The 57,671-nt window shown below is 72.6% G+C and carries 49 protein-coding genes and 1 pseudogene (2 of these 50 only partly in view); 24 read left to right on the forward strand and 26 right to left on the reverse strand.

What is annotated here, in order from left to right; genetic code table 11:
• The 3 genes in view from ACQUFX_RS22600 to ACQUFX_RS22610 are tightly spaced (at most 53 nt apart) and all read left to right on the forward strand, a layout consistent with a single transcriptional unit that may run on beyond the window.
• Positions 1-1,746: the 3' portion of a glycoside hydrolase family 43 protein gene (locus tag ACQUFX_RS22600; protein ID WP_428962316.1), read on the forward strand. 684 nt of this gene lie to the left of the window's left edge; the window shows 1,746 of its 2,430 coding nt (coding positions 685-2,430); the start codon falls outside the window, past its left edge; the stop codon is at positions 1,744-1,746.
• A 53-nt stretch (positions 1,747-1,799) separates the two neighbouring features.
• Positions 1,800-4,214: a family 43 glycosylhydrolase gene (locus ACQUFX_RS22605; RefSeq protein ID WP_428962317.1), complete on the forward strand. Its 2,415-nt coding sequence runs from the start codon at positions 1,800-1,802 to the stop codon at positions 4,212-4,214.
• A gap of 43 nt (positions 4,215-4,257) precedes the next feature.
• Positions 4,258-4,887 (forward strand): hypothetical protein, encoded by a 630-nt coding sequence (locus tag ACQUFX_RS22610; RefSeq protein WP_428962318.1) that lies wholly within the window; start codon positions 4,258-4,260, stop codon positions 4,885-4,887.
• 63 nt (positions 4,888-4,950) lie between these two features.
• Here the strand turns inward: ACQUFX_RS22610 and ACQUFX_RS22615 are convergent, their stop codons facing one another.
• Positions 4,951-5,775, reverse strand: a complete 825-nt coding sequence (locus ACQUFX_RS22615; protein ID WP_428962319.1) for a helix-turn-helix domain-containing protein — start codon at positions 5,773-5,775, stop codon at positions 4,951-4,953.
• A gap of 103 nt (positions 5,776-5,878) precedes the next feature.
• Here ACQUFX_RS22615 and ACQUFX_RS22620 point away from each other — a divergent pair, with 103 nt between their 5' ends.
• From ACQUFX_RS22620 to ACQUFX_RS22630, 3 genes are all read left to right on the forward strand, one after another.
• On the forward strand, positions 5,879-6,793 hold the full coding sequence (locus tag ACQUFX_RS22620; RefSeq protein WP_428962320.1) for an oxidoreductase: 915 nt from the start codon (positions 5,879-5,881) through the stop codon (positions 6,791-6,793).
• 76 nt (positions 6,794-6,869) lie between these two features.
• Positions 6,870-7,310, forward strand: a complete 441-nt coding sequence (locus tag ACQUFX_RS22625; protein WP_428962321.1) for a VOC family protein — start codon at positions 6,870-6,872, stop codon at positions 7,308-7,310.
• A gap of 258 nt (positions 7,311-7,568) precedes the next feature.
• Entirely contained in the window at positions 7,569-7,937 is a 369-nt protein-coding gene (locus ACQUFX_RS22630; RefSeq protein WP_428962322.1) for a histone-like nucleoid-structuring protein Lsr2, read from the forward strand.
• 189 nt (positions 7,938-8,126) lie between these two features.
• Here ACQUFX_RS22630 and ACQUFX_RS22635 read toward each other — a convergent pair whose 3' ends face one another.
• Positions 8,127-9,116: an AraC-like ligand-binding domain-containing protein gene (locus ACQUFX_RS22635; protein ID WP_428962323.1), complete on the reverse strand. Its 990-nt coding sequence runs from the start codon at positions 9,114-9,116 to the stop codon at positions 8,127-8,129.
• Between the two features lie 337 nt (positions 9,117-9,453).
• Here ACQUFX_RS22635 and ACQUFX_RS22640 point away from each other — a divergent pair, with 337 nt between their 5' ends.
• From ACQUFX_RS22640 to ACQUFX_RS22650, 3 genes are all read left to right on the forward strand, one after another.
• Positions 9,454-10,326, forward strand: a complete 873-nt coding sequence (locus ACQUFX_RS22640) for a hypothetical protein (protein WP_428962324.1) — start codon at positions 9,454-9,456, stop codon at positions 10,324-10,326.
• A gap of 362 nt (positions 10,327-10,688) precedes the next feature.
• Positions 10,689-14,315 (forward strand): methionine synthase, encoded by a 3,627-nt coding sequence (gene metH, locus ACQUFX_RS22645; RefSeq protein WP_428962325.1) that lies wholly within the window; start codon positions 10,689-10,691, stop codon positions 14,313-14,315.
• 234 nt (positions 14,316-14,549) lie between these two features.
• Entirely contained in the window at positions 14,550-14,813 is a 264-nt protein-coding gene (locus ACQUFX_RS22650; RefSeq protein ID WP_428962326.1) for a hypothetical protein, read from the forward strand.
• A gap of 25 nt (positions 14,814-14,838) precedes the next feature.
• Here ACQUFX_RS22650 and ACQUFX_RS22655 read toward each other — a convergent pair whose 3' ends face one another.
• Both ACQUFX_RS22655 and ACQUFX_RS22660 read right to left on the reverse strand, forming a co-directional pair.
• Positions 14,839-16,434, reverse strand: a complete 1,596-nt coding sequence (locus ACQUFX_RS22655; protein ID WP_428962327.1) for an MFS transporter — start codon at positions 16,432-16,434, stop codon at positions 14,839-14,841.
• Positions 16,431-17,144 carry a siderophore-interacting protein gene (locus ACQUFX_RS22660; RefSeq protein ID WP_428962328.1) on the reverse strand — a complete coding sequence of 238 codons (714 nt, stop codon included), beginning with the start codon at positions 17,142-17,144 and terminating at the stop codon, positions 16,431-16,433. Before ACQUFX_RS22660 ends, ACQUFX_RS22655 begins: the two co-directional genes overlap by 4 nt.
• A gap of 94 nt (positions 17,145-17,238) precedes the next feature.
• On the opposite strand from ACQUFX_RS22660, the gene ACQUFX_RS22665 reads away from it, so the two are divergent.
• On the forward strand, positions 17,239-17,805 hold the full coding sequence (locus tag ACQUFX_RS22665) for a GNAT family N-acetyltransferase (protein ID WP_428962329.1): 567 nt from the start codon (positions 17,239-17,241) through the stop codon (positions 17,803-17,805).
• Positions 17,806-17,983: 178 nt separating this feature from the next.
• Positions 17,984-18,325 (forward strand): membrane protein insertion efficiency factor YidD, encoded by a 342-nt coding sequence (gene yidD / locus ACQUFX_RS22670; RefSeq protein ID WP_428962330.1) that lies wholly within the window; start codon positions 17,984-17,986, stop codon positions 18,323-18,325.
• A 68-nt stretch (positions 18,326-18,393) separates the two neighbouring features.
• Here the strand turns inward: yidD and ACQUFX_RS22675 are convergent, their stop codons facing one another.
• Positions 18,394-18,744, reverse strand: coding sequence for a PIN domain-containing protein (locus tag ACQUFX_RS22675; RefSeq protein ID WP_428962331.1), 351 nt, complete (start codon positions 18,742-18,744; stop codon positions 18,394-18,396).
• A 291-nt stretch (positions 18,745-19,035) separates the two neighbouring features.
• On the opposite strand from ACQUFX_RS22675, the gene ACQUFX_RS22680 reads away from it, so the two are divergent.
• Positions 19,036-20,424, forward strand: coding sequence for an IS1380 family transposase (locus ACQUFX_RS22680; protein ID WP_428962273.1), 1,389 nt, complete (start codon positions 19,036-19,038; stop codon positions 20,422-20,424).
• A 141-nt stretch (positions 20,425-20,565) separates the two neighbouring features.
• Here ACQUFX_RS22680 and ACQUFX_RS22685 read toward each other — a convergent pair whose 3' ends face one another.
• Genes ACQUFX_RS22685 through ACQUFX_RS22695 form a run of 3 tightly spaced genes read right to left on the reverse strand, consistent with a single transcriptional unit; the run spans position 20,566 to position 21,914 of the window.
• A complete protein-coding gene (locus ACQUFX_RS22685) occupies positions 20,566-20,703 on the reverse strand; it encodes a hypothetical protein (RefSeq protein WP_428962332.1) in 138 nt (45 codons plus the stop codon).
• On the reverse strand, positions 20,700-21,560 hold the full coding sequence (locus ACQUFX_RS22690) for an ImmA/IrrE family metallo-endopeptidase (RefSeq protein WP_428962333.1): 861 nt from the start codon (positions 21,558-21,560) through the stop codon (positions 20,700-20,702). Before ACQUFX_RS22690 ends, ACQUFX_RS22685 begins: the two co-directional genes overlap by 4 nt.
• A 15-nt stretch (positions 21,561-21,575) precedes the next feature.
• On the reverse strand, positions 21,576-21,914 hold the full coding sequence (locus tag ACQUFX_RS22695; RefSeq protein WP_428962334.1) for a helix-turn-helix domain-containing protein: 339 nt from the start codon (positions 21,912-21,914) through the stop codon (positions 21,576-21,578).
• Positions 21,915-22,261: 347 nt separating this feature from the next.
• On the opposite strand from ACQUFX_RS22695, the gene recD2 reads away from it, so the two are divergent.
• The 3 genes from recD2 to ACQUFX_RS22710 are packed head-to-tail and all read left to right on the forward strand — an operon-like array spanning position 22,262 to position 28,607.
• Positions 22,262-24,502, forward strand: coding sequence for an SF1B family DNA helicase RecD2 (gene recD2, locus ACQUFX_RS22700; RefSeq protein ID WP_428962335.1), 2,241 nt, complete (start codon positions 22,262-22,264; stop codon positions 24,500-24,502).
• Between the two features lie 44 nt (positions 24,503-24,546).
• A complete protein-coding gene (locus ACQUFX_RS22705; protein WP_428962336.1) occupies positions 24,547-25,929 on the forward strand; it encodes an SWIM zinc finger family protein in 1,383 nt (460 codons plus the stop codon).
• A complete protein-coding gene (locus tag ACQUFX_RS22710; RefSeq protein WP_428962337.1) occupies positions 25,926-28,607 on the forward strand; it encodes a DUF6493 family protein in 2,682 nt (893 codons plus the stop codon). The genes ACQUFX_RS22705 and ACQUFX_RS22710 overlap by 4 nt, the downstream gene beginning before the upstream one ends.
• 276 nt (positions 28,608-28,883) lie before the next feature.
• On the opposite strand, the gene ACQUFX_RS22715 is transcribed toward ACQUFX_RS22710, so the two are convergent.
• Positions 28,884-29,198, reverse strand: coding sequence for a hypothetical protein (locus ACQUFX_RS22715; protein WP_428962338.1), 315 nt, complete (start codon positions 29,196-29,198; stop codon positions 28,884-28,886).
• A gap of 374 nt (positions 29,199-29,572) precedes the next feature.
• On the opposite strand from ACQUFX_RS22715, the gene ACQUFX_RS22720 reads away from it, so the two are divergent.
• A complete protein-coding gene (locus ACQUFX_RS22720; protein ID WP_428962339.1) occupies positions 29,573-30,451 on the forward strand; it encodes a helix-turn-helix domain-containing protein in 879 nt (292 codons plus the stop codon).
• Entirely contained in the window at positions 30,444-30,638 is a 195-nt protein-coding gene (locus ACQUFX_RS22725) for a DUF397 domain-containing protein (RefSeq protein ID WP_428962340.1), read from the forward strand. The genes ACQUFX_RS22720 and ACQUFX_RS22725 overlap by 8 nt, the downstream gene beginning before the upstream one ends.
• Before the next feature lie 454 nt (positions 30,639-31,092).
• On the opposite strand, the gene ACQUFX_RS22730 is transcribed toward ACQUFX_RS22725, so the two are convergent.
• The 8 genes from ACQUFX_RS22730 to ACQUFX_RS22765 all read right to left on the reverse strand — a co-directional run bounded on the left by ACQUFX_RS22730 (position 31,093) and on the right by ACQUFX_RS22765 (position 43,611).
• Positions 31,093-33,240, reverse strand: a complete 2,148-nt coding sequence (locus ACQUFX_RS22730; RefSeq protein WP_428962341.1) for an alpha-glucuronidase — start codon at positions 33,238-33,240, stop codon at positions 31,093-31,095.
• Positions 33,237-35,270, reverse strand: coding sequence for a beta-galactosidase (locus tag ACQUFX_RS22735; protein WP_428962342.1), 2,034 nt, complete (start codon positions 35,268-35,270; stop codon positions 33,237-33,239). Before ACQUFX_RS22735 ends, ACQUFX_RS22730 begins: the two co-directional genes overlap by 4 nt.
• Positions 35,267-35,950 (reverse strand): hypothetical protein, encoded by a 684-nt coding sequence (locus tag ACQUFX_RS22740; RefSeq protein WP_428962343.1) that lies wholly within the window; start codon positions 35,948-35,950, stop codon positions 35,267-35,269. Before ACQUFX_RS22740 ends, ACQUFX_RS22735 begins: the two co-directional genes overlap by 4 nt.
• Complete coding sequence (locus tag ACQUFX_RS22745; RefSeq protein ID WP_428962344.1) at positions 35,947-37,509, reverse strand: GH39 family glycosyl hydrolase; 1,563 nt, start codon at positions 37,507-37,509, stop codon at positions 35,947-35,949. The genes ACQUFX_RS22740 and ACQUFX_RS22745 overlap by 4 nt, the downstream gene beginning before the upstream one ends.
• Positions 37,510-37,617: 108 nt before the next feature.
• Positions 37,618-39,255 carry an ABC transporter substrate-binding protein gene (locus ACQUFX_RS22750; protein ID WP_428962345.1) on the reverse strand — a complete coding sequence of 546 codons (1,638 nt, stop codon included), beginning with the start codon at positions 39,253-39,255 and terminating at the stop codon, positions 37,618-37,620.
• Positions 39,256-39,314: 59 nt separating this feature from the next.
• Complete coding sequence (locus tag ACQUFX_RS22755) at positions 39,315-40,229, reverse strand: carbohydrate ABC transporter permease (RefSeq protein ID WP_083978371.1); 915 nt, start codon at positions 40,227-40,229, stop codon at positions 39,315-39,317.
• Entirely contained in the window at positions 40,226-41,206 is a 981-nt protein-coding gene (locus tag ACQUFX_RS22760) for an ABC transporter permease (RefSeq protein WP_428962346.1), read from the reverse strand. Before ACQUFX_RS22760 ends, ACQUFX_RS22755 begins: the two co-directional genes overlap by 4 nt.
• A gap of 11 nt (positions 41,207-41,217) precedes the next feature.
• Positions 41,218-43,611, reverse strand: coding sequence for a beta-xylosidase/alpha-l-arabinosidase (locus ACQUFX_RS22765; RefSeq protein WP_428962347.1), 2,394 nt, complete (start codon positions 43,609-43,611; stop codon positions 41,218-41,220).
• A gap of 285 nt (positions 43,612-43,896) precedes the next feature.
• Between ACQUFX_RS22765 and ACQUFX_RS22770 the strand changes: the two genes are divergently transcribed.
• Both ACQUFX_RS22770 and ACQUFX_RS22775 read left to right on the forward strand, forming a co-directional pair.
• On the forward strand, positions 43,897-44,934 hold the full coding sequence (locus tag ACQUFX_RS22770; RefSeq protein WP_428962348.1) for a LacI family DNA-binding transcriptional regulator: 1,038 nt from the start codon (positions 43,897-43,899) through the stop codon (positions 44,932-44,934).
• Positions 44,935-45,005: 71 nt separating this feature from the next.
• Positions 45,006-46,022, forward strand: coding sequence for an acetylxylan esterase (locus tag ACQUFX_RS22775; RefSeq protein WP_428962349.1), 1,017 nt, complete (start codon positions 45,006-45,008; stop codon positions 46,020-46,022).
• A gap of 95 nt (positions 46,023-46,117) precedes the next feature.
• On the opposite strand, the gene ACQUFX_RS22780 is transcribed toward ACQUFX_RS22775, so the two are convergent.
• From ACQUFX_RS22780 to ACQUFX_RS22790, 3 genes are all read right to left on the reverse strand, one after another.
• Entirely contained in the window at positions 46,118-46,384 is a 267-nt protein-coding gene (locus tag ACQUFX_RS22780; RefSeq protein ID WP_428962350.1) for a GlsB/YeaQ/YmgE family stress response membrane protein, read from the reverse strand.
• 233 nt (positions 46,385-46,617) lie between these two features.
• Positions 46,618-46,842 (reverse strand): hypothetical protein, encoded by a 225-nt coding sequence (locus ACQUFX_RS22785; RefSeq protein WP_428962351.1) that lies wholly within the window; start codon positions 46,840-46,842, stop codon positions 46,618-46,620.
• 144 nt (positions 46,843-46,986) lie between these two features.
• Positions 46,987-48,054, reverse strand: a complete 1,068-nt coding sequence (locus ACQUFX_RS22790) for a sporulation protein (protein WP_428962352.1) — start codon at positions 48,052-48,054, stop codon at positions 46,987-46,989.
• 377 nt (positions 48,055-48,431) lie between these two features.
• Between ACQUFX_RS22790 and ACQUFX_RS22795 the strand changes: the two genes are divergently transcribed.
• From ACQUFX_RS22795 to ACQUFX_RS22810, 4 genes are all read left to right on the forward strand, one after another.
• The gene (locus tag ACQUFX_RS22795) at positions 48,432-48,857 is read left to right on the forward strand and encodes a TOBE domain-containing protein (protein ID WP_428962353.1); all 426 of its coding nucleotides are present in this window, start codon (positions 48,432-48,434) and stop codon (positions 48,855-48,857) included.
• Complete coding sequence (gene modA, locus ACQUFX_RS22800) at positions 48,854-49,639, forward strand: molybdate ABC transporter substrate-binding protein (RefSeq protein ID WP_428962354.1); 786 nt, start codon at positions 48,854-48,856, stop codon at positions 49,637-49,639. Before ACQUFX_RS22795 ends, modA begins: the two co-directional genes overlap by 4 nt.
• Before the next feature lie 92 nt (positions 49,640-49,731).
• Positions 49,732-50,502, forward strand: a complete 771-nt coding sequence (locus tag ACQUFX_RS22805; RefSeq protein ID WP_428967038.1) for an ABC transporter permease — start codon at positions 49,732-49,734, stop codon at positions 50,500-50,502.
• A gap of 8 nt (positions 50,503-50,510) precedes the next feature.
• A complete protein-coding gene (locus ACQUFX_RS22810) occupies positions 50,511-51,632 on the forward strand; it encodes an ABC transporter ATP-binding protein (RefSeq protein ID WP_428967039.1) in 1,122 nt (373 codons plus the stop codon).
• A gap of 98 nt (positions 51,633-51,730) precedes the next feature.
• On the opposite strand, the gene ACQUFX_RS22815 is transcribed toward ACQUFX_RS22810, so the two are convergent.
• A complete protein-coding gene (locus ACQUFX_RS22815; protein WP_428962355.1) occupies positions 51,731-52,042 on the reverse strand; it encodes a GNAT family N-acetyltransferase in 312 nt (103 codons plus the stop codon).
• A gap of 118 nt (positions 52,043-52,160) precedes the next feature.
• Positions 52,161-53,633, reverse strand: a complete 1,473-nt coding sequence (locus tag ACQUFX_RS22820) for an MFS transporter (RefSeq protein WP_428962356.1) — start codon at positions 53,631-53,633, stop codon at positions 52,161-52,163.
• Between the two features lie 151 nt (positions 53,634-53,784).
• On the opposite strand from ACQUFX_RS22820, the pseudogene ACQUFX_RS22825 reads away from it, so the two are divergent.
• A pseudogene (locus ACQUFX_RS22825) lies at positions 53,785-54,087 on the forward strand (winged helix-turn-helix transcriptional regulator); the annotation flags it as partial.
• 98 nt (positions 54,088-54,185) lie between these two features.
• Here ACQUFX_RS22825 and ACQUFX_RS22830 read toward each other — a convergent pair.
• The 4 genes from ACQUFX_RS22830 to ACQUFX_RS22845 form a co-directional block, all read right to left on the reverse strand.
• Complete coding sequence (locus tag ACQUFX_RS22830; protein WP_428962357.1) at positions 54,186-55,190, reverse strand: VOC family protein; 1,005 nt, start codon at positions 55,188-55,190, stop codon at positions 54,186-54,188.
• A 270-nt stretch (positions 55,191-55,460) separates the two neighbouring features.
• Positions 55,461-55,784, reverse strand: a complete 324-nt coding sequence (locus tag ACQUFX_RS22835) for a TraR/DksA family transcriptional regulator (RefSeq protein WP_428962358.1) — start codon at positions 55,782-55,784, stop codon at positions 55,461-55,463.
• A gap of 479 nt (positions 55,785-56,263) precedes the next feature.
• Positions 56,264-57,406: a magnesium/cobalt transporter CorA gene (corA, locus tag ACQUFX_RS22840; RefSeq protein WP_428962359.1), complete on the reverse strand. Its 1,143-nt coding sequence runs from the start codon at positions 57,404-57,406 to the stop codon at positions 56,264-56,266.
• 226 nt (positions 57,407-57,632) lie between these two features.
• Positions 57,633-57,671 carry the final stretch of a magnesium and cobalt transport protein CorA gene (locus tag ACQUFX_RS22845; RefSeq protein WP_428962360.1) on the reverse strand. The gene runs 1,065 nt beyond the window's last position, so the window shows 39 of its 1,104 coding nt (coding positions 1,066-1,104); its start codon lies beyond the right edge, outside the window; its stop codon occupies positions 57,633-57,635.

A 57,671-nucleotide genomic window follows, 5' to 3' on the forward strand; every position in this document is an offset into this window, starting at 1 on the left:
CAGTTCTTTCACATCAACGGCCACTACTACGTGGTCGTCATCACCTGGCCCGCCGGCCAGGGCCGCCAGGTGGTCATGCTCCGCTCCCCCGAACTGCTCGGGCGCCACACCTCAGAGGGCGGGGTGAACACCTACGAGGCGCGCGGCGTGCTCAACTCCAACGGCTTCGCGCAGGGCAGCCTCGTGCCGATCGCGCGGGAGGACGGTCGGACCGACTGGCACGGCATGTTCTTCCGGGACACCTTCCCGATCGGGCGCATCCCGGCCCTCATCCCCGCCACCTGGTCCGAGGACGGCTGGCCCACCTTCGGCACCGACGGCGTCGTGCCGGTGGAGGGCGCGTTCGCCAAGCCGATCGCGCTCGACCCCGAGCAGGAGCGGTTCGAACGGCAGAAGTCCATCGTGGTCTCGGACGACTTCGCCAACGACGCGCCGCACAAGGCGTACATGGACGAGGAGTGGACCATCCCGGCGGCACCGGTCGTCGGGCAGCCGCCCACCACCGAGCACCCCACCGAGGACGAGATCCGGCCCAACGGGTCACGGCTGGACATGGCCTGGGAGTGGAACCACGCCCCGGACAACCGGTACTGGTCGCTGACCGACCGGGCGGGCTGGCTGCGGCTGACCACCGGCAAGGTGGTCACCGGCGACTACGTCTACACCAAGCTCTCCAACCGGGCCGAGCTGGCCTGGTTCGAGGAGGCCCGCAACACGCTCTCGCAGCGGACGTTCGGGCCCCGGCAGTCGGCCGAGACCCGGATGGACATCTCCGGGATGAGGGACGGCGACGTCGCGGGCCTGGCCGCCTACAACCGGGGCTTATCGTACGTGGCGGTCAAGCGCGTCGGCGGGGTGAACACCCTCGGCGTGGTCAACCGGGGACAGCCGTTCGCGGTCGACCTCGACCAGGCGACGCTGGAGACCTTCCTGCCGGGCACGACGGTGCCGCTGGGCGACGCGACCGAGGTCCACGTCAAGGCGGACCTCGACTTCGCCGCGCCGACCGGGCAGCTCTGGACGACGTTCCACTACAGCCTCGACGGGTTGACCTGGACGCAGCTCGGCAACCGGGTCGGCCCGCAGACCCTGGACGGCAGCCTCGCCCACTTCATGGGGCACCGGGTCGGGCTGTTCACCTACGCCACGCAGCAGCGGGGCGGGCACGTCGACTTCGACCACTACCTGCTCAGCGACACGCTCACCGCGCAGAACCGGCCGCTGACCACGGCGGCGCTCGACGCCGCCATCGCGTACGCGGCCACCCTCGACGAGTCGGACCACCCCGCCGACGCCTGGGCGGCGATGCGGGCGGCGCTCACCGCGGCGACGACGGCACGGGCCGGCCGGTTCGGCACCCAGAACCAGATCGACGCGCCGGAACGGGCCCTCAGCTACCAGTTGGCCCGGCTCGCCGTGCTCCGGAGCGCCCCGCCCGAGGTACCGGTCACGGTCACCGCGCAGGCCCGGTGCGTCGCCGGCACGGCGTACGTGGCGGTGCAGGCCCGCAACGACCACACCGCGCCGGTCGACGTGGTGCTGGAGACGGCGTACGGCCAGCGGTCGGTGCCGGACGTCGCGCCGGGCGCGAACGCCTACCAGCAGTTCACCACCCGGACCGCGGCAGCCCCGGCCGGTACGGCGACCGTCCGGGTCACCGGGGCGGTCGACGGCAGGGACGTGACGACCGTCCGCGACGTGGCGTATCCCGCCGTCACCTGCGCCGCCCCTCGGCGGACGCCGTGACCGCAGCCGCCGACGACCCCCCTGCCCGTCCCGCAGTTGAAGGAGGACATCTCGTGACACAGCGCCCCCGAGGCACGACCCGACGACGGGTCGCCGCGATCGCGACGGCCGGCATGATGCTGGCCGGGATCGTCGCGGCGGCACCGGTCCAGGCCGCCGACACCGATCTCGTCGTCAACGGCGGGTTCGAGAACGGCCTGGCCAACTGGTTCGTCAACAACGGCAACGCCACCGACGGCGCCACCCTGTCACCCACCACGGACGCCTGGTCCGGATCGGGCGCGGTGCGGGTCACCGACCGGGCGACGACCGGTTCCGGCCCGATGCAGGACCTCTCCGGCAAGATCCAGGCCGGGCAGACCTACCGCCTCACCGCCCGGATCAGGTACGACAACCCGGCCGGGCCCGCCACCAAGCAGTTCTTCGCCACGATGCACTACGGCGGGTCCACGTACACCAACCTGGTCGGAGTGACCGCGACCCGGGGCCAGTGGGCCCAGTTCGACGGGCAGTTCACCGTCCCGGCGAGCCAGAACGTCTCGACGGCGCGGCTGTTCTTCGAGACGCCCTGGACGGACAACCCGTCCGCCGACCCGGACCTGCACCTGATGGACTTCACCCTCGACGACGTGTCGGTGGTCGGCGCCGCGCCGCCCGCAGCGCCGTCGAAGACCATCGAGGTGGTCGGCAAGCTGCCCGGGGAGCACAACCCGGTGATCGGCCACAAGTTCGGCGCCGACGGGTACGGCTTCGTCCACGACGGCCGCGTCTACCTGTACCTGACCAACGACACCCAGGGGTACGCGCCCGACCCGGTCACCGGGATCTCGCCGGGCATCAACTACGGCCACATCAACCAGATCACCGTGCTCTCCACGACCGACATGGTGAACTGGACGGACCACGGCGAGATCCAGGTCGCCGGGCCCAACGGCGTCGCACCGTTCACCACCAACTCGTGGGCGCCCGGCATGGCCAGCAAGGTGGTCGACGGCCAGGAGAAGTTCTTCCTGTACTACGCCAACGGCGGTGGGTCGAGCAACGTGATCACCGGTGCGTCGCCGGTCGGCCCGTGGACCAGCGAGCGGACGAGCACGCTGATCGACGGCCGTACCCCCGGCGCCGAGGCGGTCGCCTGGAAGTTCGACCCGGCCCCGCTGGTGGACGACGACGGCGAGGCGTACCTCTACTTCGGCGGCGGTCCCGCGTCGACCAGCATGCCGGCGGCCGAGCGGTTCAACAACCCGAAGAACCTGCGGGCGATCAAACTCGGCGACGACATGGTGTCGACCGAGGGCACGGCGGCGGTGGTGGACGCCCCGGTGGCCTTCGAGGCGGCCCAGGTGTTCAAGCGCGAGGGGAAGTACTACCTGTCGTACTCGTCGCACTTCGGCGGCAACGACTTCGGCGGCCCGCAGACGCCGCTGCCCGGCTACCCCGGCGGGGGCCAGATCGGCTACATGATCTCCGACGACCCGATGTCGTGGCCGAAGGAGACCTACGCGGGCGTGCTGTTCCCGAACCAGTCGCAGTTCTTCGGCGCGGGCACCGGCGGCAACAACCACCAGTCGGTGTTCGAGTACGAGGGGCGGCACTACTTCACGTACCACGGCCCGACGCTGAACAAGCGCATCAACGGCAACACCACCCAGGGGTACCGCAGCCCGCACATCCAGGAGCTGACCTTCAACGAGGACGGCACCATCCAGCAGGTCGTCGGCACCTACGCCGGGGTCGACCAGGTCCGTGACTTCGACCCGTACCGGGTGTTCGAGGCGGAGACCTTCGGCTGGAGCAAGGGCGTCGCCACCGCGAAGATCGACGGCGGGTCGGCCCAGTTCGGTGCCGAGGCACCCAACCTGGTGGTCCGCGACATCGACAACGGGGACTGGACGGCGCTCTCCTCGGTCGACTTCGGGGCCGGCGCCCGGAGCCTGACGGCGAAGGTCCGCCCGCTGGTGGCCGGCGGGACGATCCAGCTCCGGCTCGGTGACGTCACCGCGCCGGTGGTGGCGACCATCCCGGTCGACGGGCCGCTCGGCGAGTGGACGGAGCTGACCACCGCGCTCGACGGCGTGACCGGTGTGCACGACGTCTACTTCACCTACGCCGGGCCGGCGGGCGGGGACCTGTTCGAGATCGACACCTGGGCCTTCGCGGCCGGCACCGGCGCGGAACCACCCGTCACGGTCACCGCCCAGGCGCGCTGCGTGGGCACCACCGCGTACGTCGCCGTGCAGGCCCGCAACGACCACGACACGGCGGTGGACGTCGTCCTGGAGACGGCGTACGGCCGGCGGTCGGTGGCCGACGTCGCACCGGGCGCCCACGCCTTCCAGCAGTTCAGCGCGCGGAGCACGGTGGTCGCCGCCGGCTCGGCGACCGTCCGGGTCACCGCGACGGTCGACGGTCGGGACGTGACGACGCTCCGCACCGTCCCGTACCCGGCCATCACCTGCGGTGGCTGACCCACCCCACCACCCGACCACCACAGAGCACAGGGAGCAGCGGATGAGGACATGGAGTCACAGACGGTTGGCGGCGGCCGGAACAGCGGGTGCCCTGCTGGTCGGGACGGTGGCGATGCCGTCGCCCGCCCGGGCCGAGCCCGGCGGCGGCGACGTGACGGTGACGGTGGAGATCGACGAGATCACCGAGCCGGGAGTGCTGGCGATGTCGATCGCCGGCGACGCGGTGACGCTGTCCGAGGACGGGTCGACGCTGCTGGTCCGCCAGTTCGTCGGCGGCCTGCCGACGGTCACGGTCACCGACACCCGGCGGCCCGACGAGGTGCCGGAGCAGGCGGCGTGGGCGGTGCTGGGCAGCGCGACCGACTTCGTCGGCCGCGACGGTCAGGCGCCGATCGGCGCCGGGCACCTGGGCTGGAAGCCATGGCTGATCGACGGTGGCGGCACCGGGCTGGTCAGCGAGGGTGAAGAGGTCGTCACCGTGCTCGACGAGCCGACGCAGCCGGGCAACAACTCGGGTCTGGTCGACCAGGAACTGCTCGTCTCCACCTTCGACTCCGGGACCGTCGCCGGTGCCGCGTACTCGGTCGACGCGGACCTGTTCCTGCGGACCCCGGCGGACGTGGCCGCCGGTGAGTACACCTCGACCCTGACGCTGTCCCTGTTCGAGTGAGCCGGCCGGGTGGGGCCGTGGCGGCGGCCCCACCCGTACCGTCCCGAGGGCCGGCCGGCGGCCTCAGGGTGCGTACGCGGCGAGCAGGGACAGCCGCTCGGCGGCGGCGCTGCCGGGCGCGGCGGTGTAGGCGATCAGGATCGGCCCGGTCCGCCCCGGGGGCGTGTAGGCGTCCCAGTCCAGGTGCAGCTCGCCGACCTGCGGATGCCGGAACGTCTTGCTGCCGTTGACCGACTCGCGCACGTCGTGGCGGGCCCAGAGCCTGCGGAACTCCTCGCTGCGGATGGTGAGCGTGCCGACGATCTCCTGGGCCCGGGGGTGCTCCGGGTCGGCGGCGACCGCCGCGCGCAGGAAGCCCAGGTAGTCCAGCACCGTCTCCCGCCAGCCGGTGCACCGGCCGTGCACCTCGGCGTGGGTGAACATGTCGATCAGCGCGTTGCCCGGGCCGATGCCCGGGTGGAGCGCGGCGGCCATCCTGTTCCAGGCGAGCAGGTCCAGGTGACGGCTGACCACCACGGCCGGGGTGTGCAGGCTGTGCAGCAGCCGGCGGGTGCTCTCCGGGACCGTCTCGCGGGTCCGCCGCCGGGGTCTCGGCGGGCGCTGCGCCCGGCGGGCGAGGGCGTGCAGGTGACGGGTCTCCTCCGCGTTCAGGGCGAGGGCACGGGCGATGCCGGTCAGCACGTCGGCGGAGGGGCGCACGTCCCGGCCCTGTTCCAGGCGCTGGTAGTAGTCGGTGCTCACCCCGGCGAGGAGGGCCAACTCCTCCCGGCGCAGACCGGCGACCCGACGGCGGGGGCCGGGCGTCAGACCGATGTCCTCCGGGCGCAGCCGGGACCGGCGGTTCCGCAGGAAGTCAGCCAACTCGCGCGCGTAGGCCGTGGTCGTCACGGCATCCAGTGTGCCGCCGCGGTCCCGTCGCAGGGTAGGTCCCGTGGTCCCAGGTCGGCCAGGTCTCTCCGGCCGTCGGCGCGGGTCCCTACCGTCCCGGGACATGCAGACGTGGACCGAAGACCTGATCCCCGACCAGCACGGCCGACGCGCGGTGGTGACCGGGGCGAACTCCGGCGTGGGGCGGGTCACCGCGATGGAACTGGCCCGGCACGGGGCCGCCGTGGTGCTCGCGGTACGCGACGTGGCGGCGGGCGAGGAGACGGCCGCCACGATCCGGCGGGCCGCACCGGACGCCGAGGTCGAGGTCCGAGCGCTGGACCTGGCCTCGCTCGCCTCGATCCGGGCCTTCGCCGAGGACCTGACCGGCCCCCTCGACCTCCTGGTGAACAACGCCGGGGTGGCGTTGACCGGTGCCCGCCCGCCCCTGACCGTGGACGGGTTCGACCCGCAGATGGGCACCAACGCGCTCGGGCCGTACGCGCTGACCGGGCTCCTGCTCGACAGACTGACCGCCGGGAGGGAACCCCGGGTGGTCACCGTGTCGTCGATCGTGCACCGGTGGCGCGGCCTCGACCTGGACGACCTGATGTCCGAGCGGTCCTACACCGGGCCCCGGGCGTACTCGCTGTCCAAGCTCGTCGCCACCATCCTCGGCCTGGAACTGGACCGCCGGCTGCGCGCCGCCGGATCACCGGTCATCAGCGTGCTCGCCCACCCCGGCATGACCCACACCAACCTCACCCCGCGCGCGTTGGCCAACCGGAACGCGCTGCTGCGCGCCGTGGGCCGGCTCAACCCGCTGCTGGTCAGTCCGGTGCGGGAGGGCGCCCGGCCGCAACTGTGCGCGGCGACCGCTCCCGGGGTACGCGGGGGGCAGTTCTTCGGGCCGCGCGGCTTCCGGGAGATCCGGGGACCGGTCACCGAGGTACGCGCGAGCGCGCCGGCCCGCGACCCGGGGAACGGGCGGCGGATGTGGGCGCGGGCGGCCCGGCTCACCGGCGTCACGTACCTCTGATCCCCGGCCCGACCTGCGCACACCGTCTTCTGCCAGGGGGCCCGGCGGCCCTGCCACGATTTGTATGCTCGGCCCCATGACCGTGGTGCGGATGGACAACGTCGCCGTCGTCGTCGACGACCTGGAGGCCGCCGTCGCCTTCTTCACCGACCTCGGCCTGGAACCCGAAGGCCGGGCGCGGATCGAAGGCCCCTGGGCGGACCGTACCGTCGGGCTCGACGGCCTCCGCAGCGACATCGTGCTGATGCGGACCCCGGACGGCCACAGCAGGCTGGAGCTGACGAAATACCACACCCCCGCCGCGGTCGGCGCCGGGTCACCGCCCCCGCCGCCGAACACGCTGGGCCTGCACCGGGTCATGTTCACCGTCGACGACATCGACGCCACCATCGCCCGCCTGCGCACCCACGGCGCCGAACTCCTCGGCGAGGTGGCGCGGTACGAGAACGCCTATCGGCTCTGTTACCTTCGCGGCCCGGCGGGCATCATCGTCGCGCTGGCCGAACAGATCGGTTGATGTGGCGATTGGTGGCGCGAATGACGTCACAGCTCCCGCGCGGCGGGCTGCGGTAACTGGCCGCGCACCACACCGCACCCACGGTGTTCATACCCGGTGGTGAGCGACGATTTTCGTCGCCGAGTTCGGATCCCGTCGATGTGAAAACGTGGGCGTGAAGTGCTCGCCACGGCACCGTTCTGTGCTTCCTCATTGGTTGTGGGGGTCGCGCCGGTTATTGTGCTGGGCGGACTCATCGAAGTGCGGAAGGAATAGCACGTGGCCAAGCAGATCATCCAGAAACTCATTGACGACCTGGACGGCGGGGACGCCGACGAGACCGTCCGGTTCGCCCTCGACGGAGTCCAGTACGAGATCGACCTGTCGGCGGCCCACGCGCAGCAACTGCGGGACGCCTTCGCCCCGTACACCGCGCACGGCACCAAGGTCGGCCGGGGCGGCATCGTCAGCGGTCGCGCGGCCCGCAGCACGCCCGCCCCGGCCGGCGCCCGGGGGCGCGTCACCTCCGACCGCGAGCAGAACAAGGCGATCCGGGACTGGGCCAAGAAGTCCGGCAGGGACATCTCCGACCGGGGCCGCATCCCGCAGGAGATCGTCGACGAGTACCACTCGAAGGCCGGTCACTAGTGCCGTGACCACGAAGGCTCGCGGTGTGGGGTCGTGCTGCCGGGGTGGCGGTTCCGCCCTGGCGTTGGTGTCGCTCGCCACGAATGCGGATGCGTTCGCGGCCCGGGGCGGTCAGGACGCCAGGGCGGCGGGCATCGGTGGCGGAGGCCGTTCGCGTCGTGGGGTCACCCTCGCCCGCTCTCCGATGCGTCAGTCCGCGCCGGGAAGCCGTTGCCGGGCGAGCTGCTGGTGCCGCCGGTAGGCCACCGGGCTCATGCCGACACTCGCGGTGAAGAGCCGGGTGAAGTGCGCGGTGCTGCGGAATCCCCAGCGGGCGGCGACGGCGCTGACCGGACGGTGGGCCAGCCGGGGGTCGACCAGGTCACGCCGGCACCGTTCGAGCCGGCGCTGCCGGATCCACCCGCTGACGGTACGGCCCTCCTGTGCGAACAGCCGGTGCAGGCTGCGCAGCGACATGTGGTGGGCGGCGGCGATCGCCGGTGGGCCGAGCGCGGGGTCGGCCAGATGCGACTCGATGAACGCCAGCACCTGCCGGTAGGACGCCTGTTGCCGGGTCTCGACCGGTAGCGCGGACATCCGGTCGAGACGGTTCGCGATGACCGCCGACACCAGATCGAGGGTGATGCCCCCGACCCGGACCGCGTCACCGGGCGTGAACCCGTCGACGTGCCGGGCGACGGTGACCAGGTGGTTGGCGAGCAGGGCGGCGATGCCGTCGTCGCCCCCGGCGAGGCACGTCGCGTGCAGGAGCCTCGCCTGGTCGGCCGGGAACGGGAGCATCGAGCCGGGAATCTGGACGGCCAGGGCGGTGCTGCCCCGACCTGCCGCATCCTCGACGTACGTGACCTCGTGCGGACTCGCCGCGTCGAGGAAACTGAGCTGACCGGGGCCCGCCGCGCAGGACTGCCGGTCATACTCGATCACGCCGCTACCGCGCAGGGGCAGGCTGATTTTGTAGATCTCGGGGTCCGACGAGGTGGTCATCCGGGGGCTGCGAATGACCCGGAGCGACGGGAACTGGTAGATGGACAGGGTCACGGCCCCGAGGTCGACCATTCGCGCCGAGGCGTTGAAGGCGGTCGACGTGTCGGTCTGGATATCCACCGGCACCAGGGACTCGGCCATCAGACAGCGCCAGTAGTCGACCCGATCGCCCGGCGGGTGGTCCTGAGTGCTCACCGACAGGTCGTTGCCGTGCACGTCGTTCCCCCTCGGTCGGTTCGCCGCGAACGGTGTGGGCACCAGGCATCGACCATAGCCCTCACCCTGTGCGACGGACAGCACACCGGTCGCATCGACCGACCCGGCTGCGCTGACGGCGGGTGGACCTGCCGCGCCGCCCGCCGGACGGGACCGACGACGGGTCGACTGTGGACGGTGTCTCGTACCGTCGACGTGCCGGACGTGCACCGCCGGCCAGCTCCCCCGAATCACATCCAGCTCAGTCCCGTCGTCGACCCGGCGGCCGGCCCGACCTGCCCGCCGACCGAGCCGGCCATCCTCAGGAGGTCGTCCGATGCACGTCCGATCCCGCAGTGCCCGCGCCCGGCGCTCCGCCCTGGCGCTGACCCTCACCGCCGCCCTGGTGCTGGCGACCCAGGCGACGCTGGCCGCGCCGGCCGCCGCCGCCCTGCCGGGCCTGACCCGGGTCACCAGCACCGGCCCGAGCAACAGCGACTGGAAGACCTGGCAGGCGTCCTGCCCCGCCGACACGTTCCTGGTGGCCGGCGGCGGCCGGATCGACCGGGGCGCCGGCCAGGTGGTGATGGACACGATGGTGCCGGTCTTCGGGGCGACCGACGTCTACTCGGTGACCGGCCGGGAGGACGACAACGGCTTCGCCGGCACCTGGTCGATCACCGCCACCGCGCTCTGCGCGCAGCCGCCGGTCGGGTGGGAGCACGCCGAGGGCGCCACGATCTGGGACTCGGTCAGCAGCAAGACGCTGACCGTGAGCTGCCCGCCCGGCAAGCAGGTGCTGGGCCTCGGGGTGGAGGTCAACGGCGGTCTCGGCCAGGTGGTGGTGGACGACCTGCGGCCGAGCGCCGACCTCGCCTCCGTCAGCGTCACCGGGATCGAGGACGGCAACGGGTACGCCGGCGCGTGGCAGCTCCGGGGCCAGGTGGTCTGCGCGACGCCGCCGGCCGGGCTGGTCCGGGTCGCCGGGTTCGGCCTGCTCGACTCGGTCGGCTCGAAGTCGACGGTGGCGACCTGCCCGCCCGGCACGCTCGTGCACGGGGTCGGCGGGGAGATCGTCAGCGGCGCGGGACAGGTCCGGCTGACCGGCCTCGACCTGCTCTCGGACACCCAGGTCAGGGCCACCGCCGCCGAGGACGAGGACGGGCTCGCCAGCAACTGGGCGGTCCACGCGTACGCGATCTGCGCCTGACGCCGGGGCGGCCAGCCGGCCGCCCGGCTTCCCAACAGTTGAGAGGTCGGCGCATCGAATCACGGCCCCGACGGAGTCGCCGTGCGCGGCCCGGCGGTGGAGGTGGCCGGGCCGGCGGGGCCGCCAGCGGCGGTCGGCGCCCGCCGCGTGACGGGGCCGGCGGGTGGGTCGGGCTGCCTTCACCGGTACCCGAGAGGCGCACGAGGATACAATCCGGGGGTTCGCCAGGAGTCGCGAGGAGGCGACGTCCGACGGCCGGATCCGGTCCCATCCCGCGCGTGCCGTCCGGCCCCACGTGCGCCGTGACGGGCCGGTGGGGCCTGGCCGCGCGGTCTGGCGCCTTCGACTAGCTGAGGTGTTGTATGAGGCAATTGTCGGTCCGGGGAAACACCGCCCAGGCGCTGCGGGAGCTGATGGCGCAGCGCGTCGTGGTGCTGGACGGCGCCTGGGGCACGATGCTGCAGAACGCCGCGCTCACCCCCGCCGACTACCGGGGCGACCTGCTGGTCGACCACCCGAAGGACGTGACGGGCGACCCCGACCTGCTGAACCTGACCCGCCCGGACGTGGTGCTGGACACGCACCGCCGGTACCTGGCGGCCGGAGCGGACATCACCAGCACGAACACCTTCACCGCCACCCGGATCAGCCAGGCCGACTACGGCCTGGAGGAGTACGTCCACCAGATGAACGTGCGGGCCGCGCAGCTCGCCCGGCAGGCGGCCGACGAGGCCGGCGGGCGGTTCGTGGCGGGCTCGGTGGGCCCGCTCAACGTCACGCTGTCGCTGTCGCCCCGGGTGGACGACCCGGCGTACCGGGCGGTCAGCTACGACCAGGTCAAGGAGACGTACGCGGAGCAGATCGCGGCGCTGGCCGAGGGCGGCGTCGACCTGCTGCTGATCGAGACGATCTTCGACACGCTGAACGCGAAGGCAGCCATCGCGGCGGCCCGGGAGGTCGCGCCGGAGCTGCCGCTGTGGGTCTCGGTCACCATCGTGGACCTCAGCGGGCGGACCCTGTCCGGGCAGACGGTGGAGGCGTTCTGGCGCTCCATCGAGCGGGCCGAGCCGCTGGTCGTCGGGGTCAACTGCGCCCTGGGCGCGGCGGAGATGCGCCCGCACGTGGCCGAACTGGCCCGGCTCGCCGACACGTACGTCGCCTGCCACCCCAACGCGGGCCTGCCGAACGCGTTCGGCGGGTACGACCAGACCCCCAGGCAGACCGCCCGGCTGATCGGCGAGTTCGCCGAGGCCGGCCTGGTCAACATCGTCGGCGGGTGCTGCGGCACGTCCCCCGAACACATCGCGGAGATCGCCGCCGCCGTCTCGGGTCTCACTCCCCGGGAGCCGGTGAAGAACGTCACGACGACCCGGTTCAGCGGCCTGGAGCCGTTCTCGATCGGCCCGGACACCGGGTTCGTGATGATCGGCGAGCGGACCAACGTCACCGGCTCGGCCCGGTTCCGCCGGCTGATCGAGGCCGACGACTACCAGGGCGCGGTGGCGGTCGCCCTCGAACAGGTCCGGGGCGGCGCGAACCTGCTCGACGTCAACATGGACGCCGACCTGCTCGACAGCGAGCAGGCGATGACCACCTTCCTGAACCTGATCGCCACCGAGCCCGAGGTGGCCCGGATCCCGATCATGATCGACAGCTCCCGCTGGAGCGTGCTGGCCGCCGGGCTCAAGTGCGTGCAGGGCAAGGCCGTGGTCAACTCGATCAGCCTGAAGGAGGGCGAGGAGGCGTTCCTCGCCCAGGCCCGGCACATCCGCGGCCACGGCGCCGGCGTGGTGGTGATGGCCTTCGACGAACAGGGCCAGGCCGACACCACCGAGCGGAAGGTGGAGATCTGCGCGCGGGCGTACGACCTGCTGACGCAGCGGGCCGACTTCGCGCCGGAGGACATCATCTTCGACCCGAACGTGCTGGCGGTCGCCACCGGCATCGCCGAGCACAACGGGTACGCCAAGGCGTTCATCGACGCGCTCCCGCTGATCAAGGAGCGCTGCCCCGGTGCCCGGACCAGCGGCGGCATCTCCAACCTGTCGTTCGCGTTCCGGGGCAACGACGTGGTACGGGAGGCGATGCACTCGGCGTTCCTGCTGCACGCCGTCCGCGCCGGGCTGGACATGGGCATCGTCAACGCCGGCCAGCTCGCCGTCTACCAGGACATCCCGGCCGACCTGCTGACCCTGGTCGAGGACGTGCTCTTCGACCGGCGTCCGGACGCCACCGACCGGCTGGTGTCGTTCGCCGCGACGGTCACCGGCTCCGGCGCGAAGCGCGAGGTGGACCTGTCCTGGCGGGAGTCGCCGGTCGCCGAGCGGCTCAAGCACGCGCTGGTGCACGGCATCGTCGAGTTCGTCGAGGCGGACACGGAGGAGGCCCGCCGGCAGGCGGCCCGGCCGCTGGACGTCATCGAGGGCCCGCTGATGGACGGCATGAGCGTGGTCGGCGACCTGTTCGGCTCGGGGCGGATGTTCCTGCCGCAGGTGGTGAAGAGCGCCCGGGTGATGAAGCGGGCCGTCGCCTACCTCGAACCGTACATGGAGCAGGAGCGGGAGCAGGCCCAGCAGGAGGGGCGGATCATCGTCGGCCGGGGGCGGGGCAAGGTGGTGCTGGCCACGGTCAAGGGCGACGTGCACGACATCGGCAAGAACATCGTCGGTGTGGTGCTCGGCTGCAACAACTACGAGGTGATCGACCTCGGGGTGATGGTGCCGGCGGAGCGGATCCTGGACACCGCCGTCGCCGAGGGCGCCGACGTGGTCGGCCTCTCCGGCCTGATCACCCCGTCGCTGGACGAGATGGTCGCGGTGGCCGGCGAGATGCAGCGGCGGGACATGAAGCTGCCGCTGCTCATCGGCGGGGCCACCACCTCCCGGCAGCACACGGCGGTACGGATCGCCCCGGCGTACGACGCGACGACGGTGCACGTGCTCGACGCGTCCCGGGTCGTCGGGGTGGTCTCCGACCTGCTCGACAGCGACCGGGCCGGCCAGTTGGCCGCCAGCAACCTGGCCGAGCAGGAGCGGCTGCGCGAGCAGCACACCGCCCGCCGGCAGCCGCTGCTGCCGCTGGCCGAGGCGCGTGCGAACCGGGAGCAGGTGGACTTCGCCGACCTGCCGGTGCCGGCCTTCACCGGCATCCGCGTCGTCGAGCCGGATCTCGCCACCCTCCGCGAGATGATCGACTGGCAGTTCCTCTTCCTGGCCTGGGAGCTCAAGGGCAAGTTCCCGGCGATCCTGGACCAGCCGGTGGCCCGCGAGCTGTACGACGACGCCGTGGCCATGCTGGACCAGATCATCGCCGACGGGTCGTTGCAGGCGCGCGGCGTGTACGGCTTCTGGCCCGCGCACACCGAGGGCGACGACATCGTCCTGACCGACCCGGCCCTCCGGTTGCCGATGCTGCGCCAGCAGACCACCAAGCCGGCGGGGCGGGCCAACCGCTGTCTCGCCGACTACGTCGCCCCGGCCGGGGACCACCTGGGCGGTTTCGCGGTGGCGATCCACGGCGCCGAGGAGCTGGCCGCCGGCTACGAGGCGGCCAACGACGACTACCGGGCCATCATGGTCAAGGCGCTCGCCGACCGGCTCGCCGAGGCGTTCGCCGAGTACCTGCACCTCCAGGCCCGCCGCGAGTGGTTCGAGCCGGACGCCGACCCCCGCATCGAGGACCTGCACGCGGAGCGGTTCCGGGGCATCCGGCCCGCGCTCGGCTACCCGGCCAGCCCGGACCACAGCGAGAAGCGCGACCTCTTCGAGCTGCTCGACGCCGGGCGGCTCGGCATCGGCCTGACCGAGTCGTACGCGATGACCCCGGCGGCCAGCGTCAGCGGGCTGATCTTCGCGCACCCGGAGTCGCGCTACTTCACCGTCGGGCGGATCGGCCGGGACCAGGTCGAGGACTACGCGACCCGACGCGGCGTCGCCCGGGACGAGGTCGAGCGGTGGTTGCGCCCCAACCTCGCCTACGACCCGGACTGAGCCAGCCCGTCCCCGCTGCCCCGCCGTCACGGCCGGCGTCGACGTACCCCGTCGACGCCGGCCGTTTCGCGTGGGTACCCGGGAACCGGGCCGTTGTCCTGAGTAGCGGTACCGACCCGGACCGGGTACCACGACGGTTGCGCGCCGGGGCGCCGGCCGGTTGACTGGCCTGCCACCCCGGCGGCCGGTCGCCCGACGTCACCCGCTGCCCGTACCGGTCGTCGGGACGACACGGTGGACGCGGACAGGCAGGAGGAGAAGATGCTGCGCAGGTTCGCCTTGTTCCTCGCCGTCGTCGCCGGTCTCGTGGCGGTCGCCCCGTGCCTGGTGTTCTTCGTCCCGTACGGCTGGCAGATCCTGGTGGGCCTCGTGCTGGCCACGGCCATGGCCGGGTACTGCTGGTTCCTCTGGGCCGAGGACAGCCCGCGCCGGGACCGGGCCGATCCCCATCCACTCCCGGACCGGCACCGGCACCGGCACCCACCCCACCTGCCCTGACGCCCGGCGGACCGCGGAGAACGGCTCAGCAGGCCGACGAGCCCGCCGGCACCGCCACGTCCCGCCCGTCGGACGCCGGCACGTCCCGCCCGCCCGGCGACGGGTCCACGGTCGGGCGCGACGGCCCGGTCCGGTTCGCCGCGCGGTGCAGCAGCAGCGCGGCGAGGCAGCCACCGGCGAGCACGGCGACCGCCCCGACGGTCTGCCCGACCACCACCGCCGCGTTGAACGCCTCGGCGACCTGGTCCCGTTCCGTCCCGGTCCGGGCGGCGGCCAGGGCGGCCGGGAACGATCCGGCGCCGGCCAGCACGGCGGGGAGCGCGGCGGTGAACCGGGCGTTCAGCACCGCGCCGAGGACGGCGACGCCGAGACTGGCGCCCACCTCGGACATGGTGCCGTCGATGCCGGCCCCGGCACCGGCCCGCTCGGGCGGTACCGCGCTGAGCACCGCCTCCACGATCGCGGGGTTGGCGACCGCGCAGCCGGCACCCATCAGCAGCAGACCCAGCAGCAGGCCGCCGTAGCCGTCGGCCGGGGCGTACGCGGCGACCACCAGCCCGAGGGCGAGCGTCGCCATGCCGGCCGCGATGGCCAGCGGGATGCCCAGCCGCCGGATGACCAGGGCGGCGACCCCGGCGAGGTTGAGCAGCACCACGGTCAGCGCGAAGGGCGCCATCCGGACGCCGGCCTCCCAGGCCGGGTAATCCCGGACGAACTGCAACTGCTGCGCCAGCAGGAACAGCGCCCCGGCGCTGCCGAAGGTGATCAGCACGACCCCGCAGACCGCGCCGACGAACCGGCGGTCCCGGAAGAAACCCATGTCGAGCATGGGCGCGGGGACGTGCTGTTCCCAGGCGACGAACGCCGCGAGCAGCAACGCCCCGGCGGTGGCCGCGCCGAGCACGGGCAGCGAACCCCAGCCCTGCTCGGGGCCCTGGATGATGGCGAAGACGACCGCGCCCAGCCCGGCGGTGGAGAGCACCGCCCCGACCAGGTCGAGGCGCCCCTCGCCGTGCCGGGACTCGGGCACCAGCCGGCGCGCGGCGAGCAGGCAGACCAGCACGACCGGCAGGTTGACCAGGAAGATGGCCGGCCACCGGAAGTGCCCCAGCAGCAGGCCGCCGACCGGGGGCCCGGCGGCGAAGCCCAGCGCGCTCACCGCCGCCCAGATGCCGATGGCGCGGGGGCGTTCCCGCGCGTCGAAGACCTGCATCGCGACCGCGAGGGTGGCGGTGGCCAGCAGCGCTCCCCCGACCCCGAGCGCGGCCCGTGCCGCGATCAGGTGGTCGGCGGACCGGGCTGACGCGGCGGCGGCCGAGGCGAGCCCGAACAGCACCAGCCCGACCAGCAGCATCCGGCGGCGGCCGTACCGGTCGACCACGCTGCCGGCGGTGAGCAGCAGGCCGGCCTGCACCAGCGCGTACGCGTTGATCACCCACTGGATGTCGGCGGTGCTGGCGGCGAGGTCGCGGGTGAGGGCCGGCACCGCCACGGTGAGGATGGTGTTGTCCAGCACCACGACGAGTTGGGCGAGGCAGAGGACGGCGAGGACGAGCCAGCGGGTACGCAGCCGTACCGGGGTGGTGGGGGGTGCCGCCGTGCCGCCGGGGGCAGCGGTCACCTGGCGGTCCAGTACCCGAGGGCGGAGACCTGGTGGCGGTTCACCCCGAGTCCCTTGCGCAGGTGCTTCGCCAGCGCCCGGGTGGTGCCGGCCTCGCAGGCCACCCAGTGGTAAGCCCCCTCGGTGGGGCTGGTCAGGGCGGCCCGGACGGTCTCCACCAGGTGCCGCCCCTCGTCGAGGCGGGGTACCCAGATCACCTCCTGGCCGGCGCGGGCCCGGTGCGGGAGCCCCTTCTCGTCGTCGTCGGCGTACTCCAGCCAGATGGTGGCGGGCAGGTCCCCGGCGGCGTCCAGCAGGCTGTTGACGGCGGGCAGGCTGGCCGAGTCCCCGACCAGGTACAGGTGGGTGGGGGTGGGGTCGGGCAGGGTGAAGGCGCTGCCCTGGAGGGTGGCCTCGATGGTGTCCCCGGGCCGGGCGCTGCTCGCCCAGCGGGCCGCGACGCCCTCGTGCAGGGCGAACTCCAGGTGGAACCGGCCGGTGGCCGGGTCCGGGTCGACCAGGGTGTAGGCCCGCTGGTGGGAGCGGCCCTCGTTGTCGAACCAGAGGCGGATCCACATGGTGGGGTGCGCCTCGACGGCGGCGAGCAGGCCACCCCCGTCGACCAGCAGGCGGTGCAGGCTCCCGCTGACCCGCTCGGAGTCGAGCACGGTCAACCGGAATTCCCGGCCCCCCATCGCCTTGAGCACGAGGGCTTCCCAGTTCCGCTTCACGCCTGCCTCCACTGTCCCCGGTAGTTAGGTTAGGTTAACCTAACCGCCCCGTCCTGGGGAGGGGCACCGCACAATCCCGAGAAGAGGTCCGTCAATGCACCTGGAGAAGATCCCCGACGTCGGCACCCTCACGCTGGAGCCGGTCGACCCGGCCGCCCACGCGGAGCTGCTGCACGGCTGGGTCACCCAGCCCCGCAACGTCTACTGGGGGATGGGCGCCTACACCGTCGAGGAGGTCCGGGAGGTGTACGCCTTCCTGGACGGCCTCACCACCCACCATGCCTGGTTGATCCGCCTGGACGACGAGCCCGTCGGCATCTTCCAGAGCTACGAGCCGGCCGCCGACCCGGTCGGGGAGCGGTACGAGGTCCGCCCCGGGGACATCGGCATGCACCTGCTCCTCTCCCCCGGCCCGGGGGTCCCCCGGGGACTCGCCGGAACCGTGGGCCCGGCCCTGGTCCGGTTCCTGCTGCGCGACCCCGCCCTGACCCGGGTGGTGGTGGAGCCCGACGTCCGCAACGGGCTGGCCCTGCGCCGCATGCTGCTCAGCGGCTTCACCTTCGCCGAGGAGATCGACCTGGCGGAGAAGCGGGCCCAGCTCGCCTTCCTCACCCGGGAACGGTTCGAGGCCGACCACGGCCCCGCCCCCGTCCCGGCCTGAGCCGCCCACCCGGCCCGTCCCGGCCTGAGCCCCGCCCGGCCCGGCCGGGGGCGTCCACCCCCGGCCGACGCCACCACCCGTGCGACCGGTGGCGGGCATGGTTGATCATGTGCTCATGTTCCGTGGAATATGGGAGCGGGCCCGGGAGAACCGGCGCGATCAGGATCGGTTCCACCGCATGCGGGGGAAGCGGTCCAGGAACCCCGACGGCTGCTTCGACTCGTGCGCCTGCTGCGACATCTTCGGCCTCTTCTCCGGCCTGCTGCTGCTCGGCTCCGCCGCCGCCACCCGGGCCGGCGCCCCCGCCCTGGACCGGGCCGGGGTGGCCGCCATCCGGGGGTACCGCCGCTGGCTCTCCCCGCGCATGCCCTGCCAGTGCCGGTTCACCCCCACCTGCGGGGCGTACGGGCTGACCGCCGTGGAGCGGTACGGGCTGGCGGTCGGGGGCCGGCTCGCCGCCGACCGGGTCCGCCGCTGCCGCCCCTCGGTGCCCCGGGGCACCCAGGACCCGGTGCGCTGAGCCCACGGGGTCTCCTGCTGGAGGAGCGCTACGAGCTTCTGCCGGTGACCCCGAGCGGGGTTTCCGGGTCATCGCCACTGAGAGGCGGACAAGAGACTCGTCGACTCAATCGGTGGTAGGCCATCGTCGAGGCCACGAAGTCGTAGGTAGACGTCACGCATGGCGGATCGATCCGGGATGTGTTCGGTTCCCGCAGCACGTTCCAGGACTGTCAGAGTGCTCACCAGCTTGATCGATCCCACTGGACGGCCCTGAGTGCGAAGACGTTGCAGTCGATGGATCTCGGCGGTGGCGATCTGCGCTCCCGACCCGTCGTCGATGAGCACGGTCATCGTCGCGCCGGCTTCGGCGGCGACGACGGCGTGCGCCACCACCATGATCTCCCCCAGGTCCTTGGGGTGCCTCAGCCGGTCTCGCATGGGTTGTTGAGTGATCTATGAACGACTGCGGCCAGCTCAGGCGTCTCATCATCGGAGAGTATGTGGATCCAGCGTGGTGTCAGCTTGCGCCAGACCGTCGCCGCGGGGCCGAAACGCGAATCCTCTCGGGACTTACGAAGTACCTCGCCCTGCACTGTCTCGGGGACACTGAGCCTCGATCCACCGATGAAGGCTGGGTTGGCGAGACCCCGTAGACAGAAGGTGCCCCTTGAGCTGGAAGGATAGGAGTTCTCACGCTTCTATCGTTCGGCTCGAAAGGGCACCTCGCAGGTGAGATTACGCCATGACGCGCCGGTGGTGCGCGCGACGTTTGATGATCCGAATCTGGTGTCGTGTGCCGGGCTGGTGCCGGTGATGCGGCTGGCCGAGCGGGCCGGTCTGCATGACGCGGTCACCGACCGGTTGAGCCTGCCGACGGACAAGGGCGCGAACCCGGCCGGGAAGGTCGCCACGATCATCGCGGGGATGCTCGCCGGTGCGGACAGCATCGACGACCTCGACGTGACCCGGCACGGCGGCATGCGGTCGCTGTTCACCAGCGTGTACGCGCCCTCGACACTCGGCTCGTTCCTGCGCACGTTCACCCATGGGCATGTGCGGCAGTTGCAGGCCGCCGCCCGAGACACGTTGATCGGCCTGGCTCGGCGGGCACCACTGCTGGCCGGCGCCGACACGCTGTGTTTTGTGGACATCGATTCGATGCTGCGGCGGGTGTTCGGCAAGCGCAAGCAGGGCATCGGGTTCGGCCACGCCAAGGTCGGCGGCTACAACGTCTGGCTGCGCGGCTACAACCCTGTGGTGGCGACGTTGTCCACGCCGTTGTCGGTGCCGGTGATCGCCGCCACCCGACTGCGCGCCGGTAACGCCGGCTCGGCCCGCGGTGCGGCCAGCATGATCGCCGAGGCGATCACCACGGCCCGCTCGTGCGGCGCAACGGGGGAGATCGTGGTGCGCGCCGACTCGGCGTTCTACGCCAAGACCGTCATCGCCGCCTGCCGCCGCCGCAAGGTGCGGTTCTCACTCACCACCCGGATCGACGCGAAGATCCGCACCGCCTGCGAGAGCATCACGGACGCCCAGTGGATCGACATCAAGTATCCGCAGGCCGTCTGGGACGACGACGCCGGAAGGTGGATCTCCGACGCGCAGATCGCCGAGACCGAGTACACCGCGTTCGCCGGCACCCGCCACCAGATCACCGCCCGGCTGATCGTGCGCCGCGTCCGCCGCGACGACCCCGCCCAGGCCCCGGGCCAGGAAGAACTGCTGCCCACCTACCGGTATCACGCGGTGTTCACCGACAGCCCCTACACGCTCGTGCAGGCCGAAGCCCAGCACCGCCAACACGCGATCATCGAGCAGGTCAACGCCGACCTGATCGCCGGACCCCTCGCGCACCTGCCCTCGGGCCGGTTCAGCGCGAACGACACCTGGCTGACCTGCGCCGGCATCGCCCACAACCTCACCCGCGCCGCCGGACACCTCGCCGCCGGCGCCTGGGCGACCGCCCGCCCGGCCACCATCCGCACCCGGATCATCAACGTCGCCGCCCGCCTCGCCCACCGGGCCCGCACCATCATCGTGCACCTACCCGAGCACTGGCCCTGGCAAGCAGCGCTCGACAACCTCTACACCGCCGTCGGGCCGGCACCCGGCTGACCACGACCCACCAGCCGGAACCAGGCGGCCCGACCACAGGCCACAACCCCCGCTACCCGCCCCGAACCACCCAACCGGAGCAAGCCGATCACGTAATCGGCGGCTCCCACACACCCTGCCGAATCACCAATCACAAAAAGATCAATTGGCCATCAGCGGCAACCGCATCGGTGGATCGAGGCTGAGCGGCCCGAGGACGCCGATCAGAAGCCGCTCCTTGTTAATTGAGAGAAAGTTCAGGCTGGGCCCGGCATCGATGATCGGCCGATCACCTGTCACGGTGCCGTTCCGCCGGTCGGGTCCTCAGATGGATCTGGCGCGCCGAGATCTGCGTCGAGCGCGGCCAGATCTATCGGCACGTCCGGCAGATCGGCGGGGTCGGCCCAAGCGACAGGGCGCTCCGCCGGTGTGACGCCCGCATCCCGCAACTCCGCTTCCACGGCATACAGGCTGGTACCGCGCAGGGACGCGATGGCTTGGGCTGACAGGACTCCCTCCGCGTACCCCTTCGTGGCGCGGGCCAGCAACTTCTGGGGGGCTCTGCGTTTGTTCGAATCGGACTGCATGGCTTGGTATTGGTCAATCCAACCAAATCGAACGGCCAGATGGGGGGTGGACAGGGCCATCCACTCCCCCTTGGTCGCAGCATCGATGCATCCGGCCCCGTGTAGCGCGATGGCTGCCATGGCGGGTGACACGATGAAGCGCTGAACAATTGCGGAAAGCGTTGCTTCGGTCATTTTTGGGCTGCCCGTGAGGAATTCCCGCATTCCGTCCAACGGTAGGAGAAGATTCCTGGCGAAGGCATCGGCGCGAACCTCGGCAGGAGACCGTTCACTCCAGCCACCCGCGTCGGCATTCACCCAATCCCCAAAGTGAATGTGACCGAGTTCGTGGGCAAGAGTACTGCGTTGCCGCATGGGGTGGGGAGTCCGGGCGACACCGACGAATATGGTGTCACGTTCGGGATCTCGCATTGTCAGGCCATGCTCGTCCGGGCCAGCATCGAGTACAGCAACGTCTACTCCCGTGGTCTGCTCGATGATTGCGATGAGGTCACCCAGAGGCTGCACCCCCAGCCGGTGTTGCTCCCGGAATGAGCGGGCGGCAGCACATCCCTCGATTTCAGCGCTCACAGTCCTCTACCTGAATCAGATCGTGGCGGGAATAGCCTGTTCATCGAGGTAATCATCCAGTTCGAGGAAGTGCAGTAGCGCTAGGCGCATCGCATCCATCCCGGAGCCGTTGGTGGCCCGAGCCGCGCACTGCACTCGGTCGGCTACCGTCTGCCCTCCGGTGAGTTGAGCCACGGTGCGTCCGGTCGCCCAAGCGATCGCCACGATTTCTGGCATCTTCGCCACACGGTCACCGGAGATGATCCGCGACAACGTCGGCTGGGAAATGCCGGTTTTGTCCGCCAATGCTCGCTGACTGAGGCCTGCATCCACCCGAGCGCGCTCGATGATTTCTCCCGTACTCCCCTTGATCATGATCTACTCCCCAGCAGTGAATCATGATTGCATCTTATGATTCAGCCTACACGTCGACCGCCCCGCTGGCGAGGTTATCGGGGCTTCGGCGGCCAAAGCAGTCCCGATATCCGCACAACCCGACCCCGCGCCGGTCATAGGTCATACCCGAAGATCGAGTACATGCTCAGCGCTCCAGGCGGGGATCCTCGTGCAGCCAGCCGAACTCCGGCTGATCCCACCCCGGACGATGCAACGTCACCCTGGACCGATGCCGAGTTCACGCCGCACTGGTACCCCAACCGGCACGGAAACGGACTACCAGACCGCCCCCTGGATCAACGGAGGGGGTCCGGGCGTACGGCAGGATGGGGCGGGTGAGCGCGAGCCCCGCCCCGGCCGTCCTGGAGGCCGTGCTGGAACGGCTGACCTACGTCAACGAGGAGACCGGCTACACGGTCGCCCGGGTCGCCACCGAGCGCGGCAGCGACCTGCTGACCGTGGTCGGCGCGCTGCTCGGCGCGCAGCCCGGGGAGAGCCTGCGGCTGCGGGGCCGCTGGTCGTCGCACCCACGCTACGGCCGGCAGTTCGAGGTGGACTCGTACAGCACCGTGCTGCCGGCCACCATCCAGGGCATCCAGCGGTACCTCGGCTCCGGCCTGGTGAAGGGGATCGGGCCGGTCTTCGCCGAGCGGATCGTGGCGCACTTCGGGCTGGACACCCTGCGGATCATCGAGGAGGAACCGGCCCGCCTGGTCGAGGTGCCCGGCCTCGGCCCGAAACGCACCGCGAAGATCACCGCCGCCTGGGCGGAGCAGCAGGCGATCAAGGAGGTGATGCTCTTCCTCCAGGGCGTCGGCGTCTCCACCTCCCTCGCCGTCCGGATCTACAAGCAGTACGGCGACGCCTCGGTCGACGTGGTGACCAAGGAGCCGTACCGGCTGGCCGCCGACGTGTGGGGCATCGGCTTCAAGACCGCCGACACCATCGCCCGCGCCGTCGGCATCCCGCACGACAGCCCGGAACGGGTCAAGGCCGGGCTGGCGTACACGCTCTCCGAGGCAACCGACGACGGCCACTGCTACCTGCCCGTACCGCAGCTCGTCGCGGACGCGGTGAAGATCCTGGACGTACCCGGGGACCTGGTCACCACCTGCCTGGACGCCCTGGCCGCCGAGGAGGGGGTGGTCCGCGAGACGCTGCCCGGCGACGCCGTCGGCGGACGGACCGGGACGGACGGCGGACCGGTCGACGCGGTGTACCTGGTCCCCTTCCACCGCGCCGAACTCTCCCTGTCCGGGTCGCTGCGGCGGCTGCTCGACCACCGTGCCGACCGGCTGCCGCACTTCGCCACCGTCGACTGGGGCCGGGCGCTGGCCTGGCTGCGGGCCCGCACCGGCGCGGACCTCGCCCCCGAGCAGGAGCAGGCGGTCCGCCTGGCGCTCACCTCGAAGGTCGCCGTGCTGACCGGTGGCCCCGGCTGCGGCAAGAGCTTCACCGTCCGCTCCATCGTGGAGCTGGCCGCCGCGAAGCAGGCCAAGGTGACCCTGGCCGCGCCGACCGGCCGGGCCGCGAAACGCCTCGCCGAGCTGACCGGGCACCCGGCCGCCACCGTGCACCGGCTGCTGCAACTGCGTCCCGGCGGGGACGCCGCCCACGACCGGGACAACCCGCTCGACGTGGACCTGCTCGTCGTCGACGAGGCGAGCATGCTCGACCTGGTCCTGGCGAACAAGCTGGTCAAGGCGGTACCGCCGGGCGCACACCTGCTGCTGGTCGGCGACGTCGACCAGCTCCCCTCGGTCGGCGCCGGGGAGGTGCTGCGCGACCTGCTCGCCGCCGACGTCGTCCCCCGGGTCCGGCTGACCCAGGTCTTCCGGCAGGCCGCGAAGTCGGGAGTGGTCACCAACGCGCACCGGATCAACGCCGGCCGCCCGCCGCTGCTCGACGGAATGGCCGACTTCTTCCTCTTCGCCTGCGACGACACCGAGGCGACCGCCGCGCTCACCGTCGACGTGGCCTGCGCCCGCATCCCGGCGAAGTTCGGCCTGGACCCGCGCCGCGACGTGCAGGTGCTCGCCCCGATGCACCGGGGCCCGGCCGGGGCCGGCGCGCTGAACACCCTGCTCCAGCAACGGCTCACCCCGGCTCGCGAGGGGCAGCCGGAACGGCGGCTAGGCGGGCGGGTGTTCCGGGTCGGCGACAAGGTCACCCAGGTCCGCAACAACTACGACAAGGGCCAGGCCGGGGTCTTCAACGGCACCGTCGGCGTCGTCGTCGCGCTCTCCACCGAGGAGCAGACCCTCACCGTCCGCACCGACGAGGACGAGACCATCGAGTACGACTTCGACGAGCTGGACGAACTGGCCCACGCGTACGCGGTGACCATCCACCGCTCGCAGGGCTCGGAGTACCCGGCGGTGGTGGTGCCGCTGACCACCAGCGCGTGGATGATGCTGCAACGCAACCTGCTCTACACCGCCGTCACCCGGGCGAAGAAACTCGTCGTGCTGGTCGGCTCCCGCCGCGCCCTGGCCGCCGCCGTCCGGACCGTCGGCGCGGGTCGCCGGCACACCGCCCTGGCGCACCGGCTCACCAGGTCGGCGTGACGGGCGGCCGGTTCTGTCGGTGGGGTCCTCTAGCGTCCCCGGACGTGAGCGCAGTTCAGACGTACCGGTATCTGGGGTCCTCCGCCCTGTCGCGCGACGGCCTCGCCCTCCAGACCAGCGGCGGGCCAGCACCGAACCCCCGCTTCTTCGACGGCTTCCTCACCACCCCGCACGCGGCGGCGGTCGGCCTGCTGGCCGTGGCCGAGGTGGCCCGCACCCGGTACCACCGGCCGGTCAGCCCGGCCAGCCTCGACCCGGTGGTCACCGGCAGCCGCGACCGGCTGCGGTTCGAGTCCTTCTCCGGCTGCTGCGGCGTGTACGCCCGGATGGACGCCCTGCCCGAGGGGCTCGACGGTGACGTGGTCGAGCACGGCACCACCAACGTCGACGTGAACAACCCGCTGCGCGAGGCGCTGGCCCGGGTCGGCGGCCTCGACCCGCTGCACATGTCCGTCGGCCCGGACGACCTCACCGTCTCCACGCTGGACGGCCCCGTGGTGGAGAAGAAGGTCCCGCTGCCGGTGCGCTGGCTGCGCGGCTTCGCCGAGGTGCAGGTGCTGGCCGCCCGCTTCGAGCCCCGAGCCGAGATCCCCGCCACCGAGGCGGCGGCGTTCCTGCGCCGGCTGCCGACCGGCAACGACCGGGCGGTGCTCTGGGTGGTGCCGGCCGGCCGGACGCTGCGGCTCACCTCCCGCCCGGTCCCCGGGGCGGTCTGCCTGGCCGGGGCGAGCCGGCTGGTCGCGCTGCGCCCGATGCTGCGCTTCGCGAAGACCCTGCGGGTGTACGGTCCGACCGTGGCGGCCGGCTCCGCCCCGGTGCCGAGCACCTGGGAGCTGGACACCGGGGCGCTGCGGCTCTCCCTGACCCTCTCCCCCGAGCCGTACCGGGGCTTCTCCGGTGAGGGCGCGGCGCTGACCTCGCTGGCCGGGGACGACGTGGTCGACGACGCCGACCTGGTCTCCGCCCTGCTCTCCTGGGACCCGACGGTCGACGTGGACCGGCTCGCCGTCGAGGCCAACCTCGACGCCGACCGGGTCCGGGGCGCCCTGGCCCAGCTCGGCACCGCCGGCCGGGTCGGGTACGACGTCTCCGAGGCGGCGTACTTCCACCGGGTGATGCCGTACGACGCGGGCCGCGCCGAGCGGGACAATCCCCGCCTGGTCGGGGCCCGGGTCCTGCTCGACGCGGGGGCGGTGACGCTGGACGACGCGGCGGACGGCCCACCGGCGGCGGCGACGGTCCGCAGCGGCGAACAGTCGTACCGGGTCCGCCACCTGCCGGACGACAGCTTCACCTGCACCTGCCCCTGGTGGGCCAAGCACCGGGGGCAGCGGGGGCCGTGCCGGCACGCCCTGGCCACCCGGATGCTGCTCACCCGGCAGTCGACCGCCGACGAGGTCACCGAGCAGACCGAGGAGCGGGTGTGAGCCGCGACCGGCCGGCCGAGATCATCAAGAGCCAGGCCCGCCGCCGGTACGAGCTGGCGCAGGGCGGCACCAGCGACCTGTTCGACCTGGTGAACAGCGGCGCCGCCGACCTGATCGGGCCGGCGCTGGCCGGGCTGCCCGAGGAGCGTCGCCGGGAGATCGCCGCCGAGCTGACCACCTGGTTCAAGGAACGAAACCGGTCGACCTGGTGGTCGCAGGGCAAGGGCACCGCCCTGGCGGTCCTCGTGGTCGGCTGCCTGCCCACCGCCGCCCAGGCGGCGACGATCCTCGCCCGCCGCTCGATCGTGCTGGACGGCAGCCGGGCCGCCGGGCTGGTCCGCGCCGCCGCCACCGAGCGGGGCGTCACCTGGCTGGGCGACCTGGCCCACCGGCTGGCCGCCCGGTTCAACCAGTCGAGCTGGATCGAGCACTGGCGGTTCGTCGCCACGGTGCTGCGCGACGAGGGCGCACCGCCCCCGACCGACGACCGGTCCGTGCAGCTCTGGGTCAGCGGCCTCCAGTTCCCGGACGACCGGCACGACGGCCGCCGGCGCCGGCCCCTGCTGGCGGCCCGCCTGCGCGAGGACCCCTTCCTCCCCGTCATGCTCCCCCGGCTGTTCGAGGTGGACGGCCTCGGCTCGCAGCTCGGCTTCGACATCGTCCTCCGCAGTTGGGAGGACCGGGAGCGGCACGGCCTGCTCAACGCCCTGACCGCGCTCGCCGCCGAGGGCGTCGTCGACCGGGCGATGCTGATCGACGGTTGTCTCGGCCGGCTGCTGCGCGGCGACAAGACCGCCGCGCTGCGTTCCTTCGTCATCCTGCTCGACCAGCTCCAGCCGACCACCGCCGAGGTCACCGCCCGCACCACCGACTACCTGCGCCTGCTCACCGACGCCCCGGCCCCGGTGGCCACGATGGCCCAGAAGGCCCTGCGGGAGCTGCCCGACCTCGCCCTGGAGTCGATCCTCGACGCCTCCCGGGAGGTGCTGTTCCGCCCCGACAAGACCCTGGTGAAGGCACAGCTCACCTGGCTGGACCGGTTGGCCCGCAAGCCGTACCGGGAGCGGGCCGCCGAGATCGCCGAGGTGATCGCGGTCGCCACCGAGCACCCCGCCGTCGAGCTGCGGGACCGGGCCAGCGCCCTCGCCGCCCGGCACGGCGTCGACCCGGCGGCGGCCGGCCCCGGCCCGGCGGTCGCCGAGCCGCGCGGCGACGACCTGCCCGCGCCCGCCCCGGCCGCCCCGGCGCCCGCCCCGATCACCGACGTGGACGAGCTGGCCGAGGAGGTCGCCGCCCTGCTCGGCACCCGGTCACAGGGCGTGCCGATGGACCGGGTCCTCGACGGGCTGGTCCGCCTCACCGCGACCGACGCGCCCCGGGTGCACGCCGCCCTGACCCCGGTCATCGAGCGGCGGCACTGGTCCTGGGGCAACGAGCACAGCTACGACCCGCTCTGCCTCTGCGAGGTGGTGGTCGACGTGTGCAGGACCGCCGGCGCGGACCAGCAGCCCCGGCGGCGCAGCCGGTGGGAGTCGCTGCTCGCCGCCGTCCGCCGCACCGACCGGGCCCCGAAGACCCCGGAACTGGTCGCCACCGACCCCCGGGTGCCGGCGGTCCACCGGCTGCTGCGGGCCCGCCTCGCCGAGATCGGGATGCACCTGAACGAGCCGGGGCACGGTGGCCTGCTCGCCGCCCCCACCTCGGCCAACGGGCAGCTCGACCCGCTCGCCCTGCTGGAGCGGCTGACCGCGCTGGGCGACCGGGCGGCCTGGCACTGGGATCTCACCCAGGCCCTGCTGCGCCTGCCCACCGGCCCCGACGACGCCGTGGCCGACAAGGCCGCCGCGCTGGGCACCCCGGCCGGTGACCGGCTCGCCGCCTGGCTGCGCTCCGGCGGGCTGCCACAGCCGATCATGCGGGCCGCCTCCGCCCCCGTCAAGGAAAAGTCCCGCCACGCGTACCTGCGGGAGTACTACCAGAAACTGGGGGAACGGATCCTGGTCGAGGTGCGCCCGCCCGACGGGTACGACGACCGGTACGGGCTGGTCACCGCCGACCCGACCCCGACCCTGTCCTCGATGGACGACGCCGGCTGGGAGAAGCTGTGGCCGTCCCTGCTGCCGGGGCACCGGGGCGTGGTGGCCGCCAACGCCCTGCCGATGGTGGCCGCCGGGGCGGACGTGGACCAGCGCGACGCCACCGCCGTCCTGCCGCTGCTCGCCGAGAGCACCGGCACCGGCGGGGTGGCCGTCGATCTCGCCGTCGCCTACGGTCTCGGGGCCCGGCACGCCGCCGACCGGGTCGCCACCCTGGACGCCCTGCTCGCCCTGGCCGGGGCCGGGCAGTTCGACCCGGTCGGCACCGGCGAGCAGGTGGGCACCCTGGTCGTCCGGGACCGGGTCAAGCTGTCCCGGGCGGTGGAGCCGCTGCGCGACGCCGCGCTCGCCGGTGCGCCGCTGACGGTGTGGCGGCTGCTCGCCGCCGCGCTGCCGGCGCTGCTGGCCGCCCAGAAGCCCGCCCGTGGCCTGCCCGACCTGCTGACCCTGGCCGCCGAGACGGCCACCACCACCGGGGTCCGGATCGAGGTGCCCGGCCTGGCCGAGGTCGCCGCCCGGGGCGGGTCGAGCCGGCTGGTCACCGAGTCCCGCCGGCTCCACGGTGCCCTCGCCACCGCCTGACCGATCCCTCGGCCGAAGAGACATCGCCGGATCCGGTGTCCATCCATTGATGGACACCGGATATCCACCGGTCCGTTGATCCGTCTGGTGAACCGCTTCGACAACAATCCTTGCAGAAGGGTGATCAGCGCCGGACCGCCGCGCCGACCGCGCGACGTCAAGGACACAACGGGGGACGTCGAGTGGTCGCGGCGGGCCTGGTCATCCTCTGGAAAGGGATGGTGCGGGTCCGGCCCGCCCGGACGCCGCACCTTCTTCCCTGCGGCGCGACCCCCGTCACGGAGGGACGCGGGTGGCCGTCGGCGGGCGGAGTCTTTGGTGCGGCCGGCCCACCTCGCAGTCGAGCACCGCCGCCCAGAAGTTGACCAGCGACGGGACACCCGAGCAGTGGGTCAGCACCCGGGATGAGGGTCGGATGATCCAGGCGTCGCCGTCGGGCAGCACGACGGCCCACCCGATCGGCCCGTCGTCGCCGTCGAGCACCAGCACCTCCGGCACCTCGTCCACCTCGACCACGGGCAGGTCGGACAGCTCCTCCCGGGCCCGCTCGGCCCCGCCGGGCGACGGGGCGCAGCCCGGATCAGCGCTCATCGTTCCTCCCGTCCGTGACGTCGGTCCCCCGCCGGGCCCTCGACCTCGGGACGACCGGATGGACCGCTCTCACCACCAGCCGGCCACGCGGCTGCCCGTCCCGCAGCGGGTACCTGGTGGCCGGGCCCACCTGGTCGACCGGCTCCTCCTGCCGCTGGAACCACTTCCATCGGCTCATTCCAACCTCCCGAAACGTCGATCACCTCTGTCACTGACGGTCACCATCCGGCAGGCAGCGCGCCATCCGGCAGGCAGCGCGCCATCCGCAACATCTCTAACTACAATTTGTGATGAGAGATTGACTATGTGTCACAGGAGCGGGCATGGTGTTCCAGTTGAGACAGCCCGGCCGTCGACCCGAGACGAGGTGGCACGTGCCCGAGACCGGATCGTCCGTCCCGCGCCGGCAACTCGGCCGGTTGCTGCGCCAGGCGCGGGAGGAGGCGGGGATCAACCTGGAAGCCGCCGCCGAGGCGCTGGAGTGGTCCCGAGCCAAGATGTACCGGCTCGAAGGCGGGCAGGTGTCCCTGCGCACCCACGACGTCACCCTGATGTGCCAGCACTACGGCACCTCGGCCGAGCTGACGGAGGTGCTGGTCGCGCTCGCCCGCGAGACCAAGAGCAAGGGCTGGTGGCACGCGTACGGCGAGGTCATCCCGAGCTGGTTCGAGCTGTACGTCGGCATGGAAGCCGCCGCCCACCACATCCGCCAGTACGAGCCGATGCTGGTGCCGGGTCTGCTACAGACGCCGGAGTACATGGAGGCACTGTTCACCACCCGGCCGGGTCGCACTCCGCAGGAGGTGGCCCGCAAGGTCGCCCTGCGACTGGAACGCCAGAAGCTGCTGACCCGCCGCACTCCCGTTGCCCCGCTGTTCGAGGCCATCATCGACGAGACCGTCGTCCGTCGCCCCCTCGCCGACATCGAGGCATGGCGGCACCAACTCGCCTACCTGGTGAATGCCACCCAGGCTCCTCATGTGCGGCTCCGGGTGATGCCACTTTCCGCCACACCGCATCTGGTGTCGGTCGCCGGGGCGTTCGCGCTGCTGGACTTTCCGGCGGCCGGCACCCGACCCGCCGAACCGAGCACCGTCTACTGCGAGTCGCTGACCGGCAGCCTCTACCTCGACCGTCCGGAGGAAATCGCCAAGTACCGCGAAGCCTGGCAACTGCTCTGGGACCGTGCGTTGGACGAGCGCGCCTCGGAAGACCTGATCGGCATTATGATCAAGGAGAGCTACGATGACTGACCTGACCCGCGCAAAGTGGTGCAAGAGCAGCCGCAGCGCCGAAGGCAACTGCGTCGAGGTCGCCGACAACCTGCCCGGCGTCGTCGGGGTCCGGGACTCGAAGGACCCGTCCGGCCCGGTGCTCACCTTCGGCGTTCCCGCCTGGCAGACCTTCCTCTCCACCGTCAAGGCCCACCCCCTGCCCTGAGGGCCACAGACGACAACCACACGCCACCAGAATCCCCGCCCGGCAGGTACGCGACCCGGGCTCGACGGGTGACGCCTCGGGCTTCCTCGGGTTGGTGCCCCGGCCTCCTTTCGAGCTGCCCCGCCTCTTGGACCAGCCGGCCACCAACCGACGCGGTTCCACCAGGCTGCCCGAACCGGCTCGGCGCACGGCAACCCGCGCGGGCTGCCCGGCCCGGGTGACTTCACCGGCGCCGCGCTGCTCGCCGGCGAGGGCAGGGACCGCAGGGTGACCTGGCCGGACGCGGTGAGGTGGTTGCCCCGTCGGTGCGGGCAGTTCGAAAGGGCCCTACTGCCGAGTGGTGCCGGGTGGGCGTCCGCTCCGGAGGGCACTTATCCGCGCCCGGGCTCGTCACTCCTGACGTCTTCGCCGATCTGGTGTGCCACGTCCAGCCCGCGAGGACCGACCGGGTGAGTCAGTGGATTCGCCGTCCCTTCGCGTCCGGCACGCCGGACTTGCGGAAGAAGTACGTGTTGATGTGGTCGCGCCACTCGCGTGCGCTCAGCACCTGTTCGTCGAGGCGGTCGGTGACCCGCTCGTGCAGGGCGGGATCGATCACCCCGGCGAGCAGTTGCCAGCGCCGGAACATCGCCTCGACCTGCTCGACCCCGGCGAAGTGGGTGTCGTAGATGTGCTGGATGACGGTGCTGCCACTGTGCAGCACGTGGTCGTACGGCACGTGGTGGAAGAAGAGCAGCAGCTCGTCGGGGCACGTCTCGGGTGACTCGTACACGTCCCGCCACGGCGGCGGGTACTGGTCGGTGTAGCCGGTGCCGGTGGCCCGGGTCCGGTCCACGCCGACGCCGTCCCGGTCGGCGAAGTGGTACGTGCCCCACTGGCTGTACTCGTACCCGTCGACCTGTGGCCCGTAGTGGTTGCCGGGGTTGACCATGAAGCCGACGCCCAGCGGCGCGGTGTACCGCTCGTAGGTGCGCCACGAGTCGTCCATGATCGCGTGCACCGTCTCCCGGACCAGGGCGGGGTCCTCCGTCGCCGTGGGCGGGAAGGTCAGGTCGATCCACTCGTCCAGGACGGCCGCCGGATCCAGCTCGGGATCCCAGGCGAGGCGGCCGAAGGCGTACAGGTTGGCCTGCGCGAGGGGGTGCCCGCACCAGTACGGGTCGTCGCCCACGTTGGCGACCGCGACCAGGCCGCCACCGGGGCCGGACCGGGTCCGGGTCGGGCCCTTCGCCGGCTCACCGGCGACCACCGCGGCGACGGTCCGCCCGTCCTCGCCCCACGGCCGGAAGCCCAGGATCTCGCGCCACAACGGGCCGAGGTAGCAGACGTGCCGCTGCTGGCCGGTGTACTCCTGGGTCACCTGCATCTCGACGGCCAGCCGGGTGGCCGGCATCGCGGCGATCACCGGGGAGACCGGCTCACGGGTCTGGAAGTCGATCGGGCCGTACTTCACCTGGAGGATCACGTTGGTGCGGAACTCGCCGTCCAGCGGGGCGAAGTGGTCGTACGCGGCCCGTGCCCGGTCGGTGCGCCGGTCCCGCCAGTCCTGGCGGTGGTTGTAGACGAACGCCCGCCAGTGGACCACCCCACCGAGCGGGGCCAGCGCCTCGGCGAGCAGGTTCGCCCCGTCGGCGTGGCTGCGGCCGTACGTGAAGGGGCCGGGCTGCCCCTCCGAGTCGGCCTTCACCACGTACCCGCCGAAGTCGGGGATGCGCTCGTAGACCTGCCGGGTGGTGGTGGCCCACCAGGAGCGCACCTTCTCGTCGAGCGGGTCGGCGGTGGGCAGGCCGCCGAGGACCACCGGGGCGGCGAAGGTGACCGACAGGTGCACCCGCACGCCGAACGGGCGCAGCGCGTCGGCGATCTCGGCCACGTCGCCGAGCCGCTCGGTGAGCAGCCGCGCCTCGGTGGCGCCGACGTTCACGTTGTTCACCGAGACGGCGTTGATCCCGCAGGCCGCCAGCAGCCGCCCGTACGCCCGGACCCGGGCCAGGTCGCGGCGCGGGCCGCCGTTACGCCAGAAGATCGAGCCGCCCGCGTACCCCCGTTCGACCTGGCCCATCACCGGGTGCACGGCCACGTTGTCCCAGTGGTCGAGCATCCGGCGGCGCAGCGCGGGCCGGTGCCGCCGGGTCACCAGCCCCGGGTCGAAGGCGGCCTCGCCGAGCCGGACCACGTGGTACAGCCCGTACAGCAGCCCGGCCGGACCTCCGGCCAGCAGCACCGTCGTGTCGCCGACCCGGGTGAGCAGGAAACCCTCGTCGCCGAGCCCGCCGCCGGTCTCGTTCAGCGGTGCCAGCGCCCGCGTCGCCGGGGCGGGCAGCGGCCCGGCCCAGCGCAGCGCGAGGACCAGGTCGACCGGTTCGTCCCGGTACGGGGCGACGAGCGCCTGCCCGCCGAACCGGGAGCAGGCCCAGGTGACCTCGGTCTCGACGGTGTCGACCAGCGGGCCGTCGCCGTGCACCAGGACCCGGCGGGAGCCGAGCGCCCGGAACGCCTCCGAGGGCAGCCAGGCCGGGTGCACACTCGGCTCCCCGAACCGGTGCGGGTGGCCGGTGACGGTCGCCGGCTCCCCGGGGGAGCCCGCCATGGGGGCGCTCACCGCTCCTCCCGCAGCACCACGACGCCCCGCTCCGGCAGCCGCAGCGCCGCCCCGGCGGTCACCCGGTCCCCGGTGAGCAGGTCCACGCCACCGCTGACGGCGGTCACCTCGACCGGTTCGGCCCGGTGGTTGAGCAGGAAGAGCAGCCGGGTGCCGTCCGGGGCGACCCGCACCGCCGACTCCAGGTCCGCGACGTCCGGGTACGGGCCGAGCAGGTCGTGCCGGGCCAGCACCTGCCGGACCACCCAGGAGATCCCGGTCTGGTCCAGCCCGGCGGCGACGTACCAGCCGTCCCCGTCGCCGAAGGCGTTGCGGGTCACCGCCGGGGTGCCGGCGTAGAAGTCGGCCAGGTACGTCCCGACCACCTCCGCCCCCTCGGGGACGACCAGCTCGAAGAGCAGCCGCGACTCGACCTCCACGGCGTCGTCGCCGGTGCCGAGACGGACCGGGTTGACCACCTCCGGGCCCCGGGCGTCCCACTCGTCGACCCGGACCCCGGTCAGCGGGCCGAGCGGACCGGGGACGTCCATCAGGAAGGCGTTGTCCTGCTCGTCCACCCGCCCCGACAGGTACGTGGTCAGCACCGAGCCGCCCCGGGCGGCCACCGCCTCCAGCCGCGCGACCACGTCCCCCTTGAGCAGGTGCAGCACCGGGGCGAGCACCACGTCGTACCGGGACAGGTCGGCGCTCACCGCGACCACGTCCAGGTCCACCCCGGCGTCCCAGAGCGCCCGGTGGTACGCCAGCACCACCTGCTGGTACCGGACCAGCCGGGACGGGCCGTCGGAGATCTCCAGCGCCCACCAGGAGTCCCAGTCGAACAGCAGCGCCACCCGGGCCGGGGTCCGCGCGCCCAGCGAGGCCCCGCCCAGCCGGTCCAGCTCCGCGCCCAGCTCGGCGACCTCGCGGAAGACCCGGGTGTCGGCACGGCCGGCGTGCCCGATCACCGCGCCGTGGTACTTCTCGCTGGCGCCCCGACCGGCGCGCATCTGAAAGAAGAGCACCGCGTCCGCGCCGTGCGCCACCGCCTGCCAGCTCCACAGTCGCATCAGGCCGGGCCGCTTGAGCGGGTTGACGTCCCGGCAGGCGGTGACGCTGGGGGTCTGCTCCATCAGCCAGAACGGCTGGCCGTCCTTGAGCCCGCGCATCAGGTCGTGGGTGAGCGCCATCCGGGCCGCCGACTCGTCGTCGGGCGGGTAGTTGTCCCAGGAGGCGAAGTCCAGGTGGGCCGCCCAGCGGTGGTAGTCGATCGGCCGGTACATGCCCATGAAGTTGGTGGTGACCGGCACGTCCGGGCTGGACTCGCGGATGGCCGCCTTCTCGTCGCGGAAGTTGGCCAGCATCGCGTCCGACATGAACCGCAGGTAGTCCAGGGTGATGCCCTGGAAGGCGGTGTGGTCGGGGCCGCGCCAGTGCTCGGTCAGCGCGGACGGCGGCTCGATCTGCGCCCAGTCGGTGAAGGTGTGCGACCAGAAGGTGGTGTACCAGGCGGCGTTCAGCTCGCCCAGGCTGCCGTAGCGTGCCCGCAGCCAGTCCCGGAAGCCGGCCGCGCACAGCTCGCAGTAGCAGGCCCCGCCGTACTCGTTGCCGACGTGCCAGGCGACGACCGCCGGGTTGCCGGCGTACCGGCGGGCCACCCGACGGGCCAGTTCGGCGGAGAGCCGCCGGAACACCGGGGAGCTGGGGCAGGAGTTGTGCCGCTGCCCGAAGCGGTGCCGCCGGCCCTCGAAGTCGACCCGGCACACCTGCGGGTACGCCGTCGCCAGCCACGCCGGGTGCGCGCCGGTGCCGGTGGCCAGGCAGATGCCGCGTCCCTCGGCGGTGGCCCGCTCGACGATCCGGTCCAGCAGGCCGAAGTCGTAGATGTCCTCGGCGGGCTGGGTGAGCGCCCAGGTGAAGACGCCGAGGGTGACGGTGTCGATCCGGGCGGCGTCGAAGAGCCGGTAGTCCTGCTTCCACACGTCCTCGGGCCACTGCTCGGGGTTGTAGTCCCCGCCGAAGGGCACCTTCCGGGTGACCGGGAGGCTCATGCCGTGAACTCCTTCTCCACGATGGTGATCATTGGATCGCCGATCCGCAGCAGGGACAGGACGAACAGGACGCCGACGAGGGCGAGCACCGCCTCGGAGAAGAGCACCGTGACGGCGACCGCCGCCGCCAGCAGCAGCCCGGTGCCGACGGTGACGCTCGGCGTACGGACCAGGAAGTAGAGGGCCAGCCGCAGCACGTCACGGGTGCGGAAGGTGAACAGCGCGGTGACCACCAGCGCGTTCGCCCCGACCAGGGTCACCCCCACCCCGACCAGCACCAGCAGCGCCCCCCACCAGACGGGGACGGCGGCGGCGGCGAGGTTGGCGAGGTTCACCGCGACGACGGTCAGCCAGGCCAGCAGCGGCACCCAGATCCGCAGCGTCCCGCCCAGGTTGGCCCGGTACCCGCGCAGGAACAGCGCGGCCGGGCGCAGGTCGGTCAGGTCGGGACGCTGGTGACGCAGCGCGTACAGGGCGGCGGAGACCGCCGGGCCGACCGGGAGCAGGCAGGCCGCCACCAGCGGCAGGTTGCTGACGTCGGAGCCGAGCAGGACCAGCGGCACCAGGCCGGGCAGGGTGGTGGCGACCAGCAGCACCCCCACCACCAGCAGGGTGTACACGTGCGCGGCCCCCCGGGACAGCGGGCCGTCCCCGAACTGCCGCCAGGTCTGCGCGGTCACGGCCGCTCCCGCCGGTCGGCCCCGCCGAGCAGGCGGGCGTCGTCGCACCACGGCGGGGTCTCGTCCACCACCGGGGTCAACTCGACCAGGGTCACCTCGTGCCGGGCCAGGGTGAGGTCGAGGTCCACCCGACCGGCCCGCACCGGCAGCGCCCGGTGGCTCCGGGCCGGCTCGGCGGCCTCCCGCAGCGCGTCGAGCTGGCCGGGCCGGGGCGAACGCGGACGGCCCAGCTCCCGCCAGGCCGCGAGGACGTTGCCCGCCTCCTCGCTGACCGACCGCCGCAGCAGGAACGCCGACCCGGTGCCGGCCGGGCTGGTGCCGGCCGGGCTGGTACCCGCCGGGCCGAGCGGCACCGAGAGCGACACGGGGTGCCGGTCGGGCACCGGCTCGTGGCCGGTGACGTCGACCGGGGCCCAGGCCAACACCGCCACCCGGCCGTCCGGGTGCCGGGTGACCAGGTGGTCCGCGCCCCGGGCCAGCACCTCGTCGCCGAGCCGGGCCATGAAGGCGTACAGGTGGTAGGTGGGTTTCCTGAGCTGACGGTGGGTGAGCAGGCCGAACCCGCCGTGGAAGAGCGCGGTGGGGATGCCCACCTCCTCGAACATGTCACTGAACGTCCAGTACGAGAAGGAGTCCACCAGGTCCCCGCCGCCGGCCAGCACGGGCGCGAGGTACGCGGCGTGGAACGCGGTGTCGTGGATCGGGTTGTCCGGCCGGTACGACGAGTTGAACTCGGTGATGTGCACCGGCAGGTCGGCCAGCGCGGTACCGGCCAGGTGCCTGCGGGGGGCGGCGAACTGGGCCAGCAGCTCCGTCGCCGGGGCGAGCGTCTGGTAGGTGCCGAACGGCACGTGCTCCGCCGGCCCGGAGGTGTACGCGTGCCGGCTGACGAAGTCCACCGGCACGTTCCGGTCGGTGACGAACTCGGCGAACGGCACCAGCCACTCGTCCGACCCGGGCGAGATCGCCGGCCCGCCGACCTGGAGCCCGGCGTCGACCTCCTTGACGGCGTGCGCGGAGACCTCGTACAGCCGGTGGTAGGCGTCCTGGTCGGCGCCGGGCCAGAAGATGTCCAGGTTGGGTTCGTTCCACACCTCGATCGGCCACCCGCGCACCTCGTCGAGGCCGTACCGGTCCACCAGGTGGGAGACCGTGGCCCGGACCAGGTCGGCCCACTCGGTGTGGGAGCGGGGCGGGCTGATGTTGCCCCGCCACCAGAAGACGGTCTGCTCGCCGGAGGCCAGCCCGGAGGGCATGAACCCCAGCTCCACGAAGGGCCGGACGCCCAGCTCCAGATAGGCGTCGACGACCTGGTCGACGTAGGTGAAGCTGTGGTGCACCCGGCGCTCGCCCGCGTACTCGTACGGGCGGTGCACGCCGACGCCGTCGCTGAACAGGCCGTGCCCCCGGATGTGCCGGAAGCCGATGTCCCGCTGCACCAGGGCCAGCGAGTCCTGGTAGTCCCGGCGCAGGGCCAACTCGAAGCGGCCGGTGCCCACGCAGGCACGCCAGGCGTCGGTCAGCCGGCCCGTGGGCTGGTCGGGAACGGTGATCCGCATGGCTGGTCCTCTGGTCGTGCGCGGGGCGGGGACGGGCGGAGGCGGGAACGGGAACGGGTGAAGGCGGGTCCGGCCGGGCCACCGTCGGGGCCCGGCCGGACCGCCGGGCTAGCCGTTCTCCTTCTGGAAGCGGTCGTGGGCCTTGTCGACGAGCTGCATGTAGGCGTCCAGGTTCTTGCTCTTCAGCTCGGTGACGTAGGCGTCCCACTCGGTCAGCGGGCGCTGGCCGAGGACGAACTTCAGGGTGTTCTGGGTGACGTGGTCCTTCAGCGGGGTCTCCCAGAGCGCGACCTGCTCGCGCTCCTCGTCGGTCAGCGGGTACGGCGGCGGCACCTGGACCGGGGTCCGGGCGTTCATCACCTGCTGGAACTCCAGCTCCTCCGGGGAGAAGAACGACTGCACCAGTTCCAGGTTGCCGCCGTAGGCGAAGACCCCGTTGTAGAAGCCGAAGTCCTTCTGCAGGTGCTTGCTGCCCTTGGGGTTGAGGCCGACGACGTCGACGTCACCGGTGAGGCCGCGCTTGCCGGAGCCATCCTTGGTGAAGGTGGTCCCCTCGACGCCCCACCTGCTGAACTCCTGGCCCGCGTCGGAGTACCAGAGCCAGTCGATGAACTGCATCATCGCCACGAAGTTCTTGCTCTCCCGGGCCTTCGTGGAGATCATGATGCCGCCGCTGCCCGTCCGGGCGGCCGGGTTGATCTCACCGGCCGGGCCGACCGGCAGCGGGATCTTGACGAGCTTGGCCGCCGGGTTGGTCCGCGCCAGGTCCGGCCGGTACTCGTTGACCAGGGTCTGCGCGTTGCCGCTGATCACGAAGGACTTGCCGTTGGCGAGCTTCTGCCGGGCGGCGTCGTCGGCCTGGGTGAAGCTCTCCGGGTCCATCAGCCCCTCGGCGACCAGCTTGTTCAGGTACGCCAGCATCTGCCGGTACTGCTCACTGGCCCCGGTGTAGACGAACTTCTTCTCCGCCGGTACCCAGGTGGTGTGCTGGTAGTTCCAGCCGGCGTTGGTGCCGAAGGACGCGCCGAGGAAGTTGAGCAGGGCCCCGCCCGGGGTGGGCTTGCCCCACCGGTCGGAGAACGGGTACGTGTCCGGGTACTTCGCCTTCATCGCCTTGAGCGCGGCGTACACCTCGTCCCAGGTCTTCGGGACGGCCAGGCCCAGCTCGTCGAGGATGTCCGTGCGCATCACCAGCGAGTAGTCCTGGGTGGGCTTCTCCTCCATCCCCGGCAGCAGGTAGAACTTGCCGTCGGACTGCCGCAGCGAGTCCAGCTCCGGATGGAACTGCCACTTCTCGATCTTGTCCTTGAGGTTCGGCATCAGGTCGAGGTAGTCGCTCACCGGCAGGACCGCGCCGGAGGAGACGAACGCGTTCTCGGCCGGGTGGTACGTCTTCGGGATGATCAGCGGGGCGTCCCCGGCACCGATGAGCAGGCTGCGCTTCTGCTCGTAGTCGCTCAGCGGCACGGCGACCGGCTCCAGCGTCACGTTGGTCCGCTTGGTCAGCTCCGACCAGAACAGCCAGTCGTTCTTCAACGGGTAGTTCGGGTGGTTGTTGTAGAGCACGGAGAAGGACAGCGGCTCGGTGGCGGTGAACTGGTCGCCGACGCCGTACTCGGCCATCGCGCCGGCCCGGTTCTCGGTGAGGTCCGTCGACTCGGCCGGCTCCTCGGAGCAGCCGACGAGGCTGAACGCGAGCAGACCGGCGGTGGCCAACGCCACCCGGCGCCATGATCGGTGAAGCATGGCTGGTCCCTTCGGTATCGGTGGTGGTGGGGTGGACGGTGCGAGCCGGCCGGCCCGGGTCAGCCCTTGACCGCGCCGAGCATCACGCCGGAGACGAAGTAGCGCTGGATGAAGGGGTAGACCGTCAGGATGGGCAGGGTGGTCAGGACGATGGTCACCGCCTGGAGGGTCGCCGCGGCCTGGACCGCGTCGGCGTCGGCGACCCCGCCGGCCGACTGGGCGCCGGTCGCCCCGGCGATGAGGTTGCGCAGGTAGACGGTGACCGGGAACAACTCCTGCCGGTCCAGGTAGAGGAACGCGGTGAACCACGAGTTCCAGAAGGAGACCGCGTAAAAAAGCACCATCGTGGCGATGATCGCCTTGGACAGCGGCAGCACGATCCGCAGCAGGATGCCGTACGTGTTCAGCCCGTCGACCGCCGCGGCCTCCTCCAGCTCGGTCGGCAGGCTCTCGAAGAACGCCTTCATCACCAGCAGGTTGAACACGTTGATCGCGTTCGGGATCACCACGGCCCAGATGCTGTTCTTCATGCCCAGGCTGGTGATCAGCACGTAGTTGGGGATCAGCCCACCGGAGAAGAACATGGTGAACACCGCGATGCCGACCAGCGCCCCGCGCCCCTTGAGCTGCGGCTTCGACAGCACGTACGCGTAGCAGGTGGTCAACACGATCGAGATGGCGGTGGCGACCACGGTGTACACGACGGTGTTGCGGTAGTTCGTCCAGAACATCGGGTCGGAGGTGACCAGCTTGTACGCGGTCAGGTTGAACCCCTGCGGGAGCAGGTTCACCTTCCCGGCGATGATGTTCGCCTCGTCGCTGAGCGACCGGGCCACGATGTTCACGAACGGGTACAGCGTCACGATCACCACGGCGGTCAGGATGATGCCGTTGACCACCTGGAAGACCCGGTAGCCCCGGGTGTCCCGGGGGCCGCGCGGGCGGCGGGCGGCCCGCTTCGTGCCGAGGGTCACCACAGGCTCGTCCCCACCGTGCGCCGGGAGATCAGGTTCGCCGTCAACACCAGGACCAGCCCGATCACCGCCTCGAAGAGGCCGATCGCGGCGGCGTAGCTGAAGTTGCTGGACTCGAAGCCCATCCGGAACAGGTACGTCGAGATCACGTCCGCCGTCGGGTAGGTCAACGGGTTGTACAGCAGCAGGATCTTCTCGAAGCCGACCGCCATGAAGGTGCCGATGTTGAGGATCAGCAGCGTCACCATGGTCGGCCGGATCCCGGGCAGGGTGACGTGCCAGGTCTGCCGCCACCGGCTCGCCCCGTCGATCCGGGCCGCCTCGTACAGGTTGCCGTCGATGGTGGTGAGGGCGGCGAGGTAGAGGATCGTGCCCCAGCCGACGGTCTGCCAGACCTCCGAGGAGACGTAGATCGTCCGGAACCACTCCGCCCGTTGCAGGAAGGGCACCCCGTCGCCGCCGGTGGCCCGGACGAGCTGGTTCACCGCGCCGTCCATGGCGAGCAGTTGCATCACCATCGCCGCCACGATCACGATCGACAGGAAGTGCGGCAGGTACGACACCGACTGGACGAACCGCTTGAGCTTGCGGGTCCGGACCTCGTTGAGCAGCAGCGCCAGCACGATCGGCAACGGGAAGCAGAACAGCAGGGTCAACGCCCCCAGGACCAGGGTGTTGGTGAACACCTGCCAGAACGTCGGGTCGGCGAAGAACATCCGGAAGTACCGCAGGCCCACCCAGTACTCGCCGAAGATGCTGCCGCCCGGCTGGAACCGGCGGAACGCGATCACGTTCCCGAGCATCGGCAGGTACCGGAAGACCAGGAAGAACAGCAGCGGCAGGACGGCCAGCGAGTAGAGCTGCCAGTCCCGGCGCACCGCCTGCCGCCAGCTCCGACGCCGGGGCCGTACCCGGCGGGCGGGGGCGACCGGCGCGGGCTCGCCGGTCTCCGGCGGCCGGAGCGTCTCGGAGGTCATCCTCGCCCCTCCTACCGGGGCTGCGCGAGCGCCACAGCGGGCTCGACCCGCACGCTGGTGAGCAGTTCCCGCTGGTGGCCGACCTCGCGTTCGGCACCGGTCAGCCGCAGCGGCAGACCGGCCACCACGTCCCCGCTGGACCGGCCGAACCGCAGTTCGACCGCGCCGGGCTCGACGACCCGCCGGCCCCGCAGCCCGGTGAACGACGCCACGTCGGCGCAGACCCCGAACGTCACGGTCGCCGCCGCCCCGGCCTCCAGCGCGACCCGGGCGTACCCGACCAGCCGGACCACCGGCCTGGTGGTCTGCGCGACCGGGTCGTGCAGGTACAACTGGACGATCTCCGTGCCGGCCCGGGAGCCGGTGTTGCGCACGGTGATCCGGACCGTGGTCTCCCCGTCGACCGGCCAGGCCACCGGCCCGGCACCGGACACCGGCGCCCCCGCCGGGTCGAGCACCGTCGCGTCGGACCAGTCGAAGGTGGTGTAGCTCAGCCCGTGCCCGAACGGGTACGCCGGGGTCGGGTCCACCGAGGAGACCGCGGAGCGGCGACCCAGCGGCGGCGACAGGTAGGTGGCGGGCAGCCCGCCCGCGTCCCGGGGCACGCTCACCGGCAGCCGGCCGGACGGGTTCACCGCGCCGGTGAGCACCTCGGCCAAGGCCCGGCCGCCCCGCTGCCCGAGGAAGAACGCCTGCACGACGGCGGCGGCCCCGGCGAACTCCGGGCCGAGCGCGTACGGCCGGCCGGCCAGCAGCACCAGCACCACCGGCGTACCGGTCTCCAGCACGGCCCGGACCAGGTCCGCCTGCACGCCGGGCAGCCGCAGGTCGGCGGCGTCACAGCCCTCGCCGGAGGTACCCCGGCCGAACATGCCGGCCCGGTCCCCGACGGCGAGCACGCAGACGTCGGCCTCGCCGGCCGCGGCGACCGCCGCCGCGAAGCCGGTGGTGTCGTCGCCGGTGATGGCGCAGCCCCGTTCGTGGACCAGCCCGGGGACGAGCCGGGCGAGTTCGTCGCGCAGCGAGGGCAGGTCCAGGCCGAGCCCGTGCTCGGGATGCTCCCCGACGTGGTTGGCGAACGAGTAGCAGCCGAGGAAGGCCATCGGGTCGTCCGCGACCGGGCCCACCAGCGCGACCCGCCGCTGCGGGGCGAGCGGCAGCACCCCGTCGTTGCGCAGCAGCACGACCGACTCCCGGGCCAGCCGCAGCGCGACCTCCCGGCTGGTCTCGTCGTCGAGGCGCAGGTCCTCGACGTCGTCGGGGAGTTCCCGCCAGTCCCCGTCGAGCAGGCCCAACTCGGCCTTCTGGGTCAGCACCCGGCGCAGCGCCCGGTCGACCAGCGCCTCGTCGACCTCGCCCGCCCGCACCGCCGCGACCAGGTCGGGGCCGAAGGCGTCCACGGTGGGCAGTTCCACGTCGATGCCGGCGCGCAGGGCGAGCCGGGCGGCGTCGGCCGACCCGTCGGCCAGCTTGTGCAGGGTCTCAAGGAAGCGCACCGAGAAGTAGTCGGCGACGACGGTGCCGGTGAACCCCCACTCGTCGCGCAGCAGCCCGGTCAGCAGGTCCTCGTCGGCGGCGGCCGGGAGGCCGTCGATCTCGGCGTACGAGTTCATCACCGAGCGGGCCCCGCCCAGCCGCAGCGCCATCTCGAACGGCGGCAGGATGGCGTCGGCCAGTTCCCGGCGGCCCATCGACACCGGGGCCAGGTTGCGCCCGCCCCGGGAGGCGGAGTACCCGGCGAAGTGCTTGAGCGTGGCCACGATGCCGGCCCGTTCCAGCCCCCGCACGTACGCCGCGCCGACCGTCCCGACCAGGTACGGGTCCTCCCCGATGGTCTCCTCGGTCCGGCCCCACCGGTAGTCCCGGGTGACGTCGAGGACCGGGGCCAGCCCCTGGTGCACCCCGGCGGCCCGCATCGACCGGCCGATCCGCCCGGCCATCTCCTCGACCAGGTCGGGGTCGAAGGCGGCACCCCAGCCCAGCGGGGCCGGGTAGACAGTGGCCCGCCAGGCGGCGAAGCCGGTCAGGCACTCCTCGTGCACCTGGGCGGGGATGCCGAAGCGGCTGGTGGCGACGATCTGCGCCTGGGAGGCGGCCAGCGAGCGGGCACCCTGGACCGGGTCCACCGGCGCGGTGCCGAACGGGCGGGTGAGCTGGCCCAGCCCGTACCGGATGAGGTCGGGCCACGGCGGGGCGTCGCCCATCATGTCGGACTGGTGCGGGGCGACCCCCTCGCCGGAGGCGTCCGCGCCGACCCAGACCCCGACGAGTTGGGCGACCTTCTCCTCCAGCGTCATCAGCGGGATGAGCGCCTCGGCCCGTTCGGTCGGCGACCGCTGCGGATCACGCCAGGCGGCGGCGTCCCGGGGCGCCGGACCGTGGTCGACGGGCACCTGACTTCTCATCCGTTCCCCTTAGCTTCGACCCCGCCCGCGCCCCGTGGTCAGGGCGAACGACGACAGCGACGGCCTCGAAAGTTTCGGCAATAACCGCGTTACCTGGTTCGGCAACTTAAGCGGCGCGTCAGAATGTGTCAAGGGTCTCAAATTGACCGTCGACATCGTCCACTCCGCGACGCTCGGTCCCCATCGCGCGGGTGATCGGCGGATTCCCGCATTCACCGGGCACGATCGATGGGCCGAACGTGCTAGGGTGCCTCGAAAGTTTCGGATGCGTTCTATGAGGCTTCGATGACAGAGTCCCGACCGCCGGCCGCACCTGCCTCTGCCACCATCGCCACCATCGCCGACGAGGTCGGGGTCTCCGTGGCGACGGTGTCGAAGGTCCTCAACGGGCGCTCGGACGTCGCCCCCGAGACCCGGGCCCGGGTCGAGGAGAGCCTGGAGCGCAACCGGTACCGTCGCCGCACCAAACGGCAGTCCACCAGCACCGGCCAGCTCGACCTGGTCTTCCACGAGTTCGACTCCGAGTGGGCCATGGAGATCATGCGGGGCGTGGAGGCGGTGACCTCGGCGGCCGGGGTGGGCGTGGCCGTCTCCCAGCTCGGCGGCGCGCACAGCCCCTCCGCGCAGTGGCTCGACGCGGTGCTCGCCCGCCGCCCGCTCGGCGTGCTCTTCGTGCTCTGCCACCTGACCGAGCCGCAGCAGCAGCAACTGCAACGCCAGCTCATCCCGTTCGTCGTCGTCGACACCGACAGCGCCACCTCCGCCTCGGTGCCCACCGTCGGCTCCAACAACTGGAACGGCGGCCTGCTCGCCACCCGCCACCTGCTGGAGCTGGGGCACCGACGGGTCGCGATCATCTCCGGCCCGCAGGACGTGCTGTGCAGCCGGGCGCGGGCCGCCGGCTTCCAGTTCGCCCACGACGAGGCCGGGCTCACCGTCGACCCCACCCTGGTCCGGTACGGCAGCTTCTACGTCGACGCCGGCTACCGGCACGGGATGGAGCTGCTCACCCGCGCCGACCGCCCCACCGCGATCTTCGCCGGGTCGGACATGCAGGCCATGGGGGTGCTCCGGGCCGCCCGGCAGCTCGGCCTGCGGGTGCCCGAGGACCTCTCCGTGATCGGGTACGACAACCTGCCGTTCGCCGCCTGGATCGGTCCCGCCCTGACCACCATCAACCAGCCGCTGCGGGACATGGCCGGCACCGCCACCCACATGCTGCTCGACCTGGCCCGGGGGGTCGAGCTGTCGACGAGCCGGATCGACCTGGTCACCGAGCTGATCGTCCGGGAGAGCACCGCACCCCCACCCGACCACCCCTGACCCGGCGACGCCGGCCCGGCGCGACCGTGGCCCGGCGCGGGAGCCCGGGTCCGGCCACCCTGCGAGGACCCATGCCCTTCGACCTGCCCCTCGACCAGCTCCAGCGGTACGCGCCCGCCGTCGCCGAGCCGGCCGACTTCGACGAGTTCTGGCGGACCACCCTGACCGAGGCCGCCGACCGGCCGGTCCTCGTCGACGTCTGCCCGGAGCCGACCGGCCTGCGCCTGGTCGACACCTGGGACGTCACCTTCGCCGGTTTCGGCGGCGACCCGGTCCGGGCCTGGTACACCCGCCCGGCCGGGGTGGACACGCCGCTGCCGGCGGTCGTCGAGTACGTCGGCTACGGGCGCGGCCGGAGCCTGCCGCACGAGCGGCTGACCTGGCCGGTGGCCGGGTACGCGCACCTGCTGATGGACAGCCGGGGCCAGGCCGGTCAGTACAGCAGTGGCGACACCCCGGACCCGCACGGCGCACCCGGCGGCCCCTGGCCGGTGACCTGGGGCATCCTCGACCCGCACCGGTACCACTACCGTCGCCTGATCACGGACGCCGTCCGGGCGGTCGCGGCGGTCCGGGCGCTGCCCGGCGTCGACGCCGGACGGGTCGCGGTCGTCGGCAACAGCCAGGGCGGCGGGCTCGCCCTCGCGGTGGCCGGACTCGTCCACGACCTCGCGGCGCTGCTCACCACCGCCCCGTTCCTCTGCCACCTCCAGCGGGCGATCGAGCTGACCGACGCCCAGCCGTACGGCGAGATCGCCCGGTACCTGGCGGTCCACCGGACGGCGGAGGGGGCGGTCCGGCGCACGCTGTCGTACGTGGACGGGGTCACCTTCGCCCGGCGGGCCACCGCACCGGCCCAGTTCGGCATCGGCCTCCGGGACAACGTCTGCCCGCCGAGCACCGGCTTCGCCGCGTACAACCAGTACGGCGCGGCCGGCGGCCGGGCAGGACGGCCGCAGCGGGAGATGCACGTCTACCCGTTCAACGGTCACGAGGGCGGGGAGGCCGTGCACACCCGCCGCCAACTGCGCTGGCTGGACGGGATCGTGCGGGTGACCGCACCCGCCGGGTCGGCCGACCGGAGCTGACCGCCGCCACCCGACGCGGTCGGGCCGCCCCGGCCGCGTCGCCGGCTGCGTGCGCCAGCGGGGTCGCCCGTCGGGTCAACCGCGTGGCCGGCGGGTCAGCGGCGTCGCCCGTACCGGCCGGCGGCGACGGAGACACCGATCGCGGCGAAGCCGACCTGGAGGGCCAGTTCGATCCAGTCGATGCCACGGGTGTCGTCGACGCCGAGGATGCCGGCCACGAGGGTGCCGAGGAGCGCGGCGAGCACGCCGATGGCCAGGGTGAGCCAGATCGGGATGCTCTGCCTGCCCGGTACGACGAGCCGTCCCAGCGCACCGATGATCAGGCCGATGACGATGGCGGTGAAGAAGCCGGTAACTTCCACGGGAGCCGTCCCTTCGACAGGTGTCCTGCTTCATGATCATGCCCGGTCGACCCGGCCGGTCACACCCCTGTGCCACCGTCCGGGGAATTCGTCACGTGACCGTCACCCGCCCGTGCGCCGATCGTCGCACCCGCCCGCCGGACCCGCACGCCTCCCGGGATCGCCACCACGCACGTCGGCGCCCGGCGGTCGGGTGGGGGTGCCACCGGTGACCGCCGGGCGCCGGGCGTGGGTCAGCGGGCGCCGCCGGAGAGCGCGACCAGCGCCTGCGCCGTCCGGAAGTACGGGTTGCGGCCGAGGTCGCCGACGGTGGTGATGTTGAAGGCCTCCTTGAGCAGCTTGGCGTCGCCGTCGCTGACCCCGGCGAGGGCGGCCACCGGGGCGTCGACCAGCTCGGCGAGGGACTTGTCCTGGTAGGCCTTGTCGACGAGCTTGGTGAGGTCGGCGGTGACGGGCATGCACACTCCTTCGAGAGAACCGATCGGGACATAACGACCGGATATGGTTGAACCTACCGAATTAGATCATCAGACCCGCGCCCGGGTCCACTGTGGGCAGCCTCGGGTGACCGGATGCCGGCCGGTGCCGCCCGGCGTCGCTGGTCAGCCCTCGTCGCCGCCGTCCTCGTCGCCCTCGAAGGCGTCGAAGACCTCGTCGGCGACCATGCCACCGGCGAAGCCGAGGGCCGCGCCACCGACGACCCCCGCCGCGACCGCGCCCATCCCGGGGCCGCGCCGCTCGTGGTGCTCCTCGTAGTGGCCGCCGTGCGGCGGGCCGTACCCCGGCTGGCCGTAGGCAGGCTGGCCGTAACCCGGTTGCCCGTAGGCGGGCTGGCCGTAGCCGGGCGGCGGGTACCCGCCCGGGGCGCCGTACCCGCCGCCGCCGAGCAGCGACTGCCGCTGGTCCAGCGCCTGGCGCAGCCAGCCGTCCACCTGGCCCGCCCAGTCGACCTGGTCGGCGTCGGTGTGCGCGACCCGGTACCGGCCGTACGAGTCGTGGCCGGGGGTGAACAGGCCACCCCGCTTGTCGAACTCCAGCACGATGTCCACGCCGTACTCGTTGGCGACGAAGGTCAGCTCGACCTCGCTGATGCCGTGCGCGTACTGCGGCGCGGCGTAGTACTCGACCTCCTGGTAGAACGGCAGGCTCTGCTGGAGGCCCGAGATGTACCCGTGCTCCAGGTCGGCGCCCTTGAACTGGAAGCCCAGCCGGCCGAACGCCTCCAGGATCCGCTCCTGCACCGGCAGCGGGTGGACCTGCACCGGGTCCAGGTCACCCTTGTCGACGGCGCCCCGGATGGCGACCTCGGTCCGCAACCCCATCGTCATGCCGTGCAGGTGCTGGCCGTACAGGTCGGTGACCGGGGTCTCCCACGGCACCGGGATCCGGAACGGCAGGGACACCTGCTGCCCCTCGCGCAGGTGCAGGCCCCCGGCCACCTGGACGCGGTGGAACTCGACGGTCGCGTCGTGCTCCGTCTCGGCACCGTCGACCTCGACCCGGGTGACCAGTCCGAGCGAGATGTGGTCGATCTCGGCGTCGTGGCTGCCGCCGGTCAGGTTCACCTGCCCGTCGAGCAGCAACCCGGGGCGGGTGTTCGGATTGGACAGGACCGTGTCGACGCTGGGTCCGCCAACCCCGAACGCACCCAGCATCCTCTTGAAGACCACGTACTTTCCCCTCGCCAGCCGGCGGGCGTGAACGCCCGACCAGCACGTGAATTCATCTCACGACAACCCTTGTCCCACAAGGCGATCAGTGTCGTCCTCAGTGGATTCGGATCTGCCGGGGAAGCTAGCACCACAAGCTGAGAGATCGCTGAATGCAATCGACCCACTACCGAGAGGCAATTTCCCTGCTCGGGTGGCCTGCGGGGAGCCGGGACGCGCCGACCGGACCCGGCCCGCACCCGCACCCGGCCCCGGGCACGCCGGCGGCCGAGCCCCGCCCCTGTTCAGCAGATGCCAGCACGATGACCACCAAAGGCTGGCATCAGCGGCCTTTTCGTAGTCTTCTTCCCGGCAGGTGCGACAGCTATCCTGATCCGGTGACCGTGTTCCGGATCAGTGAGGCGGCCGACCTCCTCGGCGTGAGCACCGACACCGTCCGCCGCTGGGTGGACGCCGGGCGACTGCCCGCCGACCGGGACGAGCACGGGCACCGGCTCATCGACGGCGTGGACCTCGCCGCGTTCGTCCGCGTCCAGGGCGCCCGGCCCGACGACCGGGCCGAGGAGTCCTCGGCCCGCAACCGGCTGCGCGGGATCGTCACCGCCGTGGTCCGCGACGCCGTGATGGCCCAGGTCGACATCCAGGCCGGCCCGTTCCGGATCGTGTCGCTGATGAGCCGGGAAGCCGTCGACGAGCTGGGGCTCCAGGTCGGTTCGGTGGCGGTCGCGGTGATCAAATCGACCACGGTGGTGGTGGAGCGGGCCGCTCCCGGCACCGGCGGCAGAACGAGGAGCACCCCGTGAGCATCCGGACGATCCGTACCGCGCTGGCCGCCGCCACCGTCGCCACGCTGCTGGCCGCCACCGGCTGCGGCGGCGACGAACGCCCCGCCGACGGCGGGGGGTCGGCCGTGGGCGGCACGGTGACCGTCTTCGCGGCGGCCTCCCTGACCGGGGCCTTCACCACCATCGGTACGCAGTTCGAGGCGGCGCACCCCGGAGTCACCGTCCGGTTCAACTTCGCCGGCAGCTCCGGCCTGGCGGCGCAGATCAACCAGGGCGCGCCGGCCGACGTCTTCGCCTCCGCCGCCCCCGCCACCATGACCACCGTCACCGACGCCGGGCACGCCGACGCCGAGCCCACCACCTTCGTCCGCAACCAGCTCGTCATCGCGGTACCGAAGGGCAACCCGAAGGGGATCGCCGGGCTGGCCGACCTGACCGGCCCGGACGTCCGGGTGGCGCTCTGCGCCGAGCAGGTGCCCTGCGGCGCGGCGGCCCGGCGGGCCCTGACCGCCGCCCAGGTCCGCCTGACCCCGGTGACCCTGGAGCAGGACGTCAAGGGCGCGCTCTCCAAGGTGACCCTCGGCGAGGTCGACGCCGCCCTGGTGTACCGCACCGACGTCCGGGCCAGCACCGACGTCGACGGGGTGGAGTTCGCCGAGTCGGCCGGGGCGGTCAACGACTACCCGATCGTCGTGCTGCGGGACGCCCCGAACCCGGCCGGCGCGCAGGCGTTCGTCGCGTACGTCCTCTCCGAGCCGGGCCGGACCGTGCTCACCGAGGCCGGCTTCCAGGCCCCGTGACCGGCACCCCGGCCGCTCCGGGCGGTACCCCCACCCGGCCGGCCGCCCGGTGGCCCGCGCGCCGGTCACCGGCCCGGCAGGGCGGACGCCGGGTGCCGGTCGCCCTGCTGGTGCCGGCCGGGCTGGGGCTGGTCTTCCTGACCCTGCCGCTGGCGGGGCTGCTGGTGCGTACCCCGTGGGCCACCCTGCCGGAGCGGCTCACCGCGCCGGGCGTGCTCACCGCGCTGCGGCTGTCGGTGGTGTGCGCCACCCTGGCGACGCTGCTCTGCCTGCTGCTCGGCGTCCCCCTGGCCTGGCTGCTCGCCCGGGTCGACTTCCCCGGCCGGCGGCTGGTCCGGGCCCTGGTCACCGTCCCGCTGGTGCTGCCCCCGGTGGTCGGCGGGGTGGCGCTGCTGCTGGTCTTCGGCCGGCGGGGCCTGCTCGGCGGGTGGCTCGACGAGACGTTCGGCCTCACCCTGCCGTTCACCACCACCGGGGTCGTGCTCGCCGAGGCGTTCGTGGCGATGCCGTTCCTGGTCATCGCCGTCGAGGGGGCGCTACGCGGGGCCGACACCCGGTACGAGGAGGCCGCCGCCACCCTCGGGGCCGGCCGGTGGACCACCTTCACCCGGGTCACCCTGCCCCTGGTCGCCCCCGGCGTGGCGGCCGGGGCGGTGCTCGCCTGGGCCCGCGCGCTCGGCGAGTTCGGCGCGACCATCACCTTCGCCGGCAACTATCCCGGCACCACCCAGACCATGCCCCTGGCGGTGTACCTGGCCCTGGAGACCGACCTGGAGGCGGCGATCGTGCTGAGCCTGATCCTGCTCGTCGTCTCCGTGGCGATCCTCGCCGGGCTCCGGGACCGCTGGATCGGCACCTCGTGACCGGCCCGCTGCGGGACCGGTCCCGCCCGGTCGAGGTACCGCAGGATCGTCCCCGCCCGACCGCCGCGCTGCTGGACGGGCACCTCGTGGTGGACCGGGGCGTCTTCCGGCTCGACGTCCGGCTCCGGGTGGCCGCCGGGGAGGTCGTCGCCCTGCTCGGCCCGAACGGCGCGGGCAAGACCACCGCCCTGCGCGCCCTGGCCGGGCTGCAACCGCTCACCGCCGGTCACCTCACCCTCGACGGGGTCGACCTGGACCGGCCCGACCGCCGGCACCTGGTCGGGCCCGAGCACCGCCGCATCGGCGTGGTGTTCCAGGAGTACCTGCTCTTCCCCCACCTCAGCGCGCTGGACAACGTGGCGTTCGGTCCCCGGCGGCAGGGCCTCGACAAGCGGGCGGCCCGGGCCCGGGCCGCCGACTGGCTGGACCGGGTCGGACTGGCCGGGTACGCCGACCGCCGGCCGCGCCGGCTCTCCGGGGGGCAGGCGCAACGGGTCGCCCTGGCCCGCGCCCTCGCCGTCGACCCGACCCTGCTCCTGCTCGACGAGCCGCTGGCCGCCCTGGACGCGCGGACCCGGCTGGACACCCGTACCCAACTGCACCGGCACCTGGCCGCGCACCCCGGCGCGACGGTCCTGGTCACCCATGATCCGCTGGACGCGCTCGCCCTGGCCGACCGGCTGGTCATCGTCGAGGACGGCCGGGTCGTGCAGGACGGCGACCCGGCGACCGTCACCGCCCGGCCGCGCACCGACTACGTGGCCCGCCTGGTCGGGCTGAACCTCTACCGGGGCGAGGCGACGGGGCGGCAGGTCCGCCTCGGGTCGGGCCTGGTGCTCGGCACCGCCGACCGGGTGACCGGCGACGCCTTCGTGGTCTTCCCGCCCACCGCCGTCACCCTGCTCCCGGAGCGCCCCGGCGGGGACGTGCCGCACGCCTGGCCGGCCACGCTCACCGGCGTCCAGCGCCACGGTGACCACCTGCGGGTGGAACTGAGCGGCCCGGTCGAGACCGTCGCCGACGTCACCCCGGCCACCGCCGCCCGCCTCCGGCTCACCCCCGGACAGCAGCTCTGGGCGGTGGTCGACCCCGCCGCCACCCGCGCCTACCCCGCTGCCCCACCCCACTAGCCCCACCCGCTCCCGCCCGCACCGCCGCGCCTTCCGGGGGGGGGGTGGCAAGAAGGGGACCCTTCTCTACCGTATGCGTTAAGAAGGGGCCCTTCCTTTCACTCCGGCGGGGCGCCGGTGCTGGCGTCGTGGACCAGGTCGGCGTACTCCGCGCCGTGCCGGTCGAGGAAGCGGGTGACGAACGGGCAGACCGGCACCACCTTCCGTTGCCGGTGTCGGGCGTCGTCGAGCGCGCCCCGGATCAACGTGCTCGCCACGCCCCTGCCCTCGTACCCGGGCAGGATCTCGGTGTGGGTGAGCACGAGGACGTTCCCGACACCCCGCAGGTAGCTGGCGTACCCGGCCAGGTCACCGTCGACCCGGGCCTCGTACCGCTGCTCGTCCGACACGTCGGTGACGGTGATCTCCATCCCTGGTGGCCTCTTCCGGGTAGGCGGGGTGGTGCGGGGCCGACCAGGCTACCCCCCCGCCCCGGCCGGTCCGCTGCGGTCCGGTGCGGCGTGGGACGCGGGTGCGGGCCGGGGTGGGTCAGACGGGTGCCCGGGCGGGGTCGGGGGTCGGGGTGGTGGCGCGGGCGCGCAGGCCGAAGGCGGTGACGACCGCCGCGAGCAGGACCGCCACCAGCGGCAGCACCAGCCCGGCGCGGACCGCGTCCAGGGTGACCCCGGTCGTCCCGGGTCCCCGGGCCACGGCCACGCTGACGGCGGTGACGGCGGAGATCCCCAGCGCCATGCCGAACTGCATCGAGGTGTACAGCAGGCCGCCGGCGAGCCCGTGCTCCCGCTCGTCGACCCCCTCGACGCCGGCCATTGTCAACGGGCCGTAGGCCAGCGCGAAGGCGAGACCGAGCAGCACCATGGTCGGCAGCATCGCCGCGTACGCCCAGTCCAGCCGCGCCGGCAGGAACAGCGCGTACGCCGCCACGGCGGCGAGCAGGCCGAAGAACAGGACCCGGGTGGTGCCGAACCGCTGCACCAGCCACGGCGTCAGGGTCGGGGCGAGCAGCAGGTCGAGGGCGACCAGCAGCATCGCCAGCCCGGTCTGGAGGGGGCTCCACCCGCGCAGTTCCTGGAGGTAGAGGGTGACCATGAACTGGAACCCGGCGAACGCCCCCATGAACAGCAGAGCGGTGACGTTCGTCCGGACCAGTGCGGCCCGGCGGAAGATCCCCAGCCGGACCAGCGGGTCGGCCGCCCGCCGCTGCACCGCGACGAAGAGCGCGAGCACGGCCGCCCCCACGGCGAGGAAACCCAGGGTGACCCCGATCCCGTCGCCGCCGTGCTCCAGCCGGACCACCCCGTAGGCGAGCAGGAGCATCGCGCCGGTGAGGCTGACCGCGCCGGCCACGTCGAACCCGGCCCTCGGCCGGGTCACCGGCGGGTCGGGGGCCACCAGCGGCAGCGCGGCGAGCAGCAGCACCGCCGCGAAGATCACCGGGGCGAAGAAGACCCACCGCCAGCCCAGTTCGGTCAGCGCGCCCCCGGCGACCAGCCCGAGCGAGAAGCCGCCCGCCGCGATGGCCGCGTACACCCCCAGCGCCCGGGTCCGTCGCGGCCCGGCGGGGAAGGCGGCCGTCACCAGGGCCAGCCCGGCCGGGGTCAGGAAGGCCGCCGCGACCCCGGTCACGAACCGGGACACCAGCAGCATCCACCCCTCGGTGGCGAACCCGCCGAGACCGGAGAAGACCAGGAAGACCGTCAGCCAGGTCAGGAACATCCGGCGGCGGCCGTACAGGTCGGCGGCCCGCCCGCCGAGCAGCATGAAACCGCCGTACCCGAGGACGTACGCGCTCACCACGCCACTGAGCGTGCCGGTGGACAGGCCGAGGTCGTCCCGGATGGCGGGCAGGGCCACGTTGAGCATGGCCACGTCGACGCCCTCCAGGAAGATCGCCCCGCAGAGCACCAGCAGGACCCCCCAGGAGCGGGCGTCGAACCGGCCGGATCCGCTGACCATCGTGAGCTCCCCTCCGGCGAACCCCAGCAGGTTCCCGGTACGCACCTCGGTTCCTTGTTGTAACCAGGTGCATCGTCGGGCAGCATCACCAGGCGTGGAAGACGGAACTTCGCCGTCCCTCAGTTACCGCGGGGATACCGACGACGGCTACGACGTACGCCAGTGGGACGTCCGGGAGGACTGCGAGGTACGGCAGATCCTCGACCGGATCGCCGACAAGTGGTCACTGCTGGTGATCGCCCTGCTGGACCAGCGCAGCCTGCGGTTCACCGAGCTACGCCGCCAGGTCGACGGGATCAGTCAACGGATGCTCGCCCGTACCCTGCGACACCTCGAACGGGACGGGCTGGTCAGCCGGACCGTCCACCCGTCGGTGCCGCCCCGGGTCGACTACGCGCTGACCCCGCTCGGGGCGACCCTGCACGAGACCATCCGGGCGCTGGTCACCTGGACCGAGACGCACCAGCAGGAGATCGCCGCCGCCCGCGCCGCGTACGACGTCCGCGCGGCGGCCGAGCAACGGCAGGCCGACGAGGAGGCGGCGGCCCGGACCGCCCTCGCCCGCGCGGTGCTGGAGCGGGGCGGCCCGGGGCAGGCTCAGGACGTGGCCGGGAGGGTGCCGAGGTAGGCGTGGAAGGGCGCGGCCAGCTCCGCCGGGGTCAGCCCGGTCCCGCCGCGCCGGGCGATCCCCGGCAGCACGGCGGTCACCGCGTCCATCAGCGCGGCGGACCGCTCCGCCGACGGGTCGAGGGCGGCCGGGACGTCCCCCCGACCGGCGGCGAAGACGATCTCGTGCACCCCGGCGGCGGCGGCCACCGTCCGGCAGATCGCGCACGGTTCGCAACTGGAGTACACCACCGCGCCGGTCAGGTCCGCCGAGCCGCGCCGCCGGGCGGCGTCCCGGATCGCCACGACCTCGCCGTGCGCCGACGGGTCGTGGTCGGTCCGGATGGTGTTGACGCCGCCCCCGACCACCGTGCCACCCTGGGCGACGACGGCCACGAACGGCGAGCACCCGGCCGCGCCGTACCGCTGCGCGAGCCGGACCGTCCGGTCCAGCACCCCGGCCTCCCCACCCAGCTCGGCGACCGTGCGACCGACCAGTTCCGCGACCGCCCGACCGACCAGTTCCCCGGCCTCGGGCGGCCCGACCTGCGCCGCGACCGGCGACGGCCCGTCCGGCCCCGCCGACCGGGTGGGGCCGGCCAGCTCCTCGAAGAGCGTCACCGGTACGCCGGCCGGCCCGGCCAGCCGGGAGTTGCGCGAGTTCCACGGGGTACGCACCGGCGCGGCGACCAGTTCCGCCCCGGCCCCGGTCAAGGTGGCGGTGGCCGCGTCGACGTCGGTCACCTCGAAGGCCAGCCGGACCGGCCCGGCCGGCGTACCCCCGGTCTCCACCTCGGCGATGAACCGCGCCTGGGCGGCGTTGGCGAGTTCGAGCGTGGCCCGCCCCGCTTCGAGGATGACCACCCGGGCACCGTCGGGCCCGGCGAACGCGGCGGACTCCGGCAGGCCCAGCGTGTCCCGGTAGTACGCCACCGCCGCGTCGTGGTCGTCGACGGTCAGCACGACGCGGAGCTGGTTGACATGGGTCTCGGTCATGCCCGCAGGCTAGGCCTTCACACCGGTGTCAGGGGCAAGGCGACACGGGACGCGCTGCGCCGGACAGGAACCGGTGCGTCAAGCCCGGCGGGCCGGGGCGGAAGGGCTGAGCCCGACCGGCAAAGCCGGCGGGCCGGGAGCGGCGGGCCGGGAGCGGCGGGCCGGGAGCGGCGGGCCGGGAGCGGCGGGCCGGGAGCGGTGGGTGGCTGGGAGCGGTGGGTGGCCGCCGCCGGGTCACCGGGGTCGGTGGGCCGGCGGCGGCCGGTGTGGTCAGCCCTTCTGCTTCGCCTGGCACGGCACGCAGAACCGGGCGTGCGGCAGGATCTCCAGCCGCTCCACCGGGATCGCCGCGCCGCACTTCGCGCAGGCGCCGTAGCTGCCGTCGGCGACCCGGCGCAGCGCGTCGTTGATCTGCTCGATGCTGTGCCGGGTGGCGGCCAGCAGCGCCGCGTGGTCCGCGCCCGGGTCGCCGGTGTCCGCGGTGAGTTCGCTCAGTTCGCGCAGGCGGGTCGTCTGGGCCGACAGCTCCTCCTGCAACGCGTGGTGCAGATCAGCCAGCCGGCGCCGGTCGACGGTGGGGTTGTCGATGGTCATGTCGGATCCTTCCCTGGAAAGAGAGACTGGAAAAAGAAAAAGGCCGAAGCGTGGAAGCTTCGCCCTGGCGGTCGTCTCGGGTGGGAAACCCTCCGCCGGCGGGCCACGGCCGCTGGGAGCCGGGCTCGGCAGCCCACAGGAAACCGTGGAGACGAACGGGGTGACAGCCGACGGGTACGCCCCGCCGCGTCGCGCGGTCACGGGCGGCCGGCTCGGTGTGGACGGGCCGGTGGCCTGCTCACGGGCAGCCCCGAACGCCGTCACGGAGGTGACGGTGTGCGAGCGGAACCCGACGCGCGGCATCAGACCACCATAGGTACGCCGCACCGGAAAGCCAACACGGTTCCCGCCGGCCGGCGGCCCGACCCGCCGCCCCGCCCGCCCTCGGCGCCCCATCAGCCCCTCGGCGCCCCACCCGCACCGGTGAGAAGGGTGCCCTTCTCGACCGTATGCGTTAACAAGGGGCCCTTCCTTACACCTCAGAGCCAGTTGCGGCGCTTGAAGATCAGGTACAGCGTGCCGCAGACCACACCCATCAGCGCGACCGCGAACGGGTAGCCGAACCGCCAGTGCAGCTCGGGCATGACGTCGAAGTTCATCCCGTACACGGTGCCGATCAGGGTCGGGGCGAAGAGGATCGCCGCCCAGGAGGAGATCCGCTTGATCTCCTCGTTCTGCTCGTAGCTCGCCGCGGTGAGACTGCGCATCTCCTCGTTCTGCTGCTGCGAGACCAGGGTGGCGTTCACCGTCAGGATGTTCTGCAACAGGTGCCGGAACCCGTCCACCCGCTCCACCACCTGCGTCAGGTGGTCGGAGACGTCCCGCAGCCGCCGCTGCAGCTCCTCGTCGGTGCCGTACTTGGCGTAGCCGGCGGCGAGGTTCTCCAGGACGCCGAGCAGGGGGCGGGCGGCCCGCTGGAACTCGATCACCTCCCGGCTCAGCTCGTAGATGCGCCGGCTCACCTTCGGGTCACCGCCGAAGACCTCGGTCTCGATCTCGTCGATGTCGTTCTCCAGCCCCGCCACCACCGGGGCGTACCCGTCCACCACCTGGTCCAGCACCGCGTACAGCACCGCCTCCGGGCCCCGGGCCAGCATGGCCGGGTCCGACTCCATCCGCCGCCGCACGGCGGCCAGGTCGGGGGCCTCCCCGTGCCGGACGGTGATCACGAAGTCGGGGCCGATGAACAGGTGCAGCTCGCTGAACTCCACGTGCTCGCGGGAGTCGACGTACCGGGCGGCGCGCAGCACCACGAAGAGGGTCTGGCCGTACCGCTCCAGCTTCGGCCGCTGGTGCGCGGTGATCGCGTCCTCCACGGCCAGGTCGTGCAGCTTGAACTCCCGGGCCAGCGAGGCGATCTGCCCGGCGTCGGCCCGGTAGAGGCCGATCCAGGCCATCGCCGCGTCCTGCTCGTCGAGGCAGCGGTACGTCTCGGCGAGGCTCTCCGGCGAGGCGTACCGCCGGCCGCCGGTGTAGACGGCGCTGTCGATCAGCCGGCTGGTGGTCGACGGCGTGACGTTCATCGGCACGGCCGGCCGGGGCCGGGGCCGGACGGCGGTGGCACCGTTTCCCCAGCGTCCGAGGGCGTTGGTGAGGGCGAACGCGCGCAGCTTCGCAGGCATGAGGGGACTCCTCGGCAGGGTGGGCGGACGGCACGCCCCTGCGCCGGCGGCAGCTCAGCCGGCGGCGCCCGTGGGGGTGACGGTGGTCGACGGGCTGGTACTCGGAGGTTCGCTACCCATGGCGTGACCACCTCCCTCCGCACGGAATCCGCGTTGTGCGCCGCGCGGAATCCTACCGGCGTCCGATCGGCCCCGTGCACTCGCCTGAGCGGAATTCACGCCGCCGTTACAACCACCCCCGTCGCTTGAAGATCAGATAAAGGGT

This window comes from Micromonospora fluostatini (genome assembly GCF_050410825.1).
Lineage (GTDB): Bacteria > Actinomycetota > Actinomycetes > Mycobacteriales > Micromonosporaceae > Micromonospora > Micromonospora rosaria.

Bases quoted from the DNA above. Each gene is read 5' to 3' on its own strand.
- metH (WP_428962325.1), top strand. From the start codon at position 10,689: ATGAGGCAATTGTCGGTCCGGGGAAACACCGCCCAGGCGCTGCGGGAG.
- ACQUFX_RS22625 (WP_428962321.1), top strand. From the start codon at position 6,870: ATGACCGTGGTGCGGATGGACAACGTCGCCGTCGTCGTCGACGACCTG.
- ACQUFX_RS22830 (WP_428962357.1), bottom strand. From the start codon at position 55,190: ATGACCGAGACCCATGTCAACCAGCTCCGCGTCGTGCTGACCGTCGAC.
- ACQUFX_RS22640 (WP_428962324.1), top strand. From the start codon at position 9,454: ATGCACGTCCGATCCCGCAGTGCCCGCGCCCGGCGCTCCGCCCTGGCG.
- ACQUFX_RS22835 (WP_428962358.1), bottom strand. From the start codon at position 55,784: ATGACCATCGACAACCCCACCGTCGACCGGCGCCGGCTGGCTGATCTG.
- ACQUFX_RS22725 (WP_428962340.1), top strand. From the start codon at position 30,444: ATGACTGACCTGACCCGCGCAAAGTGGTGCAAGAGCAGCCGCAGCGCC.
- ACQUFX_RS22785 (WP_428962351.1), bottom strand. From the start codon at position 46,842: ATGCCCGTCACCGCCGACCTCACCAAGCTCGTCGACAAGGCCTACCAG.
- ACQUFX_RS22695 (WP_428962334.1), bottom strand. From the start codon at position 21,914: ATGATCAAGGGGAGTACGGGAGAAATCATCGAGCGCGCTCGGGTGGAT.
- ACQUFX_RS22735 (WP_428962342.1), bottom strand. From the start codon at position 35,270: ATGAGCCTCCCGGTCACCCGGAAGGTGCCCTTCGGCGGGGACTACAAC.
- ACQUFX_RS22775 (WP_428962349.1), top strand. From the start codon at position 45,006: ATGCCCTTCGACCTGCCCCTCGACCAGCTCCAGCGGTACGCGCCCGCC.
- ACQUFX_RS22715 (WP_428962338.1), bottom strand. From the start codon at position 29,198: ATGAGCGCTGATCCGGGCTGCGCCCCGTCGCCCGGCGGGGCCGAGCGG.
- ACQUFX_RS22815 (WP_428962355.1), bottom strand. From the start codon at position 52,042: ATGGAGATCACCGTCACCGACGTGTCGGACGAGCAGCGGTACGAGGCC.
- ACQUFX_RS22675 (WP_428962331.1), bottom strand. From the start codon at position 18,744: ATGCGAGACCGGCTGAGGCACCCCAAGGACCTGGGGGAGATCATGGTG.
- ACQUFX_RS22665 (WP_428962329.1), top strand. From the start codon at position 17,239: ATGCACCTGGAGAAGATCCCCGACGTCGGCACCCTCACGCTGGAGCCG.
- ACQUFX_RS22750 (WP_428962345.1), bottom strand. From the start codon at position 39,255: ATGCTTCACCGATCATGGCGCCGGGTGGCGTTGGCCACCGCCGGTCTG.
- ACQUFX_RS22765 (WP_428962347.1), bottom strand. From the start codon at position 43,611: ATGAGAAGTCAGGTGCCCGTCGACCACGGTCCGGCGCCCCGGGACGCC.
- ACQUFX_RS22610 (WP_428962318.1), top strand. From the start codon at position 4,258: ATGAGGACATGGAGTCACAGACGGTTGGCGGCGGCCGGAACAGCGGGT.
- ACQUFX_RS22760 (WP_428962346.1), bottom strand. From the start codon at position 41,206: ATGACCTCCGAGACGCTCCGGCCGCCGGAGACCGGCGAGCCCGCGCCG.
- ACQUFX_RS22745 (WP_428962344.1), bottom strand. From the start codon at position 37,509: ATGCGGATCACCGTTCCCGACCAGCCCACGGGCCGGCTGACCGACGCC.
- corA (WP_428962359.1), bottom strand. From the start codon at position 57,406: ATGCCTGCGAAGCTGCGCGCGTTCGCCCTCACCAACGCCCTCGGACGC.
- ACQUFX_RS22620 (WP_428962320.1), top strand. From the start codon at position 5,879: ATGCAGACGTGGACCGAAGACCTGATCCCCGACCAGCACGGCCGACGC.
- recD2 (WP_428962335.1), top strand. From the start codon at position 22,262: ATGGGGCGGGTGAGCGCGAGCCCCGCCCCGGCCGTCCTGGAGGCCGTG.
- yidD (WP_428962330.1), top strand. From the start codon at position 17,984: ATGCGGGGGAAGCGGTCCAGGAACCCCGACGGCTGCTTCGACTCGTGC.
- ACQUFX_RS22770 (WP_428962348.1), top strand. From the start codon at position 43,897: ATGACAGAGTCCCGACCGCCGGCCGCACCTGCCTCTGCCACCATCGCC.